Consider the following 57,671-nt stretch of genomic DNA (forward strand, 5'->3'; position numbering starts at 1 on the left):
AAGTCCAACTTTACGTTGAACTTTGCACTTACACTTCACTCCCTGGGGAAGAAAGTGCTGGTTTTTGATGCAGATATTGGTATGGCTAATATCGATGTTTTGATGGGAACGAGATCTTCCTATAATCTGTATCATCTTTTATACCGACATAAAACTATAAGGGAAATCATACAACTTGGTGCAGACGGGCTTCCTTACATTGCAGGGGGGTCGGGGATGAAAGAGCTGTTCTCTTTGTCTGATCGTGATTTGGAGTTTTTCGCCAGTCAAGTGGAGGACATCGCACAGGAGATGGATTATGTCATTTTCGACACTGGGGCGGGCCTGTCCAAGGAGAATATGAGATTCATCGGTGCTGCCGATGAATGCCTGATTGTAACTACACCTGAACCGACTTCAATAACTGATGCTTATGCCTTAGTCAAAGTAATGCACAGCCAGGAGCACTCAACTCCCTTTCGCATGATCGTAAATCGGGTCGAAGACGAAAGGGAGGCGGAGCGTGTTGCAGACAAAATAGCTGGAGTAGCAAGCAGGTTTTTGCAGACCGATATTCCACTCTTGGGATACATTTCGGAGGATGCACAGGTGGTTTCAGCGGTGAAGAAACAGATACCCTATCGCCTGGCATATCCAAACTGCAAAGCTTCCAAAGATATACAGAAGCTTGCCCTTCGTTATTTGGCTGTACCTGCGGCTCCCGAATCCGAAACCTTGTCAGGAATCAGGGGATTTATGAAAAAGTGGCTAAGACGAACAACATGATTTCTGAATAAAGGAAACAGAGGTGACACAATATGGCGGTCTATCAAGTATTGGTTGTCGATGATTCCGCTTTTATGCGCAAAATTGTGACGGATTTAATTGAAGCGGACTCAGAGTTCAAAGTTACGGCAACAGCGTCAAACGGGAAAGAGGCCATCCAAAAAACGTTAGAGCTTAAGCCTGATATTATTACGATGGATGTTGAAATGCCCGAGATGAACGGGCTGGATGCACTAAAAACCATTATGGACCATTCCTTCATTCCTGTAATAATGCTTTCCGGAATTAATGAACAAGGAATGAAAGAAACGATTATGGCTTTGGAAGCAGGTGCATTTGATTTTATTCGTAAACCATCTGTCGTGCATGATCAGGATATTGCTCAGGTTGGTAAAGCACTCGTTGAACGAATGCGAGCGGCCATGCAAGAAGTCAAGCGAAAAGCTGAACGTAAAGAAGCAATACAAAAGATGGATGCATCCCGCAATGCCGGTATGCCTCCAGCCCAGACGCTGAAGAAGGAGATAACGTCCAAAGACATCAGTGAACCGAGCAGTATAACGGCTTTGCCTCCTGTTCCGAAGGTTCAGCCTTCAATAGAGGGGCGGACAGGTGGGATTCAGGCCAAAAAGCTAACCAGCGCACCTTTGTCTCCTTCCAAGCCTGATCGTACGTTCAGTAAAAAAGAAAACTTGGTAAAGCCGGATCAACCTGTTCGCAAGCAGACAGCAGACCAGCCGCCTGTCAGTCCGCTGCAAGCTCGCAAGGAGGCGAAGACGGTTAACACGTCACGTCTTACGCCAGATCAGCCAGTAACTAGCAAGTCTTCCGTACCTGCGAAGGAGTTGACGAAACCAAACACGGTTTATAAAGCCCAGCCAGGCATGGAGGGATCATTCAACAAGCTTGTAGCCATCGGATCTTCAACTGGCGGTCCAAGAGCGCTCAAAACTTTGTTGGAACAATTGCCTGCAGACCTGCCAGCACCAGTAATTATTGTGCAGCATATGCCGCCTAACTTTACGCGTTCGCTGGCTCAACGGTTGAATTCATTCAGTCCGCTACATGTGGTGGAGGCTGAAGAGGGTATGCAGCTCAAAAGAGGAACAGCATACATTGCCCCAGGCGGCTTTCATATGAGAGTTCACAAGGCAGCGGACGGAAGATTCATTCTGAAATTGAGTGAAGATCAACAGGTAAATGGACACAGACCTTCAGTGGATACCATGTTTGAATCGCTTCTGCCGTTTACATCTTTACAGCGACATCTTGTTCTTCTGACAGGTATGGGAAGTGACGGAGCACGTATGATGAAAAAGTTATACGAAACGGGAGTAACTTCTACTTTTGCCGAAAATGAAGAAACTTGTGTTGTCTATGGTATGCCGCGTTCAGCAGTTGAGCTGCAATGCGTGCGTCATCTTCTGCCATTGCAGGAGATTGCGCCAAGACTTGTTCAAGCAGTGAAATAACGGAGTGTAACTTACGGAGGAGGTGCCTCACAATGGACATGAACCAATATTTATCCATGTTTATTGATGAGTCTAATGATCATCTGCAATCCCTTAACGAAAACATGCTACAACTTGAAGCGAATCCGGAGGATCTGGGCATCGTGCAGGTTATCTTCCGTTCTGCTCATACTCTGAAGGGTATGGCGGCAACTATGGGATTCGAAGACCTGGCTTCACTGACTCATAAAATGGAAAATGTGCTCGATATGGTACGTAACGAGAAGCTGAAAATGCAAGATTATATTTTTGATACCATGTTTAAAGGCCTTGATGCCTTGGAAACTATGGTCCAGGATATTACGAGTGGCGGGGAAGGTAAAGCGGATGTTTCCTCCATCGTGGCTTCGCTCCAAGCTATCGAAAGCGGTGAATGGAAAGGCGGAAGTGCTCCTGCGGCCAAAGCGGACACAAAAACGGATGCCTCGCTCTCCAATGCGGTTGAACTGGACGAATACCAATATTCAGTCCTTGATCAGTCTATCGCAGAAGGACATCGTGTGTTTTATGTTGACGTCCTTGTGAGTGAGCACAGCCAGTTAAAAGGTGTTCGGGCGTACATGGTGTTTGACATGCTTGAGCGTTCGGGTGAAGTGGTTAAGGCATATCCTTCTGTTCAGGATATCGAGCAAGAAAAGTTTGAGCGCAGTTTCTCGTTGTATTACATAACGACTAAAGAGGCGCAAGAACTGGAAAAGGGCATCATGAGCATCTCCGAGATTGAGAGCGCCAAATTGATTCAGCTGGATCAAGAAACGCTGCAGCAAATGGCAAATCAGGTAACGAAGCAGGTAGCCGCTACGGCTGAGGTAGAGGCTGCGCCAGTTTCTGTGGCTGCCTTGGAGGCCCCTGTTGCAAATTCTGCACCTCAAGAAGAAGTTAAAGCGGCTCCAGCTAAGGCAGCAGCGCCGAAACAGGCAGCCGCACCTTCACGTACCATTCGTGTTGATATTGAACGGCTGGATGTCTTGATGAACTTATTCAGCGAATTGCTGATTGACCGTTCCCGCCTTGAACAGCTGGCTAGCGAGACAGGGAACAATGATCTGTCTGACACTGTAGCACACTTGAGCCGAGTGAGCACAGACTTGCAAAATATCGTACTGAAGCTGCGGATGGTTCCAGTAGACACCGTATTCAACCGATTCCCGCGAATGATTCGCGACCTGGCCAAAACGCTGGATAAAAAGATCGATCTCGTTATAACTGGTGCTGAAACGGAGCTGGATCGAACCGTTATCGATGAAATTGGCGACCCGCTGGTGCACTTGCTGCGTAATGCGGTGGATCATGGTGTAGAATCCATTTCTGAGCGTGTGGCTGCTGGCAAGCCGGAGATGGGTACCGTTAATTTGCGTGCCTTCCACAGCGGCAATCATGTATTTATTGAGATTGAAGATGATGGTAAAGGGATTTATCGTGACAAGCTCCTGCAAACAGCGATCAAACGCGGCGTTGTAACAGAGGAGCAGGGGGCGAAAATGAGTGATGATGAAGTCAATCAATTGTTATTCGCTCCTGGCTTCAGTACGGCTGACAAAATCTCTGATATCTCTGGCCGGGGTGTAGGTTTAGACGTTGTAAAATCCAAAATCACTTCACTTGGCGGTAATGTAACGATTACGTCCACGCCGGGCAAAGGCACCAACTTCTCCGTACAGCTTCCACTGACGTTGTCCATTATTGCGGCAATGCTTGTGAGACTGGGTTCAGAGAAGTATGCAGTACCACTGTCCTCCATTGTAGAAACAGCGATTGTACAGCGTGAGCAAGTTCGCAACATTCATGGCAATAAAATGATTACGTTCCGTGATTCCCTGATCCCGTATTTGTCATTAAGCGAGGTATTTGGCGTGCCGGATTTCAACGATGCGGATGAGAAGGAAACCGAGATTGTTGTCATTCGAAAAGGAGATCGTCTGGCAGCTGTTGCTGTAGAAGAGTTCATCGGCCAAAGCGAGATCGTTCTCAAATCTATGGGAACCTATCTCCCAGCTATTGAAGGAATCTCCGGTGCAACGATACTTGGAGATGGACAAGTAGCTCTGATTCTTGATCCTAACGCATTTATTAAATAAACAAAGCGTTTGCGTCTTACATTTAATAGGGAGGTTTTTAACATGGAAGAAGAGTTGAAAGTCATCGTCTTTAGATTAGGTACCGAGGAATACGGTATTGAGGTAGACAAGGTTGAAACGATTGAGCGCATGATGCCGATTACCCGTGTTCCCAAAACCCTTTCTTTTGTAAAAGGAGTTATCAACCTGCGCGGAGTCGTGATTCCGGTCATTGATCTTCGCGGTCGTTTCGCCCTTCCTGAAACCGAGTATACGGATCAAACGCGGATTGTAATCGTAGGTGTAGATGATATGCAGGTTGGTTTTATTGTAGATTCCGCCAACGATGTTATCGATATCAAAAGCAGTTCTATCGACACTCCGCCAGAAGTGGTCGGGGGAGTTAAGGCCAGATATCTGCGCGGTGTTGCCAAACTCGAAGATGGCCGCTTGTTGATCATGCTTAACCTCAACGAAGTATTGAATAAAAGCGAGATTGTACAGCTGGAAAGTGTTGAGGGATAGCACCGTGGATATATTCAACCGATTTGAGGGTTTCCAGATGGATGTGCTCAAAGAGGTCGGTAATATTGGAGCAGGCAACGCCGCTACGGCGTTGTCTCAACTCCTTAACAGACCGATTGATATGGGTGTACCTACCGTTCAGATGCTCCCGTTTGAGGAGATTTCGGAAAAAGTGGGTGGCGACGAGCGCATTGTAGTTACCATATTTCTTCGCGTAGAGGGTGAAGCGCCTGGCAATCTTTTCTTTATGATGACGCCAGAGGCTGCCAAGATGCTGTTGAACCGTCTTGCGGGCTTTGAGTTAAAAGAAGGTTTGACTTTTACTGAGATGGAGCATTCAGCTCTGTCTGAGATCGGAAATATTCTGGCGGGATCATATTTGTCTTCCTTGGCTGATTTCACAAAGCTATCGATGTATCCAACGGTTCCCGGGCTGGCTATTGACATGGCTGGTGCAATTTTAAGTTATGGGCTGCTGCAATTTGGCGAGATGGGCGATGCTGCATTATTAATTGATACTTCTTTCTTTGAAGGTGAAGATCAGGTCGAAGGACAGTTCTTCTTGATTCCCGATCCGTCCTCATTTGCAAAGATTTTTGAATCGCTAGGGGTGCCACTGGATTATGATTGAGGACAAAAGCATCGTTAAAGTCGGTATGGCGGATTTGAATATCGCTCAGCTTCCTGGCGTAATCCGTACAACTGGCTTGGGGTCGTGCGTGGGACTGACGATGTATGACCCGCAATTAAAGCTGGCAGGCATGGCACATGTGATGTTGCCCAGCTCTGATATTGCCCGCGAAGGCAAACTGAATACCGCTAAATATGCAGATACAGCACTGCCTGAACTACTTGAGAAGATGTTGAAAATGGGCGCATCACAATCTCGGATTGTATCCAAGATGGCAGGGGGTTCACAGATGTTTGCATTTTCGGGTGCTGGCGATACGATGCGTATTGGACCACGCAATGCCGATTCATGCCGAGAAATGTTGGAACAACTCAAAATTCCTCTACTGGCGGAAGATACAGGAGGAAATTACGGTCGCACTATCGAAATGAATTGTGAGACGGGACTTTTAACTATTCGTAGCGTACAAATGGGTGTAAAGGAACTATAATAAATGATAGGAAACTACCGCATTAATCTTGGAGCAGGCATAGTCGGATTCGTTCTGACTTTTTTTGTAGCATTCAGCAGCAATGTGCTGACAACCAGTTTAATACGCGGATTGATTGGATTCGCAGCCTGGTATGTCCTTGCATATGGTCTGCGTTGGGGATTGGGATTACTGCTTAGCCCTCGTATAGAAAATGGATCAACCTACGATTCAGCGAGTGCTCAAGATCTAAGAGGTTCACAGGTGGACATCAAACTCGAAGACGATGGACAAGAGCTGAATGAATTGCTCAAGAATGGACAGAGCGACTCCACTGGAGAGGGTCTACCGCCATCTGAGACGAAAGCTCCAACGGGATTTGCCCCTTTGGATCCGCCTAAACTCGTCCGGACCAAAGACCCGGAGGAATTGGCGCAGGCCGTTCGTCACCTGACAGAAAAATAAGGAGGGTGAAAGCAGTTGAACGAGCGAAAAGCTTCACATTTGAACCATTCTGATCTGTGGGAAAAGTGGAAAGAACACGGAGATCTTGAAGCAAAAAAGATGTTGATCGAAAAATATCTTCATATTGTTAATTATGTATCAGGCCGCTTGGCCGTTGGTTTACCCAAAAATGTTCCGAAAGATGACCTTGAGAGCAATGGAGTAATGGGCCTTATTGATGCACTGGAGAAATTCGATTATGAACGAGGCCTGCAATTTGAGACTTATGCTTCATGGAGGGTGCGCGGAGCTATCCTTGATGGATTGCGTCAGGGAGATTGGGTTCCAAGATCGGTGCGAGAGAAAGCAAAACGGATTGAAGATGCTTATCAGCAACTGGAGCAGACCTATCTGCGTTCTGTCAGCGATGAAGAAATGAGTCAGTATCTGGACGTGTCAACCAAGGATTTCCAACATATGCTCCAGGAGGTGGCCGTGATGTCACTCTGCTCGTTGGAAGATCCAATTCGTGAAGAAGAGTCCGAAACCCGTCTGTCATTAATGATCGATGAAAAGGCTAAAAATCCGGATTATAAGGTGAATGAATTTTATCTGAAAGAAGCGCTGGTGCAGGGGCTAGAGAAATTGACAGTTAAAGAACGAACGGTAGTTTCACTTCTGTATTATGAAGATCTTTCTCTGAGTGAGATCGCAGAGGTCATGTCTCTTTCGCCGTCTCGTATCTCCCAATTACATTCCAAAGCCATTTTGCGTCTGCGCGGCACATTGGATAAACAAAAAGATTTGCTGATGCGTAAAGACTAGATAGCAGAAGTTAACCATATATAAACAGGGAGTGGACAGGCTAATAAGGAGGAAGATCTGCGTTGACTCAAATGACGGTTATGGAAAAATGTCTGAACGTCGTTTTATCAGATGATAAATGCACGGCTTACCTTGAATATTACAACGAAGAAGAGGGATTCTCCTGCACCCTAGAAGAGCTTGAGCAATTTGTCGAGAGCAAGGGCATTAAATATGGTCTGGCTCGGGAAGCCTTGTTGCTCTTTGTAAGTAATCCATCTGCCTACATCAAAGATAAATGCAAGATCGCTGAAGGCATTCCGCCCGTTCATGGAACGGATGGATACATACATGTTCTCATCGGTAAAGATGAGGATCAGGAGCAGCGTCCTCTGGAAGCGGAAGACGGAAGCGTTGATTACAAAGAGCTGATTCGATTAGACAATGTACGCACAGGCCAGATCATCGCAGAGCGGATTGCCCCTGTTGACGGTATGCCGGGGAAAGCAGTGACAGGTGAGGAAATCCCTTTTCGTCCCGGTAAGGAAGCGAGATTCAAAGTTGGTAAAAATGTCGTAGTCAATCCCGAAGGCTCTGCAATGTATGCCGCATTGGATGGACTTGTTAGCAGAACAGAAGGCAATAAACTCAATGTTTTTCCCGTATATGAAGTCAATGGCGATGTAGATTACAAGCATGGAAATATTGATTTTGTAGGTAATGTTGTCATCCGCGGGAATGTGCTTACCGGTTTTAAAGTTAAAGCGGCAGGTGATATTCGCGTTAACGGGGGTGTCGAAGGAGCGGAGCTGGAAGCAGGCGGCTCAATCGAAATTACCGGAGGAATCATCGGGTATAACAAAGGTCTGGTACATGCTGAACATCATGTCAAATGCTCTTTTATTCAAGAAGGCAACGTTGATGCAGGCGAAGATGTGCTTGTATCTCAGAGTATTATGCATTCCAATGTTCGTGCGGGTCGCGCTGTGATTTGTGCCGGAACGAAAGGTCTTATTGTTGGCGGTTCAACGCAGGCTGGAGAACAGGTCTCTGCCCGTGTCGTGGGCAATACGATGTCAACGTTAACCTCTATAGAAGTTGGCGTGTTGCCTAAACTACGAAACGAAATGAATGAATTGCGCAAGGGACTCCGGGAGCAGATGGATGCCTTGGACAAAACCAAAAAAGCGTTAACTTTGCTGGATCAACTGGCCGCAGCCGGACAATTGACTCCGAATAAAACGGCGATGAGAATCCAATTAATTGCAACCCAAAAATCAGCTCTCCGTCAGAGTGAAGAAATGAAAGCACGTATCCTGGAAATTGAAAAGATACTTGAAGATACAAGCCGAGCTCGCGTGGATGTCCTGAAGATGATCTACGGAGGCTCTAAAATAGTTATCGGCAGATATACGAAATTTATTAAAGATCCGGTCAGTCGAATGTCATTTTATTATCAGGACGGGGATATCACGATGGTACCGTACACATAAAATTGCAGCAGCAGGCTTGTGAGGAAATCCATTCGAAACCGTGAGGTGAGCGTATGAGTTTCAAAGCAGTAGAGCTTCAGATTGCTGTGCCACGTACAAGCGAGGCAGGACGTTATCAAAGTGAAGCCCAGCAGAGACCCGTGACCGATCAGAATCTGCTTGCGGAACAAATGAATAAAGAAGCGAATGAGGCTAGGCAGCGCAGTGAGGCCATGGCTGAGACGGCGCATACTTCGGTACGTGATGGTCATGCAGGCGGAGGGGACCACCATAGCGGATCAGGCAGGCATGATGGAACTGAAGATCAGGAAAATATCAAACCTGCGGAGCATCCTTACAAGGGCAAACATATTGACCTGTCGATGTAGCAGTATGTAAACAAGAATCAGCATGCTCTGCATCCTCGGTCGTCGCACTAAAAGGAGAGAAGCAATTTGGCACCATGGATCATTATTGTCATACTGGGAGCTTGCGCTATCGCTTACGCATTGATTATGCCACGCAAAGACAAGGCGCAGGAATCATCGCATCAACTGGTGCAGGAGATGGAGTCAACGCTTGAACATTATATGACGGAGATTGAGCAGGATAACGATGCTTTGATCCAGCGTGTAGCCGAACTTAAAGGCGAGGCGGCTGCAACCGACCAGCGTATGATGTCACAGCTTCAGGAATTGCAGCAGCGCCTGGATCAACTGGAACGGGAAAAAGCAAGAATGCCTGAGCCTGATCAAAGTCCTGCCATGATTGTTAATGCCAGACAGACTGCTGAAGGGCTTCAGGCGCAGGGACTTATGGACAGTGTGAAAGCTGAGGCGGATCAACAAGCAACAGCAACGTCAGACTTGCAGGTTGAGCAAGAGTCTCAAGAGCCACGGCGTGAATCTATTAAAGATCGTTACACAGAGCTATTCAGACTCCATGATGAAGGCAAGTCTATGGACGCTATCGCAAAACAAACAGGCATACAGCTGGGTGAGGTACAGTTAATACTTCAGCTGGCAGAGCGGGAGGAGAGCTAAGCCATGGACAAGCGATCTTTATGGATCGGGATAGGTAGTGGCATGATGATTGGCGCCATTTTGCTTCAGCTTGCAACAGTTGGGCAAAAGGCATTGTCGGACACAAACCTGGAACCGGCACAGTCTGCCAATTGGACGAAAGAACAAATCGAATCTGCAGCGAAGAGCATGGATATGAAGCTGGTCGGTGCTGAGGACGAGCTGTATACGGAAGCAGAATGGGTGCAGAAGAAAAAGCAGGAAAGCAGTCAAATGCAGGGTAAAACAGCTTCAACCCCTAATCAGGCAAGCTCTGCTGTACAACCCGCTCAGCCTGATCAGCCACAGGAACCAAAGTCAGACAATGTCAAGGGACAATCAGAGATCAAACAGCCGAGTACGACCGAGCCGAAGGAACCGTCACAGCCCAAAGGGGCAAGTGTAACATTCAAGGTGAGATCAGGGAACAGTCTGGCTATGGTTGCCGAGAATCTGAAGCAAGCCGGTATTGTGAACGATGCAGCAGCTTTTGTTAAGGCTGGCAGAGCAGAAGGCATTAATCGCAAGATTCAAGTCGGCACGTATTCTCTCGAAAAAGGCGAGAGCTTTAAGTCCATTATCGCCAAAATCACTAAAGAACCGTCAAACTGAGCATGCTCGGACCAGGCGGTTCTTTTTGATTCCTGTGTGCTTGAAAATTTAGTTTATATAATGTTGCAACAGGCTTTCACTTATGCTATATTAAATAACGGTGTTAAAACACACGCTGTGCTAATTTTGTTGAGGGTGCTTTCCTGATGGAGAGTCTTAGCGAAAAATGATGCTGGCGGAGGACACAATAAAAAACCATACTAGGAGGTGTGTGAAGATGGCAGTAATCTCCATGAAGCAGCTTCTTGAAGCTGGGGTACACTTCGGTCACCAGACTCGTCGTTGGAACCCAAAAATGGATCGTTATATCTTCACTGAAAGAAACGGAATTTACATCATCGATTTGCAAAAAACGGTGAAAAAAGTCGAAGAGGCTTACAACTTCGTTAAAGGAATCGCAGGCGAAAACGGTACTATTCTTTTTGTTGGTACTAAAAAGCAAGCACAGGATTCCGTTAAAGAAGAAGCTGAACGCGCTGGTCAATTCTACATTAACCAACGCTGGCTCGGCGGTACCCTGACTAACTTCTCTACTATTCAAAAACGTATTGATCGTTTGAAACAGTTGGAAGCTTGGGAAGAAGACGGTACTTTCGCAGTTCTGCCTAAAAAAGAAGTTATCTTGCTTCGCAAAGAAAAAGATCGTCTCGAGAAATTCTTGGGCGGTATTAAAAATATGAAAGGCCTGCCTAGCGCCCTGTTCATCATCGATCCACGCAAAGAGCGTATCGCTGTTGCGGAAGCTCGCAAATTGGGTATCCCAATTGTTGGTATCGTTGATACAAACTGCGATCCGGACGAGATCGATTATGTTATCCCAGGTAATGACGACGCGATCCGCGCTGTTAAATTGCTGACAGGTAAAATGGCTGACGCTGTTATCGAAGCTAACCAAGGCGAAGAAACTTCCGCTTAATAGTTTTCGAACATATCATTCATGAATTAAATGAAAAGGGTGGTTGGTAGGTGGATAACCTCTCACTGCCCTTTTTTTAGAGTGTACGTACAATACTTAATCTGGAGGGAATTTATAATGGCAGTTAATGCGAGTGCAGTAAAAGAACTTCGCGAAAAAACGGGCGCAGGTATGCTCGATTGCAAAAAAGCATTGGAAGAAGCAAACGGTGATATTACGAAAGCAGCTGAATTGTTGCGTGAGAAAGGTCTTTCCGCAGCAGCAAGCAAAGCAGGACGTGCAGCTACTGAGGGTGTTGTAGAATCCTATATCCACGCTGGCGGCCGTATCGGCGTTCTGGTTGAAGTTAACTGCGAGACAGACTTCGTTGGTAAAACAGACCAGTTCAAAGACTTTGTTAAAGATGTAGCAATGCAAATCGCAGCTGCTAACCCTAAATACGTTACACGCGAAGAAGTTCCTACAGATGAGCTTGAGAAAGAAAAAGAAATTTTGAAAGCTCAAGCGCTGAACGAAGGTAAACCGGAAAAAATCGTTGAGAAAATGGTTGAAGGCCGTATCGGTAAATACTACGAGGAATATTGCCTGATGGAGCAATCTTTCGTTAAAGATCCAGACAAAACAATCTCTCAATTGCTGAATGAAAAAATCAGCCAAATCGGTGAGAACATCTCGATCCGTCGCTTTGTTCGTTATGAACTGGGTGAAGGTCTGGAGAAAAAAGTGGATAACTTCGTAGAAGAAGTTATGTCCCAAGTGAACAAATAAGACGGTTATCAAACCGACAAGCAGGAATGATTTTCGAAGATATAAGAATGATAAAACTTCGAAGCGCAAACTCCCTTATATCTCAGGAAAACAGTGACTGATCGGTTGAACGTTTTTCCTAAAAAGAACGGAACACTGCTGTGTTCCTTTCTTTTTAAGCAGGAGTCCATGCGCGAGAAGTTTTGTTGGTTGAACACTGGGAGGTGTTCAATTCAAAGTGGAGGGTGAACAATTGGAACAGCCAGTATTTAAACGTGTTGTCTTAAAGGTGAGCGGAGAGTCTCTTTCCGGTCAAAACGGCTATGGCATTGATGCAGCAACGATCTCATCCATTGCTCAGCAGGTAAAGGATGTAGTTGCACTTGGAGTACAGGTTGCGATCGTATGTGGCGGCGGAAACATCTGGCGTGGTATTGCTGGTAGTGAAAACGGCATTGATCGTGCCACTGCTGACTATATGGGTATGCTCGCGACGGTAATGAACTCTCTGGCGCTGCAAGATGCACTAGAGCAGATTGAAGTGCCTACGCGTGTACAGACATCAATTGCTATGCAGCAAATTGCAGAGCCATACATTCGTCGTAAAGCCATTCGTCATCTGGAGAAAGGCCGTGTCGTTATTTTTGCAGCAGGTACAGGTAATCCGTTCTTCTCCACGGATACAACAGCAGCACTGCGCGCAGCGGAGATTGAAGCAGAAGTGATCTTGATGGCGAAAAATAAAGTGGATGGTGTCTATTCGGCAGATCCATTTAAAGACAGCACAGCTGAGAAATTCGAACAGTTGACTTACCTGGATGTACTTAACAAAAACCTTGGCGTAATGGATTCAACGGCGTCCTCACTTTGCATGGACAACAACATTCCGTTGATTGTATTCAACATTACAGAACAGGGCAACATCAAACGCGTTGTTCTCGGTGAGCGCATCGGGACAATCGTTAAAGGGAGTGTAGATTAATGCCACAAGCAGTGAAACAACATGCCGAAGAGCGTATGGAAAAAGCAATTCAAGCGCTGCGCCGTGACCTGGCCACTTTGCGTGCAGGCCGTGCAACACCTGCTCTTCTCGATCGTGTACAAGTTGAGTATTATGGCGCAATGACACCTTTGAACCAGTTGGCTAACATCAGTACACCGGATTCCCGTACACTGATGATTCAACCTTGGGACAAATCAGCGATGAACGATATTGAACGTGCAATCATGAAATCTGACCTGGGACTCACCCCGGCTAATGATGGCAGCATGATTCGTTTGTCAATTCCTCCGCTGACGGAAGAACGCAGAGCTGAGCTTGTCAAGCTGACTAAAAAGTTTGGCGAAGAAGGCAAAGTTGCTATCCGTAACATTCGTCGTGATGCGAATGATGATATTAAGAAAATGGAAAAGTCCGAGATCTCTGAGGATGAATCCCGCAGACATCAGGATGACATCCAGAAGTCGACCGATAAATATATCGCTGAAGTCGATAAGGTACTTGCTGCCAAAGAAAAAGAAATCATGGAAGTGTAAGACAAGCGCAGCCCCTCCATTACGGTGGGGTTTTGTCTCTTTTTCCAAGCTTCAGACAAAGAAACTTCAGGGATTTTGGAGGAACAGGAATGATCAAACGGGTTCGGTCGTGGTGGAATGGGGCTGACAAGCAGGAAACGCTGACTATATCCGAGGATAATATCCCGCAGCACGTCGCCATCATCATGGACGGCAATGGAAGATGGGCCAAACGTTTGGGGCTTCCGCGCATCGCAGGACACCAGAACGGCATGAAGGCAGTTAAACGTGCAACCATCGCGGCGGATGAACTGGGCATCAAATATCTGACGATGTACGCTTTTTCGACAGAAAACTGGACGCGTCCAAAAGAAGAAGTGGATTTTCTGATGAGACTTCCGCAAGAGTTTTTGGCTATTGAGCTGGATGAATTGATAGAAAAAAATGTGCGCATTCGCATGATGGGACATGAAGAGCATTTGCCTTCGCATACCGTAAATGCTTTGCGCGAAGCCATTCGTCTTACGGAACATAATACCGGTCTCGTGTTGAATTTTGCGATGAACTATGGAAGCCGCCGAGAGATGACGGAATGTGTTAAAGATATCGCTCTTCAAGTACAGTCAGGTGAACTGGCGGTTGAAGATATCACACCTGAACTCATTGATAAACATATGCTGACCGCAGATATGCCCGATCCGGATTTACTGATTCGAACGAGCGGCGAACTGCGCTTGAGCAATTTCATGTTATGGCAGCTTGCATATAGTGAATTATGGTTTACGGATATATACTGGCCCGAATTTGGCAAACAGCATCTGCTTGAAGCAGTAGCCGAATATCAGCGCAGATCAAGGCGTTACGGCGGTTTGAAATAGATGGAGGATGAAGCCGTTGAAACAGCGAATAACGACAGGAATTATAGCAGGTGTGTTGTTTTTGGGGTTTTGCATGTTAGGGGGACCTTGGTATCACGGGTTGGTTCTGCTTATGGCTCTCATCGGTTATTACGAGTTTGTTAAAATGACCGGGGTGAAGCCTTTTTCAGGTGTAGCCCTGATCGGATATGCGGGAATCATCTCCATCGTATTTCCTTGGGAAATGGTGTGGGAGGTAAGGCCGTTATCCTTGTTTCAAGTGACATGGATTGTCATGTTGCTTCTTATGACAGTGTCCGTTGTCACCAAGAACAGACTTCCGATCCATACGATTGCGATGCTCTTTATAGGCGTGTTTTATATTGGAACCGGATTTTATTACATTGCAGAATCCAGACATTTACAGCATGGCTTGTTCTGGACATTTCTGCTGCTCGGCTCGATCTGGGCGAGTGACGCGGGAGCTTATTTTGTAGGAAAGTGGATTGGAAAGAACAAGCTCTGGCCTTCCATCAGTCCAAATAAAACCGTAGAAGGGGCTCTGGGTGGAATTGCTATCGCTGTGGTTACATCGGTGGTGTTTGCGCTCGTATCTGACGGGCTGATCTCCTGGCCTAGAGCTATTGTGATCGGGATTGCCTGTGCAGTGGTAGGTCAGATGGGGGATTTGATCCAGTCAGCCTACAAACGTGTATACAACATCAAGGATTCAGGCAATCTTCTTCCTGGGCATGGCGGTATTTTGGATCGGTGCGACAGCTGGATTGTGGTGTTTCCGTTTGTACATATACTGATGCTATTGCCTTATTAAGAGGAGATGGATTGGAAAGCAGCGGTCTGAGCAGACAGGAATGACTGCCGGCAGGCGTTGGATTCATTAGAGGTGAGGTGCAGCAATGAAAAAAATAGCGATACTCGGTTCGACAGGTTCAATTGGAACGCAGACACTAGATGTTGTCGATATGCATCCAGAGCATTTTCAAGTGGAAGCCCTGGCTGCCGGAGGCAATGCGGATTTGCTGATTGAACAGGCGAAACGTTACCAGCCGAAGAAAATCTCGGTAGGTTCTAAGGAATTAGCTGAAAAGGTAATGCCTTATATGCCAGCGGGCACCAAAGTGTATTATGGTGCAGAGGGTCTCATTGAGATTGCGGCAGGAACAGACGCAGACACTGTAGTTACGGCTGTTGTCGGAAGTGTTGGTCTTGAGTCTACGCTTGCCGCCATAGATGCAGGTAAACAGATTGGACTAGCAAACAAAGAAACACTGGTTACAGCAGGGCATATCGTTACAGCACGAGCTGCGGCGAAGGGTGTTTCCATCCTGCCCGTGGACAGTGAGCATTCAGCTATCTTTCAGTGTATGAACGGTGAGAATCGCTCCGCTGTGGCGGGGATCACATTGACTGCGTCCGGGGGCTCATTCCGGGATCTGACACGTGAACAGCTGCAGCAGGTGACCGTAGAGGATGCACTCAAACATCCAAACTGGTCCATGGGCTCCAAAATCACGATCGACTCCGCTACAATGGTTAACAAAGGTCTTGAGGTTATCGAAGCACATTGGTTGTTTGGACTGGCTTATGACCAGATTGATGTGCTTCTCCATCCTGAGAGCATTATTCATTCTTATGTTGAATTCGAAGACACAAGCATCATTGCACAACTCGGCACTCCGGATATGCGGGTTCCGATTCAGTACGCACTGACCTACCCTAACCGTATGTCTTCTCCTGCGAAGCGACTGTCTCTTGCGCAGATTGGAAAGCTTCATTTCAAAGAGATGGACATGGGGCGTTACCCGTGTTTAAGAATGGCATATGAGTGTGGTAAAATGGGGGGGACGGCAACAACGGCATATAACGCAGCCAATGAGGTTGCTGTAGCCCGTTTCTTGCGGAAGGAGATTTCATTCCTTAAAATAGAAGATATCATTGCTTCGGTGCTGGAGGCACACCGCAATGTGGAACAGCCTGAACTGGAGCAGATTGCTGCTTGTGATCAGGACAGCAGAAAGCTGGCGTCCATGTTGTAATCTCTTTTTTCCATATGAAGTAGGAAGAAGTGATTCTCTTGTGCGGCATTAGAGAATAATGATAATCTAGAGGGACAGACTGCGGTACGTGCCGTGAAGGAGGATGGATAGGGATTGGAAACCATACAAGTGGTATTTCTAACGGTGCTCATGTTCTTTGTCATCGTGACGGTGCACGAATGGGGGCATTATTATTTTGCCAAACGCGCCGGCATTCTTGTACGGGAATTTGCGATCGGTTTTGGTCCCAAATTATTCTCATATAAAAGAAATGAGACGCAGTTTACACTGCGCTTGTTGCCCTTTGGCGGATATGCTCGGATGGCGGGAGAAGACCCGGAACTGATTGAAATTCAGGAAGGACAGACAATTGCGGTTCGAGCCGTGGAAGATGAGGTCAAATGGATCTATCTGGATCAGCTGGACAATCGCAAAAATGTTATTCGCGGAGAAGTGATCTCCATTGACATGGAGAATGCGCTGAAGCTTCAGCTGGATGTAGACGGTGAAATGCAGCACTATCGCATTCATCCGCAAGCGATGCTGGTGAGCCGTGGGAAACAGACGCAGATTGCTCCGAAGGATCGGCAGTTTGGCAGCAAAACGGTAGCTCAACGCGCGATGGCTATTTTTGCAGGGCCTTTGATGAATTTCATTCTCGCTTTTGTATTGTTTGCTGTCTATGCCCAAATGGCAGGAGTTCCGGTGGAAAATCCGAAAAATTTGCAAATTGCTGAAGTATTGAAGGGCGGAGCTGCAGAGCAGGCAAATTTGCAAAAGGGCGATATCATTGAAACGATTAACGGTACAGTGATCGGTACAGATTCAAAAAAAATGGTGGAGATGATTACCGAATCGAAAGACAAGCCTATGGAGTGGACGCTGCGTCGAGGTAATGAGACGTTTAATATTACGATCACACCTCGAGCGGTGGAAGGACAGGAAGGCGGCAAGGTTGGTATTGTGCCTACACTGCCTACACGCTCTGTGGGATTCGTCGAAACCTTCAAAGTTTCAGGAGTGGCTATGGTGGATACAACCAAAGTCATTTTCGAGGGATTCAGACATCTTATCAATCAATTCAGCATGGATGACATCGGTGGTCCTGTGCGTACGTTTGAAGTTACAGGACAGATTGCCAAGCAGGGAATTGAGCAATTAACAAGATGGGCAGCTATTCTCAGCCTCTATCTCGGTATCTTTAATTTGCTTCCGATTCCTGCACTTGACGGCAGTCGTCTCGTTTTCTTGGGTATTGAAGCGCTTCGCGGCCGTCCGGTTGATCCAAACCGGGAGGGCATGGTGCATTTTGTTGGATTTGCAATGCTCTTTGTGCTGATGCTGGCGGTAACTTATAATGATATACTACGTTTAATTAACGGATAATTACGGTTTGACTACGCTCTGAATATTCAGTGCTGGTCTTTATGGGAGGACGCTGGAGTCTTATGTCAAAGGAAAACGATAAACAATTCGTGACTGAAATTACACCTCAGGGTGAGGATTTCTCACGCTGGTATATTGATGTGATCAAAAAGGCAGACCTCATGGACTATTCACCGGTTCGTGGCTGTATCGTGTTTAAACCGGACGGTTTTGAAATCTGGGAACATATCAAAGATGAGATGGATCGCCGCTTCCGTGAAACGGGCCATCGCAATGCGTATTTCCCGATGTTCATTCCCGAGAGCTTTTTCCAGAAGGAAAAGGAACATGTGGAAGGTTTTAATCCGGAGCTGCCTTGGGTCACTGAAGCTGGGGGAGAAAAGCTGGAGGAGCGTTTGGCGATTCGCCCGACATCCGAAACGATTATTGGACACATGTATTCCAAGTGGATTCAGTCCTATCGCGATTTGCCAGTATTGATTAACCAATGGGCTAACGTGGTTCGTTGGGAGAAGAGAACACTGCCGTTTCTGCGTACAAGCGAATTCCTGTGGCAAGAGGGACACACGGCCCATGAGACTGAAGAGGAAGCGCGCGAAGAAACGATGAAAATGCTTGAGATTTATCGTGAGGTTGTAGAAGAGTATCTTGCGATTCCGGTTATTACTGGTCAGAAAACCAAATCAGAGAAGTTTGCCGGAGCGGTGGACACGTTCTCGATTGAAGCGATGATGAAGGATGGACGCGCCGTACAAGCGGGTACTTCTCACTACATGGGCACAAACTTTGCCAAAGCTTTTGAAATCCAATATTTGAGCCGGGAAAATGTATTGGAGCTTGCTCATACAACTTCCTGGGGAACAAGCACACGTTTGATCGGCGCATTGATTATGGTTCACGGGGATGACCGTGGCCTGGTATTGCCGCCAAAAGTGGCACCAACTCAAGTGGTCATGATCCCAATTGGACCACCTAAAACACGTGAAGCGGTTGTGGGACGTGCCGATGAGCTGTTCGCAGAGCTGAAAAAAGCTGGTATTCGTGTGAAGATGGATGATCGAAGCGACGTTCGTCCAGGCTGGAAGTTTAATGAATACGAGATGCGCGGTGTACCGATTCGCCTGGAGATTGGCCCACGTGATATGGAAAACGGCGTATGTGTGCTTGTATCCCGGATCACGGGGGAGAAAAAGGTTGTGGAGCAGGCCAATCTGGTGGAAGAAATTCAAGCGATGTTAACGCAAGTACAGTCGGATATGCTTGACCGTGCCCGTCAGTTTATGTCAGATAATTTCTATTCCGTAGATACACTGGATGAAATGAAAGAGCTGATGGAGAATAAACGTGGATTCACACTTGCCGGCTGGTGCGCTTCGGAAGCTTGTGAGGATAAAGTAAGAGAAGTTACCGGGGCGACAAGTCGGAACATTCCATTCCAGCCTGCGGAACATAAACATACATGTCTCGTTTGTGGTGAAAAGGCGCAGCATACCGTTGTGTTTGCAAGAGCTTACTAATCAGAACAGTTTGACCAAGAGAGCTTATTCACCGGTTTAGTCATGAATGAAGAGCTTCTGTCGGATAAAATGGATCGGTGCGGGTTCGGATCGGGAACATTTTTGAATACAGGGGCTCTTCATGTTTTAAGGGGGTACAGGAGGAACACGATGAGTGGATTTGAGGAGAAGAGAAAACGGTTTGAATTGTTGATGAAACAGGCAGAGCTTCCGGCAGGTTTAACTGATCCTTATTTCCTGGATGGATGGATTGAACAGGTTGAGACCAATCGTACCAATCGCGAATGGCACATTCAGATCGGGAAGGACACATTGGTGCCTGCGCCGATCTATCGAACGTTCAGTCTGCATATTCAGGAGAAAATGAATCATATCGCAAAGATTACGTTTGGCTTTAAATATACGGATAAAGTGCTGTCCGGTGATATTGTGAATGAATACTGGAATTTGTTTCTCGAGTGGGTCACCCGCGAGATTCCATCAGTTAATGGCTGGATGAATCGTGCAATCGTGGAATGTGAAGCTGATTTGCTACAGCTGACTATGAGCGACTCTACGTCAATGGAACTTGCACGAAAGAAACAGATTGATCAAGCCATCACTACTTTCTATGAAAAGTATTTTCACCTGCCGCTGCGCATCAAGATACAGGTTGGTGAAGCGGGAAGCAACAAGGAAGCGATGGAGCAGTTCCAGGCGCAGAAGAAGGTAGAAGAGCGGCAGGTAATTGAGAAGATGATGAGCGAGGTCGTGGAGACTGAATTGCCAGAGGAAGAAGAGCAGGGCGACGTTCGTCTGCAAATGGGATATGAAATCAAAGAGCCGGCAGTGCCTATGCAGGAGGTTCAGGATGAGGAGAAAAAAATTACTCTTCAAGGAACAATCTTTGGTCTGGACCGTAAAGAGCTGCGCAATGGCAATACGCTGTTTACGTTCTATCTGACGGATTTTACGGACTCCATGCAGATGAAGATGTTTGCCAAAACGAAAGAGGATGTCAAGATTCTCAGCCTGCTGGCCAATGGGAAATGGGTAAAAGTGCGCGGGCGCGTAGAATACGACCGGTTTATGCAAATTCCTGAGCTGGCGATGATTCCATCCGATCTGACCGAAATTAAAGCACCGCCATCACGCAAGGATACAGCCGAGGAGAAGCGGGTAGAATTCCATCTGCACACTACGATGAGCACAATGGATGCCGTTACATCCATTGATAAATATGTGAAGACAGCTGCTGACTGGGGGCATAAAGCCATCGCTGTTACGGATCATGGCGGCGTACAGGTCTACCCGGAGGCAGCCAAGGCAGCGAAGAAAAATGGAATTAAAATGATCTACGGCCTGGAAGCCAATGTGGTGAATGACTCTGTAGCTGTTGTCCTGAATCCACAACCGATGGATCTGAAAACGGCCACGTATATCGTCTTTGATATCGAGACCACGGGACTGTCGGTAACGCAGAACAAAATCATTGAGATTGCCGCGGTCAAAGTGCAAGAGGGGAAAGAGATCGATCGATTCGCAACGTTTGTGAATCCGCATGAACGAATTCCATATAACATTCAGCAGCTGACCAATATTACGGATGAAATGGTTAAAGACGCTCCTGAACTGGAGCCTGTCATTCGTGACTTTGTTGCTTTTGCAGGTGACGGTGTGCTGGTGGCGCACAACGCGCGGTTTGATATGGGCTTTATTCAGGCGTCACTCAAAAACCTCGGTATGCCCGAGATGCCAAACCCGGTGCTTGACACATTGGAGCTGGCTCGGCTTTTATATCCAAAAATGAAAAATCACCGGCTGAATACGCTGGCGGACAAGTACAAAGTTGCGCTGGAAAGCCATCACCGGGCGATTGATGATACGATTGCCCTCGCGGGTATTCTGAATGGACTTATCAATGATGCAGCCCAATTAAAAGGTTTGACGATGCTGGATCGCTTGAACGATTTTGTTGGGGTAGATTTGTCAAACACACGTCCTTTCCACTGTGGAATCTATGCTCTGAATGATGTGGGCAAAAAGAACCTGTACAAGCTGGTTTCCCTGTCTCATACAGAATATTTCAAACGTGTTGCATGTATACCGAAGTCCAAGCTGGTAAGCTTGCGGGAAGGCTTGGTCGTTATATCCGGCTGTGAGAAGGGAGAGTTTTTTGAGGCGGTCCTTAACAAATCCGTGGAAGAAGCCGAGGAAATCGCGGAGTTCTACGACATTCTGGAGATTCAGCCGCTTACGATGTATATGCATTTGGTTGACAAGGGGCTTGTGGCGACGCCAGAGGAGCTTAAACTTGCGGTTCGCAAAGTGGTGGACATCGGAGCCAAACTAAACAAACCTGTCATTGCGACAGGGAACGTGCACTATCTGGAGCCAAGGGACAAGATTTACCGCGATATTACGATTCATGGCATTACCGGCTTCAGCCCGCTTAAAGATCAGCGTAAGCCGGATGCTCACTTCAGAACCACGGCCGAGATGCTGGAGGAGTTCCAATTCCTTGGGCAGGACAAGGCGTATGAGGTGGTTGTGACCAACACCATAGAGCTTGCTGACCGTTTTGAAGAGATCAAGCTGTTCCCGGATAAACTGTTCACGCCGATTTTGGAAGGTGCGGATGAAGAGATTCGGAATACCTGCTATAACACTGCAAAATCCATTTACGGAGAAGATTTGCCGGAGGTCATCGTGGCACGGCTCGAGAAGGAGCTTCAGCCGATTATCAAATACGGTTTCTCAGCCAACTATCTGATCTCGGAGCGTCTGGTGAAAAAGTCAAATCAGGACGGGTATCTGGTAGGCTCACGGGGATCGGTTGGGTCATCCGTTGTGGCAACGTTCCTTGGGATTTCCGAGGTTAATCCGCTTCCCGCTCACTACATCTGTGTGAATCCTGAATGTAAACATAGTGAGTGGTTCCTGGACGGAAGTGTACCAAGTGGATTCGACCTTCCAGAGAAACCTTGTCCGAATTGCGGAGGTAATCTGAAAGGGGAAGGGCAGGATATTCCGTTTGAAACCTTCCTTGGATTCAAAGGGGATAAGGTTCCCGATATCGACTTGAACTTTTCAGGTGATTATCAGCCGCATGCCCACAACTATACAAAAGTGCTGTTTAGTGAGAAGAGTGTATTCCGTGCAGGTACCATTGGTACAGTTGCCGAGAAGACAGCATTTGGTTTTGCCAAGAAATATGAAGAAGAACATCACAAAAAATGGCGCGGGGCAGAGCTTAATCGGCTGGCATCCGGCTGTACCGGTGTGAAACGAAGCACGGGACAGCACCCCGGCGGTATTGTCGTTGTTCCTGATTATATTGAAGTGGAAGATGTCACTCCGGTGCAGTACCCGGCAGATGATGTTACAGCCGAGTGGAAAACAACCCACTTTGACTATCACGCTTTTGAAGAAAATCTGCTGAAGCTTGATATTCTGGGGCACGATGATCCAACCATGATGCGTATGCTGCAGGATCTGACAGGCGTGGACCCAACGACCATTCCAATGAATGATCCCAAGGTTATGAGCATGTTCAACTCTACGGATGCGCTTGGTGTAACGCCGGAGCAGATTCGCTCTCCTGTTGCAACCTTCGGCGTACCGGAGATGGGAACCAAATTCGTGCGTCAGATGCTTGTCGAATCCCAGCCGTCGTCTTTTGCCGACTTGCTGCAGATTTCGGGGTTATCTCACGGTACGGGAGTATGGCTCGGCAATGCTCAGGATCTGATCAAAAATGGCACATGTAACATCAAGACGGTAATTGGCTGCCGGGATGACATCATGCTGTTCCTGATCTATAAGGCGGGAATGGATGCGAGCCTGGCATTTAAGATTACTGAAAGTGTGCGTAAAGGACGTGGATTGCCGCAGGAATGGATTGATGAGATGAAAAATTGCAAGGTACCGCAGTGGTACATTGACTCCTGTCTCAAAATCCAGTACATGTTTCCGAAGGCCCACGCGGCCGCTTACGTTATTTCAGCGGTACGGACAGCCTTCTTCAAGCTGTATCATCCGATCGAATATTATGCGACATATTTTACCGTTCGTGCAGACGAGCTGGATATCGAGCTGGTGTGTCAGGGCTATGATGCCATCTATCGCAAAATAGTAGAGATTGAACAGCTCGGCTTCCAGGCTCCGCCAAAAGAAAAGAACATGCTGCCTGTTCTCGAAATGGCGCTGGAAATGACGGCTCGCGGCTTCTCGCTTAAACCGATTGATCTGTATCGTTCCGAAGCGACAAAGTTCATTGTGGACGGAAAATCCTTGATTCCTCCGTTCTCTGCACTGGCAGGTATCGGGGATAACGCGGCTCGTAACATTGCGGCGGCCCGCGAACACGGTGAGTTCCTGTCGATCGAGGATTTCCAGCAGAAGTCAAAAGCGACCAAAACGATCGTGGAGCTGCTGACCAACATGGGATGTTTCCGCGGGCTGCCTGAGAGCAACCAACTTTCGTTGTTCTAAGCCAGGCCTGATCAGCTTGTTTTCCAATGGAAGAAACAGAAGGATCTGATTTTTTCTTCATTAGTGCGGCTGGCTCGCAAAGGATGGCTTACTTGTCACTATTACCAGACTATGTTATAATTTTTGAAGTGAACGAGATAGTACGAATTTCTGAAGAGTGGGGAAACCCACTCTTTAGTCTTTGGTATACAAGAATCTTGGGTATTTAATCATTTGCCAGCGATACTGCTGGTGTAACCTAAGCTGGAGGTTATAGGTTTTGAGCACAACGAATATTAAATCTACCGTGGAAGAAATGATCCAACCCTACTTGAACGAACAAGGCTTCGAGCTGGTTGACATCGAATACGTCAAAGAAGGCAGCAACTGGTTTTTACGGGTGTATGTCGACAAAGAAGGTGGAATTGACATCGACGATTGTGTCTTGATCAGCGAAAAGCTGAGCGCCAAGCTGGATGAGAACGATCCGATTCCATCTGTCTATTTCCTTGAAGTGTCTTCTCCCGGTGCGGAACGTCCACTGAAGAAAGCGGAGGATGTTGCCAAAGCTGTAGGTAAAAATGTGTTTGTCACAACCTACGAGCCGGTGAATGGAATGAAGGAGTTCGAAGGCAAGCTGATTTCCTTTGATAACGGGGAGCTTGTCATTGAATCAGGCAAGAAGCAGCATACCGTTTCTTATGAAAAGGTTGCCAGTGCGCGCCTGGCTATTTTGTTTTAAGTGCCTTGTTCACTTGATTAATGAAAAAGACACATCTCACGATAACGGCAAGGTGCTCACAAGTTTCGAGCCTTTCGCCGTTTTACGTATGAGATGCCATGTTTGAAAGGGGGATCAACATTCATGAGTATGGATTTTATTGAAGCAATGAATGAATTGGAACGGGAAAAAGGGATTAGCAAGGATGTGCTGTTTGAAGCAATCGAAGCTGCACTTATCTCCAGCTACAAGCGTAATTTTAACACGGCCCAGAACGTACGTGTTGACATGAACCGCAATACGGGGGTAATTCGGGTGTATGCCCGCAAGCTGATCGTAGAAGAAGTTCTGGATTCGCGCACGGAAATTTCGTTGCCTGCTGCACGGGAAATCAACCCACACTTCCAGCTGGAAGATATTGCGGAGATTGAAGTTACGCCGCGCGACTTTGGACGTATCGCCGCACAGACGGCCAAACAGGTTGTTACCCAGCGAATTCGTGAAGCCGAACGCGGCCTGATCTACAATGCTTTCGTAGATAAGGAAGAAGATATCGTTACGGGAGTAGTGCAGCGTCAGGATTTGCGCAATATCTACATCGATCTGGGCAAAATCGAAGCGGCACTGCCTCTTACCGAGCTCATGCCGAACGAAAAGTTTGTTCATGGTGATCGCATCAAGGCATACATCACCAAGGTAGAAAATACGACCAAAGGGCCGCAAATCATCTTGTCACGTACTCACCCGGGACTGCTGAAACGTCTCTTTGAACTGGAAGTGCCTGAAATTTTTGACGGCGTAGTGGAGATTCGCTCCGTTGCTCGCGAAGCTGGATTCCGTTCCAAGATTGCAGTTCACTCCCGCAACGAGGAAGTTGATCCGGTGGGCTCCTGCGTAGGTCCAAAAGGAATGCGCGTGCAGACCATTGTGGGTGAGCTGCGCGGTGAGAAAATCGACATCGTTCGTTATTCCGAACAAGTGGACGAATATGTGGCTAATGCCCTGAGTCCTTCCAAGGTGTTGGAGGTTCACGTGTTCGAGGAGGAAAAGATGGCTCGAGTGATCGTTCCTGACTATCAACTGTCCCTTGCCATTGGCATCAAAGGCCAAAATGCCAGATTGGCAGCCAAACTGACAGGCTGGAAGATCGACATTAAGAGTGAGAGCCAGGCGGAGCAGGAATTCGGTAGAGAAAAAGATTCTTCTTCAGAAATGCACCAGGATTCCGTCTCCGTCGACTAAAGGAAAGCACGGGGGGCGCTGACGTATGAAACCAAAAAAAGTGCCGATGCGCAAATGTGTCGCTTGTCAGGAAATGATGCCTAAAAAGCAGCTGATTCGCATCGTTAAAACGCCTGAGGATGAAGTGTTGATTGATTTGACGGGCAAAAAGTCTGGACGCGGCGCATATTTGTGTGGCAAAGAGTCCTGTTTCAAGCTTGCACTTAAAAATCGGGCGCTGGACCGGGCGCTGAAAAGCAAAGTTTCACCCGAGATATATGAACAGCTTGCTGCTGACTTCATTGCAGTAGAGGATGAATTTATTGCTGCACAGGGGCGTGAAGAGGATGAGTGATGCAAAAGTATTATCTTACCTCGGGCTTTCTATGCGTGCTGGCAAGCTTGTTACAGGTGAAGAAATTGTACTGAAAGCGATCCGTTCAGGTGACGCCAAGATGGTTATTGTTGCAGGCGACGCTTCGGCGAATACACAGAAGAAATTTCGCGACAAATGTGGTACTTACAAGGTTCCGCTTCTTATCGGTTGGGATCGCGACCGTATTGGGTCAAGCATCGGTAAAGATACGCGGGTGGTTCTTGCAGTAACAGACCTTGGGTTTGCAAAAATGATCTCCAAGCAAGTCGGTATAATGTCGGAGGTGGAGTATATTGAGTAAACAGGAAAACAAGGAAAAATTGCGAGTTTATGAATATGCGAAGTCCCTTAACATGAGCAGCAAGGAAATTATAACCATTCTTAAAAAGCTGGATATTCCCGTTAACAATCATATGAGCGTTATGGAGAATGGTTCAGTCAGCAAGGTGGAACAATTTTTTAAAGATATCAAATCCACTGCCGCATCCAAACAGGGTGGCGAAGCCAAATCGGTAGCCACTTCGTCCGTGCGCAGTGACAAACCAGTGGACAGCAACAAGCCGGGCGGCGGAGTGAACACGCCGAAGAGCGGCAGTACAACCGGTAGTCCCGTACAAACAAAAATACAACAGGAAAAGCAGGTAGGTATGAACAATAGACCAAATTCCAACAATAACAATGGCGCTCAAAGATCAAGCGGCCAAGACAGCCGTAACAGAACAACAACTTCCCAAGGCTCAAACCAGGGAGGACAATCAGGAAATCGTCCAAGACCGGCTTCGAGTGGTCAAGGAAACACGGGGTCCCGTCCGCAAGGCACGGGTCAACGTCCGAACAATAGCGGCGGTCCTGGCAGAACTTCAGGACCTAACAGCGGCAACCGTAGCGGTGGCCAAGGACAAGGGCAGGGACAAGGGCAGGGACAAGGTGGCCAACGCAGAGGCGGTCAAGGTAACTCAGGCAGCAACAATGGAAATCGCTCCAACAATAGTGGCGGTGGACGTCGCTTTGACGACAATCGCGGTGGCGGAGGCAATTTCCGCAATAACCGTGGCGGCAAGAACAACCGCAACCGAAATCAGCAACAGTATGTACAGCGTGAAAAAATTGATAACACACCGAAGAAAATCATCGTACGTGGTGATATGACGGTTGGTGAAACAGCGAAGCTGCTTCATAAAGATGCTTCCGAAGTTATCAAAAAGCTGATTGGTATGGGGGTTATGGCAACCATTAACCAGGAGCTTGATATTGATACGATTCTTCTGCTTGCAGGTGAATTCGGTGTTGAAGTTGAAGTGAAAATTGTGCTTGAAGATGACCGTTTCGAAAATGTCGAGGAGAATGATGATCCTGCAGATCTGCAGTCCCGTCCTCCGGTTGTAACGATCATGGGTCACGTTGACCATGGTAAAACAACATTGCTCGATGCGATTCGCTCCACGAATGTAACGGGCGGCGAAGCTGGCGGTATCACACAGCACATTGGTGCATATCAAGTTGAGATTAACCATAAGAAAATTACGTTCCTGGATACACCGGGTCACGAAGCGTTTACAGCGATGCGTGCGCGTGGTGCACAGGTTACGGATATGACAATTATTGTTGTAGCTGCAGATGATGGTGTTATGCCACAGACGGTTGAGGCGATTAACCATGCCAAAGCTGCTGGTCTGCCGATTATCGTTGCAGTCAACAAAATTGACAAACCGGGTGCTGATCCTGATAAAGTGAAGCAGGAACTGACCAACTATGAACTCGTTCCGGAAGAGTGGGGCGGAGATACGATCTTTGTAAACGTATCTGCGAAACAAAGAATGGGTCTGGAAGGTTTGCTTGAAATGATTCTTCTCGTTGCAGAAGTAAATGAATACAAAGCAAATCCAGATAAACGTGCTCGGGGTACGGTGATTGAAGCCGAACTCGATAAAGGACGTGGGCCAGTTGCACGTATCCTTGTACAGCATGGTACATTGAAAGTCGGAGATGCGTTCGTAGCGGGTAACTGTTTTGGCCGTGTACGTGCAATGGTCAATGATAAAGGCCGTCGTTTGAAAGAAGCTGGACCGTCTACTCCAGTAGAAATTACAGGTCTGACGGAAGTGCCAGGTGCGGGAGATCCATTCATGGTGTTTGAAGATGAGCGTAAAGCTCGTTCTATTGCTGAAAAGCGTGCCATCACGCAACGTGAATCAGATCTGGGCACGAACACTCGTGTAACTCTGGATGATTTGTTCCAACACATTAAAGATGGCGAGATTAAAGATTTGAATGTGATCATCAAAGGTGACGTGCAAGGTTCGGTTGAAGCGTTGAAAGGTTCCCTGGCGAAGATCGAAGTTGAAGGCGTACGCGTGAAGATCATTCATAGCGGTGCTGGCGCGATCACGGAATCCGACATCATCTTGGCCGCAGCTTCTAATGCCATCGTGATCGGTTTCAACGTTCGTCCTGAAAATCAGGCAAAAATTACTGCGGATCAAGAACAAGTAGACATTCGTCTGCACCGCGTTATCTACAGCGTGATTGAAGAGATTGAACAAGCGATGAAAGGTATGCTCGATCCGATCTACAAAGAAAAAGTTATCGGTCATGCTGAAGTTCGGAATACCTTCTCCATCAGTAAAGTGGGTACCATTGCAGGTTGTATGGTTACCTCGGGCAAAATCACTCGTTCTGCGGAAGCACGCCTGATTCGTGATGGCATCGTCCTTTACGAAGGCAAGCTGGATTCCCTGAAACGGTTTAAAGATGATGCCAAAGAAGTAGCTCAAGGTTACGAGTGTGGTATCACATTGGACAAATACAACGATCTCAAAGAAGGCGACGTTATCGAAGCCTTTATTATGGAGACCGTACAACGATAAGCAAGGAAGCATGAGGTGAACAACAATGGCTAAGATTCGTACAGGTAGAGTGGGCGAGCAAATCAAGAAAGAATTGAGTTTGCTTATCCAGTCAGAACTGAAAGATCCACGTATCGGTTTTATTACCGTTACGGGTGTTGAAGTGACTGGCGACTTGTCGCAAGCCAAAGTTTATCTGAGTGTCTTCGGTGAACAGGAGCAGAAGGATAATTCGCTTAAAGCACTTGCGAAAGCAAACGGCTTCCTGCGCACGGAGCTGGGCAAACGCATCCGGTTCCGTCATGTTCCCGAATTGATATTCAAGATCGACGAATCGATTGCATACGGCAGCCGGATTGAAAAGCTGCTGGGCGATATTGGTTCCGACAAAAACGAATCCCAGTAACAGAATAGAGGAGACGGCAATGCACACTTATGAACAGGCGCTCCAGGCAGGCAAACAATTCCTGCTGGAGCATGACGATTACCTGGTCGTGTCGCATGTACAGCCGGACGGTGACGCAGTCAGCTCGACGGTAACGGTGGGCTGGCTGCTGTCATGTCTGGGGAAGACATTCACCATGATTAATGAAGGTGAAATTCCACAGCGCATGCGTTTTTTATGGCAGGCCGATGCCATTGTGAACATGACCGAACAACCCCCGGAGCGTAAGTATAAAGCGATCATCTGTGTTGATTGTGCTGATTTTGCCAGAGTGGGTCTTTCCCGTCAATATTTTGAAGAAGACGCCATAATTTTGAATATTGATCATCACCCAACGAACAACGGTTATGGTGCAGTAAATATAATCAAATCAGATGCAGCGGCAACAGCCGAAATTTTGTTTGATTTTCTGCAGCTTTTCAATATTACGTGGAACAAGGACATTGCAACGGCAGTATACACAGGTCTGTTGACAGATACGGGCGGGTTCCGTTATGCCAATACAAGTCCGAATGTAATGGCCGTGGCTTCGCGTTTGCTGGAACATGGTGTGGATGGTCCTCATCTTGCGCAAATGCTGCTGGAGGAAGTTACGCTTCCTCAGGTTCGCATTCTGAACAAGGCGCTCTCTTCATTGCAGATGACAGAAGATGGCAGAGTGGCCTGGGTTGTTATTACACCAGATGACATGCAGGCATGCGGAGCAGTTAATGAAGATTTGGAAGGAATTGTGAACTTCGCTCGAAACATTCGTGGTGTGGAAGTAGGTATCTTTTTCAAAGTCATCAATGACAATGCAGTGAAGGCATCCATGCGCTCAGCTGGTAAAGTAGATGTTGCAGCGTTAGCACAGACCTTTGGCGGCGGCGGACATGTGCTCGCAGCAGGCTGCCGGTTGGAAGGCAAGCTGGAGGAAGTCGTGGAAAAAGTGCTGAAGCAGGTGAACTTACAATGGTAAAGCCGTTTGAAGGTGTGTTGCCAGTGTATAAGCCAGCTGGTTTTACTTCTCATGATGTCGTAGCCAAAATGCGTCGGATCCTAAAGATGAAACGTATTGGTCATACGGGTACGCTTGATCCTCAGGTGACCGGGGTTCTCCCGCTCTGCCTGGGGCGGGCTACACGAGTGGTCGAGTATATGCAGGAGCTTCCCAAGGAATATCTGGCAACGCTCAGGCTGGGACTTGCCACAGACACAGAAGATCTGACCGGTGAAGTCATTGAACGTTCAACGTCGGCTGTAGAAGTAACACAGGCTCAGGTACAGCAGGTGCTGGAGCAGTTTCTTGGTAACATATCACAGGTTCCACCCATGTATTCTGCCGTAAAGGTTGATGGGAAACGATTATATGAACTTGCACGTGAAGGCAAAACGGTAGAACGCAAGAGTCGTGAAGTTACCATCTACGAGCTGGAGCTGACCGGAATAGAGAGTAATGATGGCACAACCGACATATCTTTTCGTGCCTTATGCTCGAAAGGAACGTATATCCGTACATTATGTGTAGATATCGGCCGCAAGCTTGGGTTCCCGTCTACAATGGTGAAGCTGGAACGTACCATATCTGCAGGAATATCTGCAGAGCATTGTCTCCATATAGAAGAAGTTGAAAAGCGCATGGCTGAAGGCACGCTGGCTGAGGCGCTGATCCCGGTAGATGAAGCGATTCCTTCTATTCCGGCCCACAAGGTCGGAGAAGAGCAGATGAAAGGAGCGCTTCAGGGGCAAAAGCTGTCCGCTCGTCTGCTGGAGCCGCCAGTGGAGCAGCCTGGCCTGCTTCGTCTCTATGCTCAGGATGGCACGTTTCTGGGGATATTTGAGCGGGATGAATTGAAACCAACCGTGAGGGCTGTTAAAGTTTTCTTACCGGAATAAAAAGGAACCAGGCTTGGAGTGATGACGAGGTTCAAGCTTGGCCCATCAAGTGAAATGCAGGTGAATGATTGTGAAAACCGTAATGTTAACCTATCCGCAGACATTACAATCCGCGGAACTGAGTACACATCCCCAAGTGCTGGCAATTGGTCAATTCGACGGGCTGCATCTCGGTCATGCAAGCGTCATTCTATCCGCTGTTCGCATCGCGCGGGAATCGGGTAAGAAGGCAGCTGTCATGACCTTTCATCCACACCCGAAGGAAGTTATGCGCAAAGGGGATTACGAGGGATACCTTACCCCGCTGAGAGACAAAGAAGAGATTTTGGCCGGTATGGGAGTGGATATTCTCTACGTGGTTGAATTTAATGAATCTTTTTCAAAGTTATCTCCAGAGCAATTTGTGCATGAATTGTTACTTCCTCTTCAGACACAAACTGCCGTTGTCGGATTTGATTTTCGTTTTGGTCATAAAGGAGCGGGCGATGAACAGTTGCTGCGTACCTTGGGTGGAAGCGAGATGACGGTAGAGACAGTTCCTCCGTTTCTGCTTGGCGGGGAGAAGGTGAGCAGTTCACTCATCCGTGCGCTGCTGAAACGTGGCGAAATGGATGAGGCCAGTCAGTGGCTTGGCCGTCCATACAGCGTTAGAGGTACCGTTATTCATGGAGAAAAACGCGGGCGTACCATTGGTTTTCCCACCGCTAACCTTGAGCTTGTCGATCATTATGTTACGCCAGCCAAAGGGGTTTATGCTGTGCGGGTGAAGGTCGGCACTCAAGAGCTCGCGGGTGTAATGAACCTGGGTGTCAAACCGACTTTTCACGAGAATGGCATGAAACCGACCTATGAAGTGCATCTGCTTGATTTTGATGGTCAAATCTATGATCAGGAACTGAAAGTGGAACTGGTGCATTACATTCGAAATGAGCAAAAGTTTGGCTCGATTGATGCCTTGATTGCTCAGATTCGCCAAGATGCATTGACTGCTGCTCGTCTGTTATCCTGAAAATGGAATAAAACAAGGGATGTTTACATTTTTCATTTAAATTGATGTTTACATTTACTTTGTCCGGGCAACTATGATATAATGTACTACGTTGTCGATTGAGACGACATTAACCTTAGCTTGGTTGCAGGCTCTCACCGGCGGTGACGAGGCTAACGGCGATTATAATGAAGGAGGTGAATAGGATGGCATTGACTCAAGAACGCAAACAACAACTGATCGACGAGCACAAAACTCATGAGTCCGATACTGGATCACCTGAGGTGCAAGTTGCTATCCTTACGGAAAACATCAGAAGTTTGACAGACCACTTGCGCACGCATAAGAAAGACCACCACTCCCGTCGTGGACTTTTGAAAATGGTAGGTCAACGTCGTAAGCTTTTGGCTTACGTGAAAAACAAAGATGTTAAACGTTACAGCGCACTGATCGAAAAACTCGGATTGCGTCGTTAATTATCGTACATGTTTTCAAACTCAACCTGGCTGTTATCCGCCTTTTCTTTTGTCTAAAAGGACAAGCGGACCTCACAGCCGGGTTGTTTTGTAGATGAACATGTTGCCATATATTTGTAGCTGAGGGCTCCGCAAGGAGCTTTTGTTTTGCAGGTATGCCTTTGTTCAGCATAACCATTGCTAATGAATGCCGGACAAGCAGGAAATACTGTGAATATGCAGAATCCATTGTGATAGGAACGAATTAAAGGAGGGATTTCATGGAACAGCGTGTTGAAATGCAGCTTGGTGGAAGAAAGCTTACGCTTGAGACCGGGCGTTTGGCCAAGCAGGCGAATGCTGCCGTTAAGGTGACATACGGAGATACCGTCGTATTGTGTACCGTGACAGCATCAAGTGAGCCGAAAGATCTGGACTTTTTCCCACTGACGGTGAACTATGAAGAAAGATTGTACGCTGTAGGTAAAATCCCGGGTGGATTTATCAAGCGTGAGGGAAGACCATCCGAGAAAGCGATTCTGGCAAGTCGTCTGACAGACCGGCCGATTCGTCCATTGTTCCCGGAAGGTTTCCGTAACGATGTACAGGTTCTGAATATTGTAATGAGTGTGGATCAGGACTGCGAGCCACAAATCGCTGCGATGATCGGTACTTCGGCAGCACTGAGCATTTCCGATGTTCCGTTCAGCGGGCCGATTGGCGGTGTGAAGGTTGGTCGTATTGATGGTGAGTTTATCATTAATCCTACCATTGCTCAGCTGGAAGTGAGCGATATTGAACTGGTTGTAGCCGGAACAAGAGACGCAATTATGATGGTTGAGGCCGAAGCAAACGAAGTACCTGAAGAAGTGATGCTTGAGGCAATCATGTTCGGGCATGACGAGATCAAAAACATTGTAACGGTGATTGAACAGCTGGTACAGGTTGCAGGTAAAGAAAAAATGGAAGTGAAGCTCCATGCTGTAAACGCAGAAGTGAACAGCAGTGTGCGTGAGTTTGCAAGCGCACGTCTGGTGGAAGCTGTTAAAATTGCGGAGAAACACGCTCGTCAGGATGCGATTGACGCTGTGAATGACGAAACGGTTGCTCATTTTGAGGAGAAATACCTTGAAACACCGGAATTGCTGAAAGATGTGAAAGAAGTGCTGCACGATATCGTCAAAGAAGAAGTGCGCCGTCTGATCACACATGATAAAGTACGTCCGGATGGACGCGGCCTTGCCGAGATTCGTCCAATCGAATGTGACACTTCCCTGTTGCCGCGTACACACGGTTCAGGTCTGTTCACACGTGGACAAACACAAGCACTGAGCGTTTGTACTCTGGGTGCGCTGGGTGACGTTCAAATTCTGGACGGCATCAGTCTGGAAGAAACCAAACGTTTCATGCATCATTACAACTTCCCGCCGTTTAGCGTAGGTGAAGCTCGTCCGCTTCGTGCGCCAGGACGTCGTGAAATCGGACATGGTGCGCTGGGTGAGCGTGCGTTGTCCAAGGTCATTCCTTCGGAAACGGACTTCCCGTACACGATCCGTCTGGTGTCTGAGGTATTGGAATCGAACGGTTCTACGTCCCAGGCAAGTATTTGCGCAAGCACACTTGCGATGATGGATGCAGGCGTACCGATTAAAGCTCCGGTAGCTGGTGTAGCGATGGGTCTGATCAAAGATGGAGAGCATGTATCCATTCTGAGTGATATTCAAGGTATGGAAGATCACCTGGGTGACATGGACTTCAAAGTAGCGGGAACACCTGATGGAGTAACGGCTATTCAAATGGATATCAAAATCGATGGTATTGACCGTCAAATTTTGTCCGAAGCGCTGGCACAGGCAAAAGAAGGACGTATGCACATTTTGGGCAAAATGACCGAAGTGATGAAAACGCCGCGTGAGCAGCTGTCTCAGTATGCGCCTAAAATTACAACGATGCACATCAATCCGGATAAAATCCGTGATGTTATCGGTGCTGGTGGTAAAATTATCAATAAAATCATCGAGGAAACCGGTGTTAAAATTGATATTGAGCAGGATGGCCGTGTCTTTATCGCTTCTTCCAATCAGGAGATGAATGATAAAGCCAAAGCAATTATCGAAGGCATTGTACGCGAAGTGCTGGTTGGCGAAATCTATGTCGGCAAAGTAAAACGCGTTGAAAAATTCGGTGCATTCGTTGAAGTGCTTCCTAACAAAGAAGGTCTGGTACACATTTCACAGCTTTCTACAGAGCGTGTGGCTAAAGTGGAAGATGTGGTGGCAATCGGTGATTCGATTACAGTAAAAGTAACCGAAATCGACCCGCAGGGCCGAATTAACCTGTCCCGCAAGGCTGTATTAACAGCGGAAGCTCCTGCGCAATCCTAGGCTGCTGACGTTTGAATAACCATTGAACGATTGAATGAAGAGACAGAATGCGAATTTCTGGCTCTTTTTTTAACGTTTAAATTGCAGCGTATGCAGCAGGCGCAGACGGATTGCGGGATTTAATCATAATCCTGCCCTTGTCCTCATATGATGGGGACAAAGACGGCGGGAGGATGGAGCTGTGAGAAACCAATCCAAAAAACTGGCGGTTGTTCTCGCGGGTGTGGCAGCGGTCATGCTAATCGGACAAGTCGGCAGTGTACGTACATACATTACGGAAATCCGCGACGGACCAGGGACACAGAATGCGTTTGATATGTTTAAGGAAGCGACCGGGGAAGAATCACTATTATCTGCGATCAAGGATAAGGCAGCTGAAACCCGGATTGCTCCGGTGAATGCCAGGGTTGATCGTGTGTGGAAAGCGATTCCCGGTTACAACGGTCTGGAGATTGATGTGGAGGCGACCTATCGCAAGGCGCTGAGCGGCACGTGGAACACCAAAATTCCATATGTGTATCGTCAGATTGAGCCGGATATCCAGCTGAAAGACCTGGGTGCACATCCGGTCTATCGAGGCAATGCCAATAAACCGATGGTTTCTTTTATGATCAATGTAGCCTGGGGCAATGAATTTCTCGTCCCGATGCTGGACACGCTGGATGCCGAAAAGGTGAAGGCTACTTTTTTCCTGGATGGCAGCTGGCTGAGTAAAAATGCGGAACTGGCCAAGGAAATTCAAAAGCGTGGGCATGAAATATCCAACCACGCTTATTCACATCCGAATATGAGCCGATTGAGTGCGGAGCGGGCAAAACTGGAGATTAGTAAAACGCAGGACCTGCTGCATCAAACGCTTGGTGTGGAGAATCGCTGGTTCGCACCGCCTTCGGGTGATTTTAATCAAAAGACGGTAGATATCGCAGCTTCAATGGGCTTGCAAACGGTACTGTGGACGGTAGATACCGTGGATTGGCGGAAACCAAGTCCGGATTCCATCATTGCTAAAATAGCAAAGAAAACCGAAGCTGGTTCATTAATCCTTATGCATCCTACTGCTTCCTCGGCAGGAGCAATGAAAGGCATGATTGATTCGATTCGGGCCAAGGGACTGGTGCTTGGAACAGTCAGTGAAACGTTGTCTTCGGAACGGGTGAAAGGCAACGCGGTTGAGTGAATACTGTTTTTTTGTTAATATCAAAAAGTTGGAACCAAATGTCGATTGCAATCTGCAAGGATTGAGATCACGGCAATTATAGAGATGTAGGAGGGCCAACCGTGAAAAAAATTCAGCTGGGCAATGGCCTCAGAGTTGTAATGGAGCAAATCCCGACCTGTCGTTCCGTGTCTTTCGGAATATGGGTCAAAACAGGTTCGCGGAATGAGCGTACCGAAAATAACGGGGTATCCCATTTTATTGAACATATGCTGTTTAAGGGAACAGAGCGTTTCGATGCCAAAGCGATTGCGGAGCAGTTTGACGCCATTGGCGGTAATGTGAATGCATTTACGTCCAAGGAGTATACCTGCTATTATGCGAAGGTGCTCGATGAACATCTGCCAATTGCAGTTGATGTATTATCTGATATGTTCTTCCGTTCCAAGATGGACGAGGGTGAATTGGCCAAAGAGAAAAATGTCATTCTGGAAGAAATCTCAATGTACGAGGATACGCCTGATGACATGGTTCATGATCTGATGGCTCTAGCCGCATATGGAGAGCACCCGCTCGCATATCCGATTCTGGGTACAGAAGAACGCCTCAAGGCGATGGATTCCAGTCATTTGCGTGCTTATATGAAGGAACATTATACGATCGAAAACACCGTTATCAGCATTGCGGGCAACATTGATGACCGTGTGATTGATCTGATGGAGAAGCATTTTGGCGCATTTGACGTCCAAGGGGTATCCGAGGAAGTGAAAGTTCCAGCTTTCCAAAGCGGACAGCTTTTTCACAAAAAGAAAACGGAGCAGAACCACATTTGTATCTCGTTCCCTGGGTGCAAAATTGGTGATCCGCTGCAGTACGCCATGGTAGTATTGAATAACGCCATTGGCGGAGGCATGAGCTCCAGACTGTTTCAGGAGATTCGTGAGAAGCGCGGACTCGCTTATTCCGTATATTCGTATCACAGCTCTCATGCGGACAGTGGACTGTTCACGATCTATGCGGGTACAGCTCCGAAGCAGACGAAGGAAGTGCTGGACTTGACCAAAGAGGTGCTGAGTGACCTGGCTGTTAATGGTTTATCTGAGGATGAACTGCGCAAGGGCAAGGAGCAGCTGAAAGGCAGTCTGATTTTGAGTCTGGAGAGCACAGGCAGCCGTATGAACCGACTGGGGAAAAACGAATTGATGCTTGGCAGACATCTTACGCTGGATGAGATGATTGCCAAAATTGAGCAAGTTACGATGAAGGATATCGATGCTGTACTTGATCTGATGTTCGCAGAGCCGTTTGCACTTGCGATGGTAGGCGCTTCAGACAAGACGATTGCTGGACTGAGAAGGGATGATTTGGTTGCATTACGTTCAAATAAAGAAGTTACCGGGTAACGAGGATATCAGGCTGCCGCAAAAAATGTCTGAGCTGGCTGCCGGCTTTGATGTTGTGGCTGCCTTGGAAGAAGAGGTTGTTCTGCAGCCGGGACAGCGTACGCTGATCCCGACAGGGCTTGCGATGGCGATGCCAGCTGGACTGGAAGCTCAGATTCGTCCGCGCAGCGGCCTGGCCTTCAAACACGGTATTACTTGTCTGAATACACCGGGAACAATTGACGCGGATTATCGTGGCGAGGTGAAGGTGCTGCTTATTAATCTGGGGCAGGATCCGTTTACGATTGTACGCGGGGAGCGGATCGCCCAGATTGTGTTCCAGACAGTGCCTGCGATTGAACTGACGGAGGTTGCTGAACTTTCGGAGACGGTGCGAGGAGAAGGCGGCTTCGGTCATACAGGCAAGTAATATACTAGAAATGAAATGTCGTCCCTTTGGGACGACTTTTTTTATGTTCCGGCATTCTTGAATTCAATTCGGATTCATTTATTGTTTCACCCACCTGTGGGCCGCTGCATACGATAAGGCATACATGTGGTGAAAGGAGTGACGTCCCGATGCTGACCGGAGTCCGGATTGTCGTTCTGGGCGGAGATGCAAGGCAGCTTGAAGTCATTCGAAAGTGCGCCGAACTGGATGCAACGGTAAGTGTGGTAGGCTTCGACCAACTGGAACAGGTTATTCCGGGCATTGAGCACCGCGAACTGGAGGATGATGTGTTTGCTTCCGCAGATGTGCTGGTACTGCCTGTGGTGAGCTGTGATGATCAAGGGAAAGTAAGTTCTTCGTTTAGTGATACTGCAATTGTTTTGAAAAAAGAACATATGGCTGCTTTGCCGGAGCACTGCACCGTGTTTACAGGGATGGCAAAGCCGTTTTTGCGTGAGCTTTGCCAGGAGAACGGTCTTCGGCTGATCGAGGTGCTGGATCGTGATGATATCGCACTTTGCAACTCTATTCCGACAGCGGAGGGAGCCATCGCCATTGCAATCAAGGAAACCGACATTACAATTCACGGCTCTGAATGTATTGTGCTGGGCATCGGTAGAACAGGCTTCACGCTGGCCAAAACACTGCAGGGGCTTGGAGCCAATGTACGGGTGGGAATCAGGCGAAATGAAGACGCAGTCCGGGCAGCGATCATGGGCTGGAAGCCTTTCATGACAACGGATTTGGCCGCTCAAACCGGGGAAGTTGACTTGCTTTTTAATACGATACCGACTATGATAATCACAGCACAAATCCTGTCCAGAATGCCTCAAAAAGCAGTCATTATTGACCTTGCATCCGCTCCCGGCGGTTGTGATTTCAGGTATGCCGACAAGCGCGGCATCAAGGCACTGCTCGCACCAGGCCTCCCCGGTATTGTTGCTCCCAAAACGGCTGGCGGCATTATTGCCGACGCGTTAATCCGTTTGCTTTTGGAAGAACAGAACGCACGGGAGGTTAAATCATGAACTGGCAGGGTAAAACGGTTGGTTACGCAATTACGGGGTCTCATTGTACGTTTGAAGAGGTTATGCCGGTCATTAGCCGCTTTGTTGCTGAGGGAGCCAACGTCATTCCAATTATTTCGAACTCGGTACTGACGACGGATACACGCTTCGGCACAGCGCAGAATTGGCAAAAACAATTGAAAGATATAACGGGTAATGATATCATTTCTACAATTGTTGAGGCGGAGCCTTTAGGGCCCTCTAAGCTGCTAGATGTGCTGGTCATTGCGCCATGCACGGGCAATACAACGAGCAAATTGGCTAATGCAATGACCGATAGCCCGGTGCTTATGGCTGCCAAAGCGCAGATGCGTAATCAGCGTCCGCTTGTGCTGGCTATATCGACGAATGACGGGCTTGGATTGAATGCAGCGAATATTGCAAAACTATTAGTGGCCAAATATTTGTATTTTGTGCCGTTTGGCCAGGATGATCCAGTGAAAAAACCGAATTCGTTAGTTGCCAAAATGGAGCTGATCCCCGAAGCTTGCTGGAGTGCACTGGAGGGCAAGCAGCTGCAGCCTATGATTGTGGAGCGTGCTTCACAGGCATAGAAGAGAGCTGTAGTCAGGGCAATAACGGTTATGCGCTCGAAGAATTGAAGAAGGGTTCGAGAGACAAAGAAAATCATGGTGCACGATAGCTGGCGTGAACAGCTACCTCTAACCACGTTCCTGTTTGTTAGGGCATTCCTGCATTATCGCATCGGAACGCTCCTTAGGGTGATCCATTTGTTGATCTGACTCGTGTCCAGTCTTCTTGCGTACACAAATGGAGGAATAAAGATGCGCATTATGGTACAAAAATTCGGAGGCACGTCTCTCTCTACCGTTCAGGCGAGAGAGCATGTGCTCCGGCATGTTAAACGTGAGCTTGAGGCCGGATTCAACCTGGTTATTGTAGTTTCAGCTATGGGACGCCGCGGTGAGCCGTATGCGACAGATACACTTCTGGACTGGGCAGCGCAGAATGGGAACGCACTATCCGCGCGGGAGAAGGATTTATTGCTGTGCTGCGGTGAAATTATCTCTGCAACAACGCTTAGCAGCCTGCTCGAACATGAAGGCATTCCAACATCAGTGCTCACTGGTGCACAAGCAGGGTTTGTGACGGACGACAATTTCGGGAACGCCCGGATATTGGATGTCCGTCCTGTTCGTGTGCTGGAACAGTTGCAGGAGGGTCGTGTTGTTATTGTAACAGGATTCCAGGGACAGACAGAGAAAGGTGACTTCACCACGCTGGGCCGTGGAGGCAGTGATACATCCGCAACAGCTTTGGGTGCTGCACTGCGTGCCGAAATGGTGGATATCTATACCGATGTAAATGGTATTTTGACGGCTGATCCCCGGATTGTTGAGGATGCACGTCCATTAACCGTAGTCAGCTATGCAGAGATATGCAACATGGCTCACCATGGAGCCAAAGTTATTCACCCACGGGCGGTTGAGATTGCCATGCAGTCTCAAATTCCGGTACGGGTAAGATCAACCTTTGCAGATACAGAGGGAACACTTGTAACGCATCCGGAAGGATTCAAGGACGTACAGACAGGGATTATAGATCGTTATGTGACAGGTATTGCTTATGTCAGTAATGTCACTCAAATCACGGTGGACGTTCCTGGCGGGGCGGATCGCTTGCAATTAAAAGTGTTCAAAACGATGGCCGAGAACTCAATCAGTGTCGATTTTATTAATGTTACCCCTTCGGGAGTTGTCTATACCGTGTTTGATAGTGATTCCGAGAAGGCGATACGTGTCCTGCAGGAGATTGGCCTCAAGCCACAGAGCTTGTCTGGCTGTGCCAAGGTCTCTGTCATTGGCGGGGGAATCAATGGTGTACCCGGCATTATGGCGCGCATCGTAGAGTCCTTGACCCTGGCAGATATTCAGATTCTGCAATCGGCCGATTCCAATACAACGATCTGGGTGCTTGTCAAAAAAGAAGATATGGTTCAGGCCCTGAGGGCTCTTCATGCCTCATTTGAACTTCACTTATAAATCACCGGAGTTAGCGGAGCCAGACCTGTTTTAAGGGAGGAAATCGAATTGGACTTTGGAAGATTGATTACAGCAATGGTTACCCCGTTTAATGCAGCAGGCGAGATTCATTGGGAGGAAACGGCACGTCTTATTGATTATCTGATCGAAGATCAGAAGTCGGAGACTCTCGTGGTTTCGGGTACGACTGGGGAGTCGCCAACACTTAGTGATACAGAGAAAGTTCAATTATTCGAGTTTGCCGTGAAACATGCGGCTGGACGATGCAAAATTATTGCGGGAACAGGAAGCAACAATACAGCTCATTCTATCCATCTCACAAAGGAAGCTGAGAGAGTAGGAGCAGACGGTGTTTTGTTAGTTGTCCCATACTACAATAAACCAAGCCAGGAAGGCATGTACAGACATTTTGAAGCCATTGCTGCGGCAACATCACTTCCGGTAATGCTTTACAATGTGCCAGGGCGTACAGTAGCTAATTTGTCTGCAGCAACAACGTTACGACTGGCACAAATTCCGAATATCGTGGCAACAAAGGAATGTGCTTCTATGGAGCAGGTGACATTGATTGCTGCTGGTGCGCCTGACCATTTCAGAGTATATTCGGGAGATGATGCTGCGGGACTGCCAGCTATTGCTGTGGGAGCTTACGGGATCGTTAGTGTGGCGAGTCATGTTGTAGGCGCAGAGATGAAACAAATGATAGAAGCCTTCTATGGCGGAGACCCTCTGCGGGCTACGCAGATCCACCAGAAGCTTTTTCCGCTGTTCAAGGGACTCTTTGAGTGTCCTCAGCCGCTGCCAAATCCGGTGGCCGTAAAATATGCACTAACTTTACGTGGTCTGAATGTTGGGTCGGTTCGTCTGCCACTTATTCCGCCAACAGAAGAAGAGCAGGACTACATTAAAAATCTGCTTGATATGTAAATAAAAGTTGGGATTCTGTCATCATTTATTAATTATTGGCATGAAAGCTTTGTTTAGCGAAGAGCCGCACCTCTTAACCAGAGGCAGCGGTTCTTTTTTTTACGACTGCTGTAAGGTTTCTTTTCTTACGTGAGGGGGAAACCTACAGGTTAACGAGAGAGTGACTTGTTTTTTCTGTTTTTAATCATGTATAATGATGTCAAGTGACTGGGTGCGGTATTTTTTTGAAATTGAAAGCGACATCGTTTCAGTGGTGTGGCTTTGCGGTGAAAAGGGAAGGAACGGCTAAGAGGGGCAATTCAGATCCAACGTGTTGGTGATGGGGAATAACTTCGAAGAACTTCTTCCAAATATCGTGAATAAAGGTGTTCTTTTGCATTCATCCCTATATACGGGGATGTATGTTTGAACTACTTTTCTTAACTTACAATAAATAATAAGGTACGACGTCCAACTACCATAGGAGGTTCAGATTCATTTGTCTAAGAAAAATAATAATAACGAAAAGCTGATGATTTTTGCATTGGGCGGCGTAGGCGAGATTGGTAAAAATATGTATGTAATCCAATACGCTAACGACATTGTTGTCGTAGATGCCGGTCTCAAATTCCCGGAAGAAGACATGCTTGGTATTGATATTGTCATTCCTGACATTTCGTACTTGACGGAGAACCGTGACAAAGTAAGAGGTATCATTTTGACTCACGGTCACGAGGATCATATCGGCGGTTTGCCATATGTTCTCAAACACCTGAATGTTCCAGTATATGGAACAAGGCTTACACTGGGTCTTGTAGAGAACAAATTAAAAGAAGCGAATTTGCTGGGTGAGACGAAACGCATTCTCATTAATGCAGATTCTGAAATTGAACTGGGTTCGACGCTGAAAGCATCCTTCTTTGCTACTAACCATAGTATTCCGGATTCCGTCGGGGTATGTGTAGAAACGCCGGAAGGTGCAGTTGTTCACACAGGTGACTTCAAGTTCGATCATACACCAGTTAACGGTCAGTACGCGGATCTTCAACGTATGGCACAGATCGGAACAAACGGCGTACTTGCGTTGCTGTCTGACAGTACGAATGCAGAGAAGCCTGGCTTTACGCCATCCGAGAAAAACGTAGGCATCGTGCTGGAAGATATCTTCCGCAAAGCAAGCCAGCGTGTCGTTGTAGCAACCTTTGCCTCCAACGTACACCGGATTCAGCAAGTCATTAACGCAGCAGAGGTTACTGGACGTAAAGTTGCTGTCATCGGACGCAGCATGGTCAACGTGGTTGGCATTGCTTCCGACCTGGGATATCTGGATATTCCGGACGGCATGATCATTGAACCGGAAGAAGTAGGCAAGATGGCAGCGGATCGTGTTGTCATTCTGTGCACAGGAAGCCAGGGCGAGCCGATGTCCGCATTGACACGCATGGCACGCTCCACACATCGCAAAGTGGATATCCTGCCTGGTGATACGGTAATCATTGCAGCAACTCCGGTTCCTGGTAACGAGAAGTATGTCGGCCGTACCATTGATGAACTGTTCCGCCTCGGAGCACATGTGCATTACAGCGGTGCCAACAGTGGCGTTCACGTATCTGGTCACGGTAGCCAGGAAGAGCTGAAGCTCATGCTTAACCTGATGAAACCGAAATATTTCCTGCCAATTCACGGTGAATTCCGTATGCAGCGTCGTCACGCTGTTCTTGCTGAATCTGTGGGCATTGATCCAGACAACATCTTCATTACAGACATCGGTGAAGTTGTAGAGATTCAAGGCGGAGCAGCACGCAAAGCTGGGAAAGTGACTGCAGGTAACGTATTAATTGATGGTTTGGGTGTAGGTGACGTAGGCAACATCGTACTGCGTGACCGCAAACTGTTATCGCAGGATGGTATCCTTGTAGTCGTGGTGACACTCAGCAAACAGGATGGCAAAATTGTCTCCGGGCCTGATATCATTTCTCGCGGATTCGTTTACGTACGTGAATCAGAAGGACTGCTGGATGAAGCTAACCGAATCGTTAGCAGCACGCTGCAGAAGCTGATGAGCGAGAATGTCAACGAGTGGGCTTCACTCAAAACGAACGTTAAAGATGCATTGGGACGCTTCCTGTATGAGCAAACTCGTCGTAGACCGATGATTTTGCCAATCATTATGGAAGTTTAACATAAGGGTACACAAACATATATTCTGGCACACAGTCGCCCCTTCTCTACAAGTAATATTGGACGGTTCCTTGTAGAGAAGGGGCTTTTTTGTGTTTGTCCAGATGGGTAATGTTTCGGTGGTGATTTAAGAATTGATTAGCAATGAAAGTATAAGCTTGTTGGTAAATTCCCCATACTAAGGAAAAGGAAAGCATCACATTTTTCAGGAGAAGGGGATTACATTTCATGAATGAGCAGATGAATGACAAGCAAATACCACGTTCGAATCAGCCGGAGACAGAAGCTCCAGAGATGCCGGCACAGGAGGAGAAGCAGGTTTCTCCAGTGACAGAGTCCATTCAGCAGTTTGGGCAGACACAGTCACCGGCTGCGGAATCCAACATTTTCTGTATGACCATTATCGGTCAAGTCGAGGGACATTTGATTTTACCTCCGCAAAATAAAACGACAAAGTATGAGCATATCATCCCGCAGCTCGTTGCAGCAGAACAAAATCCGAAGATTGAAGGCATCCTTATTATTCTCAACACGGTAGGTGGCGATGTAGAGGCTGGACTTGCGATTGCAGAGATGATTGCTTCCCTCAGCAAACCAACGGTAACGGTTGTTATTGGAGGAGGGCATAGTATAGGTGTACCGATTGCGGTAGCTTCGACGTATTCGCTGATTGCTGGAAGTGCAACGATGACCATTCACCCGATTCGTATGAACGGACTTGTTATCGGTGTTCCGCAGACCTTTGAATATATGGAGAAGATGCAGGAGCGAGTTGTTCGATTTGTCACGTCACACTCCAACATCTCCGAAGAAATGTTCAAGGAACTGATGTTCAAGACAGGAGAGCTGAATCGGGATATCGGTACAGCGGTAGGGAGTGCCGATGCGGTGAAATATGGACTTATGGATGCGGTAGGCGGTATCGGACAAGCGATTGCACAATTGAATCAGCTTATGGGCGACAGGAAACAGACACTTCAGGCAGGAGGGTACACACAATGACAACGATGTATACAGTCATGCCCCCGGAGCAGCTTTGGTCGGGAATGTGGACAGAGGCCGGTGATACGAAAGAGATTCGCATGAATGGTTTGTTAATGCAGGTCAGGCCTGTAAATGACACTGAAGCGGTGATTGTGCGTCTTCTGGACTGTCCGCTCGAAGCGTATCTGGACCCGGCTAATCAGCCGGGTTCCACGGTTCCTCTTTCCGGTAACGCCGGCCTGGCATAACGCGACGAAATCAGACAAATGGTGCAGAAAAAGAACATATGTACGGAATATATTTGTATGGTATAATATTCTTCTGGGGGTGACCTGATCTTGGCCAGAAGAAAAAAGAGGAAAAAAAAGGGCGCCGGATTTAGCGGTGTCTTAAAATATGAAATTTACGGTATTGTGCTGATTACACTGGCAGTTATAGCACTATCGGGTGAAGCCACCGTCGGACGCTCGTTATCCAAAATGTTTGGACTGCTGCTCGGCAAGTTCTATTTTGCAATCCCGCTGGTGGGTATTTATTATGGTCTGATGGTGATGATTCATCGCAAATGGCCGAGCGGCTGGACCACTCGCAAGACTGGCCTGGTGCTGCTGGTCTTCGCTTTAACGCTGATGAGTACAATCTCGGCGATGCACCAGAAGCTGATTCCGGTCGGTGCGCTTGAACCGGGTGCTGTGCTGACCCAGGTACATAATGATATGCAAACGGAGCTGCTAACACCTGTCACGCCGGGGGAACGTGACTCCATGCTGAATAAGGATATTAGCGGCGGGTATATTGGTGCCGGGCAGTTTGCCTTATTTTTGTGGCTGTTCGGAAGTCTTGGAGCAAGATTGATTATGATTGTGATGTTTGTGATCAGCTTTATGCTGGTGACCAATCTGTCTTATGTTGATCTGATTCGTATATTCAGGACGAAGATATGGGATGCCGGAACTTCCATGTACAAAAAGCTGGAGTCCCGACCAGCCAGAGGCTCCGCTTCCAGTGCTGCAGGGGTCAAGAAAGGAAATACACGCAAATTAACCCCTGTACCCGTGCAGGAAGACGACTACGATGATGATGAGGAGTTACAGGATGCTCATGAAGGGCAGCTGCCGAGACGCAAGGCTCCGATATTTTTTCAATTGTTCGGAAAATGGGGCGCAGACCGGCAGGCTGCCAAGCAGGATAACAGCCTGCAAGAGGGGGATGCACTGGAATCCGAACAGGTGGTGTACCGGGCCGGGCAGGATATGGCAGCCGAAGCATGGTATGGTGAATCTGAGCCAGCAGAGCATGGAACAGGAGCTGCCGCTGTTGGTGCTGCTCAGGTTGTATCGTCCAAGGTGGACTCTGCGCCAATCATTCGTGACTTTTTTGAGCATGTCAGAACGGAAGGCTCCGATAAGGATGATGATCTCGATGATGCTTATCCGTTTCCAGATGATCTCGGCAGTAACGATGACGGCGCTGATCGGGTCGACAGACCCGATATCAAATTTACAGATGAGCTAGTCGAAGCCGAGTGGTCTGATGCAAATGGTAAAGAAGCACTGCTTCAAGGTGATCTTGATCATGAGCTAACGAATACAGAAGCGAGCTCAGACGAATCGGTGGACTCTGCAACGGGACAGCCCGCTGCAGAAGGGGAACATACGCCGCCAGCTGCGCCACCCCCTCCACCTCCAAAGCCATACAAACTGCCGTCATTCCGTCTTCTGGCGAAGCCTAACAATGGCGGCAAAGGTGGCGACCAGAAGGATTATATGCAGACTGCACGCAAGCTGGAGGCAACACTTGAAAGTTTCGGTGTGCGTGCAAAGGTACTTGAAGTGGTTCGCGGGCCAGCAGTGACGAGGTATGAGATTCAGCCTGATATCGGGGTTAAGGTCAGCCGCATTGTCAGTCTTACCGATGATATTGCACTGGCCCTGGCTGCCAAGGATATTCGAATGGAGGCTCCAATCCCTGGGAAATCCGCAATAGGCATCGAGGTTCCTAATGGTGAGGTCTCGGTAGTAACGATGCGGGAAGTAATGGAGACGGCTACGTTCCAGGAGGCAGAGTCCAAGGTAACAATTGCGTTTGGTCGAGACATATCGGGTCAGACAATTATCGGCAACCTGGCGCGAATGCCCCATTTGCTTGTAGCTGGTGCAACCGGATCAGGAAAGTCGGTATGTATCAACGGCATTATCACCAGCATATTGTACAAAGCGAAGCCGGATGAGGTTAAATTTTTGATGGTAGACCCCAAGATGGTTGAATTGAATGTATACAATGGTATCCCGCATCTGATGGCTCCGGTTGTAACCGATCCGAAAAGGGCATCGCTTGCACTCAAAAAAATCGTGGTTGAGATGGAGAAGCGATATGAATTGTTCTCCAAATCCGGCACACGTAACGTTGAGGGTTACAATAATCTGATGAAGGATAATCCGGCAGCGGTACTGCCTTATATCGTGGTCATCGTGGACGAGCTGGCCGATTTGATGATGGTAGCGGCCGGAGATGTAGAGGATGCCATTGCTCGTCTGGCGCAGATGGCCCGCGCAGCGGGTATCCATCTGATTATTGCTACACAGCGTCCTTCTGTCGATGTCATTACGGGGGTAATCAAAGCGAACATTCCTTCGCGGATTGCTTTCGGGGTGTCCTCACAGGTGGATTCCCGTACGATTCTGGATATGGGTGGAGCAGAGAAGCTTTTGGGCCGCGGAGATATGCTGTTCATGCCGATGGGCGCTTCCAAGCCGATTCGTGTTCAGGGTGCGTTTATGAGTGATGAAGAGGTTGAAAATATCGTGAATTACGTTCGGGGGCAGGGTGAAGCGCAGTATGATGAAACCCTCGTTCCCGAAGTGGACGATTCCAGTCAGGCAGCAGAAGAAGTGCAGGACGAGCTGTACGAGCAGGCTGTGCAGATTATTCTGGAGGCGAAGCAGGCTTCGGTATCCCTTTTGCAACGGCGAATGCGGGTAGGTTATACGCGTGCAGCGCGTTTAATTGATTCGATGGAAGCTCGAGGTGTCATTGGACCGTATGAGGGCAGTAAGCCGCGTGAAGTTCTGGTTTCGCTGGAACAATACCAACAGAGCAAAATAAGCTCGTAAGGATGTGACCAAGAAGCCTTCGACCCCTAGGGTTGGAGGTTTTTTGCTATGTGCGGAGAACGGGGGCTGCCATTTGCTCCAGAGATCGGATGATTTGGTGCATAGGAAACAGGCAGGCTTGTCATAATAACGGTAGCGATTCTGTTAAATCCCACAAGAGAAAGGTAGAGCGTAGTCGATGCGAAAAATGAACCTATGGCTTTTCACTGCTATTTTGCTGATATCCGCGCTGGGAATCCGTTATTTGCTTCCTGAGCATACTGCCACTCCAAGCACTGCTGAGAATAATGTACAAGCAGAGGAACAAGCACTGCCTACATTCAGCAGCAATACCGTGAAATACGGCAGTTACGGTCAAGATGTATATGAGCTTCAGGGACGTTTGAAATACCTTGGATTCTACAACGGTAAAATCGACAGTAATTTTGGCAGCAGCACACTGAAATCGGTTAAGTGGTTTCAATCCGAGTTTGGCATGAAGGCTGACGGAGTGGTTGGTGCGAAAACAAAGCTGAAGCTTTACAATGCAACTGCCCAATGGTCACCTACCGAACCTCCTTTGCATAAAGGAGGCACTGGCGGGGAGGCGGGTGGAACTTCAAATGCTGGCAACAATGAGCAGGACAATATGGGCTCCGCCAACGCGATGGGGCTCTCCGAGAATGAGCTGAAAATTATGGCGAATGCCGTATACGGTGAAGCCCGCGGAGAACCATTTGAAGGTCAGGTAGCCGTAGCTGCTGTTATTTTGAATCGGGTCAAATCACCGAGTTTCCCTTCTACGCCTTCCGGTGTGATTTTTCAGCCAGGGGCATTTACAGCCGTGGCAGACGGACAGATCTATCTGGAACCCAATGCTCAGGCCAAAAAAGCTGTAGAGCAGGCATTAAACGGCTGGGATCCTTCGGGCGGCTGCCTGTATTATTTTAACCCCAAGACGGCTACATCCAAATGGATCTGGACACGTCCTCAGGTGAAAACGATCGGGCAACATATATTCTGTATGTAATCGGGCAGGGGAGCAACCAGAAGGCATGACTTCGGTTGCTTCTTGGCTTTTGGATCGTATAGTATAAAATGATGGTGTTACGTTTAAGCTCGACAAAGGCCAGTTATCTAAATGACGCCGTAAAGGAGTTTTGACATTTGAATACCGCAGAATTTGAACGGGGCAGCCGGAAACAGCTTCGCATTCACGTGCTTCCCACGACTCGCTTCAAAACGTTCGCGATTTCCCTGTACGCCGGGGTTCCTTTACGTGAGGACACGGTGACTCAGACCGCGCTGATTCCGTTTGTGTTAAGACGAGGGACTGAATCGTATCCGGAAACAACGCAGTTTCGCGAGCAGCTGGAGCATTTGTACGGAGCCGGTTTTGGTTTTGACGTCTACAAACGGGGCGATTATCAGATTGTGCAGTTCCGAATGGATACGATTAACGACTCTTTTGTCGGAGGGGAAGAGCAGCTGCTGGATCGCTCGTTTGCTTTTCTTGGCGAGGTGCTGACCAAGCCCGCGCAGGAAAATGGACATTTCAAGGCAGCGTATGTTCACGCCGAGCGCGAGACAGTCCGCAAAAAGCTGGAATCCATCGTAAACGACAAAATGCGTTATGCCGCTGAGCGCTGCATTGAAGAAATGTGCAAAAATGAGCCTTACAGACTGCATCCGCTTGGTGAACGAAAGGTGCTGCCAGCCATAGAGCCTGCGGAGCTAACTACGGCTTATCGGAACTGGCTGGGTACAGCAAGCATGGATCTGTATGTGGTGGGTGATACGACACTTGAAGAAGTTGAAGAACTGGTAGAGCGACATTTTAGTCTGGAGCGTACAGTTTCCTCGGATTATCAGGCTCAGAAGGCGGTGCGCGGGAATCAGGATGTGAACACGGTTATTGAAAAGTTAAATATCGGCCAAGGCAAACTGAATATGGGTCTTCGTACTTCGATTACGTATGGAGATGACAACTATGCAGCAGCATTGCTGTACAACGGCATCCTTGGCGGGTATCCGCATTCAAAGCTGTTTGTAAATGTTCGTGAAAAAGAAAGCCTCGCCTACTATGCGTCTTCCAGATATGACGGGCACAAAGGCATTGCTACGATACAATCCGGCATTGAAATTCCTCATTATGAGAAAGCAGTCGCTATTATCAAGCAGCAGCTTGAAGAAATGCGCAGTGGCAATATTACCGATCTGGAGATGTCCCAGACCAAGGCGATGATTCGTAATTTGCTGAAAGAGATGCAGGATGCTGCGTTTGAGATCATTGCCTATGATTTTAACCGCCAGTTATCGGGCAAGGAGAGAACACCAGAAGAATTGCTCGCACAAATCGAGCAGGTCACCAAGCAGGATGTTCGTGAAGCCGCAGAGCAGTTCCGTCTGGATACGATTTATTTCTTGCGGGACGAGAAGGAGGAATAGTCGTGGAGAGCATTCGTTATGAACAGCTGCAGGAGACGTTATATTACGAAGTGATGGACAACGGACTGCACGTCTATGTGCTGCCCAAACCGGGTTTTCAGAAAACGTATGCTACATTTGCAACCAAATACGGTTCTGTAGATAATCATTTTCAGGTGCAAGGACAGGCTGAAGTGAAGGTGCCGGACGGGATTGCTCATTTTCTGGAGCACAAAATGTTTGAGGAGCCTACGGGGGATATTTTTGCCACATTTGCCTCTCAGGGTGCCTCTGCAAACGCTTTTACAAGCTTTGATCAGACGGTTTATTTGTTCTCTGCCACAGAGCATATAAACGAAAATATACAAACATTAGTTGATTTTGTGCAAAATCCGTACTTCACTGATCAAAATGTGAACAAGGAAAAGGGCATCATTGAACAGGAGATCAACATGTATGCCGATAGTCCGGATTGGCGGGTTTATTTTGGCTTGATTGAAGCGATGTATCAAAAACATCCGGTGCATATTGATATTGCCGGAACCGTTCAATCCATTCACACCATTACCAAGGAAATGCTGTACACTTGTTACAATGCCTTTTACCATCCGAGCAACATGCTACTGTTTGTTGTGGGCGGTGTGGACCCTGAGCAGGTGATCAGCATGGTTCGAGAGAATCAGGCGCAGAAAAAGTACGAGCCGCAAGGACAGATTCAGCGTTTTTTTGAGCCTGAGCCCGCACAGGTAGGAGAGTCGAGACGTGAAGTGCAGTTGTCTGTTTCCCTTCCAAAGTGTCTGTTTGGCTTCAAAGAAACGGATGTTGGATTAACGGGGAAAGAACTTTTGCACAGGGACACCACGACACAGCTAATGATGGACCTTTTGTTTGGCTCCAGCACACGTCTGTTTCAGAAGCTGTATGATGAGAACCTGATCTCGGACAGCTTCGGTCATGAGTACATCAGTTCACCTCAATATGCATTTTCGGCTGTGGGCGGGGATACTCCAGATCCGGATCAGCTGTTGAAACGGATACGTGAAGAGGTAGATGTCATTGTGCAAAAAGGATTCGAGTCTTCCGATTTTGAGCGTGCACGCAAAAAGAAAATGGGTGGATATTTACGTATGCTGAATTCACCGGAGAACATTGCGAGTGAATTCACACGTCAGCAGTTCCGCGGTGTTGACTTTTTCAGTATGCTCTCCTTGTACGAGACGATAACGCTGGAGGATGTGAATCAGAGATTGAAGCAGCATATTCGCTGGGATCAAATGGCTGTGTCACTTGTTGTGAGTCCTTGATGTGGAGAGGGATTTGGGATACTTTTAAGATGATGAAAGAAATAAGAGGAAAAGATGATAGAGAAGTAAGAGGGAAAGTTGATGAATGAAGTAAGAGAAAAGCTTAATGAATGAAAAGTAAAGCGTTATCAAGAAAGTGAGAGGAATGTGTAATGGGGGAAACGACAGTGAAGGCGATCGGGGAAATGACGGTACTTGTTACCGGGGCAAGCGGCGGCATTGGAGCAGCCATTGCAGAGCGGTTTGCCAGTGTGGGCATGAATGTAGTGCTGCACTATATGAAATCGCATGAGGCGGCCAATGAAGCCGCAAGACGTTGTATGGAAAAGGGCAGCGGGCGCATTATGACCGTGTCAGCCGATCTGCGCAGCCGAGAGCAGATTCAGCGCATGCGGGACAAGCTGGCTTCTCATGAGCTGCTGCCGGATATTCTGGTTAATAACGCAGGTATATCTCACTATGGTCTGCTGTCTGACGTAACAGAGGACATCTGGGATGAAGTGATGGCGATTAATCTGAAAGGCACTTTTCTGTGTACTCAAGAAATGATGCCGCATATGATCTCCCAGCGATATGGACGCATCATTAACGTATCGTCAATCTGGGGGTTATCCGGTGCATCCTGTGAGGTGCTTTATTCCACTACCAAGGGTGGCGTGAATGCCTTTACCAAGGCGCTTGCGAAAGAACTGGCTCCATCAGGCGTTACTGTTAACGCTGTTGCTCCGGGTGCAGTTCAGACCACGATGTTAGAACATCTGGACCAAAGTGAACTGCAGATGCTGGAGGACGAAATCCCGGCAGGGCGGCTTGCGCAGCCGGATGAGATTTCGTCACTTGTATATTTTCTCGCGCTGCCCGAGTCAGGGTATATTAATGGTCAGATCATCAGTCCTAATGGGGGCTGGCTGACTTAGCTGGAGTCATTACTGGCTGAGCTGGTTGAATTCGCCCAGCTGGATTCGCTGGCTGGATTGAACCCCATGATGCGCGGGCGCTCGTGCAAGGAAGATGCATTGGAGTTTTATTTCAAAAGCTCGTATATAAAATGTTCAGGAAGCACATATTACAACTGTTGATTTTAAATCTCATGCGTCAGCTAAGGAGGATTTATCATGTCAACAGACAATACAGTAGTTTCCAACTTTGACACGTGGAAGAAGTTTCTGGGTGATCGCGTGCGGCAAGCCGAGAAGATGGGCATGAGTGAAGAGACCATCAACAAACTTGCTTACGAGATCGGTGACTTTCTGGATGAGAAGGTTGATCCGGCGAACCATTCCAACCGGGCATTGAAGGAACTATGGGATGTCGGCGATGCAGATGAGCGTCGTACGATTGCGTGCCTGATGGTCAAATTGGCCAAACAAAACGCATAAGCAAAAAGATGGAGAGCTCCCGCAAGGGGGCTTTTCTCTAATGATTACAAACGGATTACAGAGCTGTTCTTGTAATTCATTTTCATTTTATATATCATTAACGTGACCCATTTTTAGAAGATGACTCCGAATTTCGTTCAGTGGACGCGTTCAGATGTTGTCGAATAATGTGGAATAATGCATTACGGGGTGTATAAATGGAAACTAAACAATGGTATATGGAATATAAAATACATAAGAACAGACCTGGTCTTCTAGGGGATATTGCCTCTATGCTGGGTATGCTGGAAGTCAATATATTGACCATCAACGGTGTGGAAGGCAAAACAAGGGGCATGCTGCTTGAATCTGATGATGATGAGAAAATTCGTCTGCTTGGAGAGATGCTCAGCAAAGTCAACAGTATTACGGTATCGGCCTTGCGTCAGCCCAAGCTGGTGGATATTCTTGCTGTTCGTCATGGCCGGTATATTGACCGTGATTCGGATGACCGCAAAACATTTCGTTTCACTCGTGACGAACTTGGGTTACTTGTGGATTTTTTGGGTGAAGTATTTAAAAGAGAAGGCAATCAGGTCATTGGCTTGCGCGGAATGCCGCGTGTGGGCAAAACAGAGTCCATTATTGCAGGCAGTGTATGCGCCATGAAACGGTGGACCTTTGTTTCCTCCACCCTTCTTCGTCAAACGATTCGGAGTCAGATGTCCGAGGATGAGCTGAATCCGAACAACGTGTTTATTATTGACGGCATTGTGAGTACAATTCGATCGAGCGAAAGACATTATAATCTGCTTCAGGATATTATGACGATGCCAAGCACGAAAGTGATTGAGCATCCGGATATTTTTGTGCAGGAATCCGAATATGACTATAATGATTTTGATATTATTATTGAGCTGCGTAACAACCCTAACGAAGAAATTATTTATGATACCTTTACGGCAAGCTACACCGACGAACTGTAAAGCTCCGTACGGAATCATGGAATAGATAAGCAACTACTGAAGAGATAAACATAAGGAGGAGATGGCATGTCTGAACTGGGTCAGCAGTTAAGAGAGGCCCGGCTGCAAAAAGGGATGAGTCTCGACGATGTACAGGAAATGACTAAAATTCGCAAGAGGTACCTGGAGGCGATAGAGGCAGGGGACTATAAAGTATTGCCTGGCAGCTTCTATGTGCGTGCATTTATTAAAACCTATGCGGAAACCGTGGGACTGAATCCGGATGAGCTGCTGGAAGGACATAAAAAGGACGTGCCTGCAGAGGCAGCAGAAGCAACGATGGAGCCCGTAATCCAGAAGCGGGCGAACAGACCGGTGGAGCGGAGCAATCGATGGATGTCTGTTGCGCTGATGTGGACGTTCCCTATTCTGATTATCGTTCTTTTGTATGTTTACATGGCTAACAACAAAGCAGACGATACCAATCCCCAAGGACTGGATGATACGAAAATTACAGACAGCCAGAAGCCGGCTAACGACAAGCCTGATCCATCAACGGACAACGGTCAAGCAGCGAATCCGCCTGCAACGGACTCGGGTTCGGAAGATACGGGTAAAGGCGAAGCAGGTGGCAACGGTGGCGGTACGGAAAGTAACGGTCAGACCGATGAACAAGGCAGCGGGCAGACTGAAGGGCAAACGGATGGACAGACAGGTGATAACCAAGGCGAACAGAATCCTCCAAATACACCTGGCTCAGTCACCGTTTCGGAAGATGGCAAGTCAGGTAACATTACAAACTTCAAGGTTGCTGGAAGTGCGGGTCAGCCTGTAACGGTGACGATCAAAGCGACGGGAAACAGCTGGCTGGAAGTGTATAAAGGAGAGAATTCGAGCGGGGAAAAGCTGCAGTATGGCAACACTGCAGACGGGGATTCATTTACTTTTACACTGGATAGCGCAGGTATGTACATTAAGTCTGGTTATGCGGCAGCAACCACCATTGATGTTGGCGGTCAAGTGGTAACGGACGGCAAAGCGACAAACCGTATTCGTCTCAAACTTGATACGGATAGTACCGCTTCATCTGCGGGAACTGAGGGCACAGATGCAAACAGTTCCGGAGATTCTACAGAGGGCGGAAGTTCAAGTTCAAGTGGCGAATAACCAGGTGAACTGCAGGGGACAATAACGTTGTCTCAAATTGCAGTTAACTTATGGTGAAGTGAGGTGGACGGCCATGACAGTCAGCTGGATCGTAACGGGTTTAGGCATTATTGTCAGCCTCCTGGGTTATTACCTGACTCCAAATGCCTGGGGCTACGGAATATTGGGCTTTGGTCTTGCACATATCCTTCTTGGTGTGCTTGATATGTTCAGACAGCCTGACCGCAGCCGATATTAGAGGGCAGCTTAACCAGCAAGCATTTTTGGTGACCGAGAGGTGTGCCAAAAATGCTTTTTTCTATGGTTTCACCCTGCTCAACATTAGACTTTTGTGTGAAGTTTACTCTATAATGTTACAGAACATATGATTAACTGAAAGGGTGACTCGATTTGAGTTCAGAAAATTCATTTGATATCGTGTCCAAAATGGACTTGCAGGAACTGACAAACGCCGTTACACAAACGGAAAAGGAAATTGGCACTCGTTATGATTTCAAGGGCAGCAAGAGCAGTCTGAAGCTTGACAAGGATGCTCTGACAATTGTGTCAGATGATGAGACAAAATTGAAGGCTGTTATTGATGTACTGCAATCCAAAATGGCAAAGCGCGGTCTTCCGCTGAAAAATATTGATTACGCCAAGGTAGAGCCTGCTTCCTCAGGAACGGTTCGTCAGCGTTTGAATTTCAAACAAGGCATTGATCAGGATGTTGCCAAAAAAATCAATATTCTGATTCGTGACTCCAAGCTGAAGGTTAAAAGTCAGATTCAAGGCGATCAGCTTCGGGTCACAGGCAAAAGTAAAAATGATCTGCAAGCCGTGATGCAGATGCTTAACGGGGCTAACCTGCCGCTGGATCTGCAGTACACCAACTTCAAATAAAAGCTGAGGTGTCAGTGCTTTTTTGACACTATATTGATACGTATATTATACTGAATGTGCATTGCTGGCAGTCATGCATCAAGTCCAGTCCTCATCGTTTGCTGACTTTGTGAAAAGCAGTATACTTCTGGAAGTCACCGAAGCGTTTCAAAGCGGTTTTGCGTTTGAGCGGTAGACTTTATTTTTTGCGTTTCTACATAGGGTTTCATGTGAATACAAGTCGAACGCTTGAAACGTTTATTCCTTGCTTCAGATGATGAATACGGGATTAAGATGAATGTTTGAAGTAATGGAGGATACAAAGGGAGGGCGTCTTGTGAATTTACCCAACCGGATTACGCTTGCACGAATTTGCTTAATCCCTTTTTTAATGGTGTTTTTGCTTGTGGATTTTCCGTTTTATCCCGAGCCGTTACAACTTGGAAGTCTTGCGCTTCCGTATAATCAATTAATTGCTGCTTTCATTTTTATCGTAGCTGCAAGCACGGATGGAATAGACGGCTATCTTGCAAGGAAAAACAATATGGTCACCAATCTGGGCAAACTGCTTGACCCTCTTGCAGATAAACTGCTGGTTACCGCTGTTTTGATCTCGCTGGTGCAGATGGGCAAGCTGGATTCCTGGATTGCTGTTGTCATTATCAGCCGTGAATTTGCTGTAACCGGGTTGCGTCAGATTGCTTTGCTTGACGGTTCGGTTGTCGCTGCGAGTGCTTGGGGCAAACTGAAGACGGTGGTGCAGATTGTAGCGATTGTTTTGCTGCTGCTGAACAATTTCCCGTTTTCGTACACAGGCATCCATGTGGATGTTATTGCAGTGTGGGCGGCAGCGCTGATCACGATCTGGTCTGGGGTCGACTACTTTATCAAAAACAAAAATCTGCTTCATCTATCCAAGGTGTAATATTTTACTTTATCCCAAGCGTAATGTTTTGCGCTGAAACGGGTAATGATGAAAGACTCATCGGGTCAAAGGGCAATAGGAGCTTATCCTATTGCCCTTTGATTACGCTCAACATGTGTACAGGAGGATACTGAAATGAAGGCAGAGATTATTGCAGTCGGAACCGAACTGCTGCTAGGACAAATCGTTAATACGAATGCCAGATATCTTTCCCGGGAACTTGCAGCCATGGGAATTGACGTATACTTTCAGACCGTGGTTGGTGATAATCTGAATCGGCTTAGTGAAGCGATCCGTATTGCGCAGGGACGCGCTGATGTTATTTTATTTTCA

The 57,671-nt window shown here is 47.6% G+C and carries 55 protein-coding genes (2 of these 55 only partly in view); all 55 read left to right on the forward strand.

The window, feature by feature from the left end:
* A protein-coding gene (locus tag IEW26_RS16420; RefSeq protein WP_145402776.1) for a MinD/ParA family protein crosses the window boundary here: on the forward strand, positions 1 to 765 show its 3' portion. It extends 123 nt beyond the left edge of the window; 765 of the gene's 888 nt are visible here — the last part of the coding sequence; its start codon lies off the left edge, out of view; the stop codon is at positions 763 to 765.
* A gap of 32 nt (positions 766 to 797) precedes the next feature.
* Complete coding sequence (locus IEW26_RS16425) at positions 798 to 2,237, forward strand: chemotaxis protein CheB (protein ID WP_188593129.1); 1,440 nt, start codon at positions 798 to 800, stop codon at positions 2,235 to 2,237.
* Positions 2,238 to 2,269: 32 nt separating this feature from the next.
* Positions 2,270 to 4,354 carry a chemotaxis protein CheA gene (locus tag IEW26_RS16430; RefSeq protein ID WP_188593130.1) on the forward strand — a complete coding sequence of 695 codons (2,085 nt, stop codon included), beginning with the start codon at positions 2,270 to 2,272 and terminating at the stop codon, positions 4,352 to 4,354.
* Between the two features lie 42 nt (positions 4,355 to 4,396).
* On the forward strand, positions 4,397 to 4,858 hold the full coding sequence (locus IEW26_RS16435) for a chemotaxis protein CheW (protein ID WP_111270024.1): 462 nt from the start codon (positions 4,397 to 4,399) through the stop codon (positions 4,856 to 4,858).
* A gap of 37 nt (positions 4,859 to 4,895) precedes the next feature.
* Positions 4,896 to 5,489 (forward strand): chemotaxis protein CheC, encoded by a 594-nt coding sequence (locus tag IEW26_RS16440; protein WP_111270074.1) that lies wholly within the window; start codon positions 4,896 to 4,898, stop codon positions 5,487 to 5,489.
* Positions 5,482 to 5,979, forward strand: a complete 498-nt coding sequence (locus tag IEW26_RS16445) for a chemotaxis protein CheD (RefSeq protein WP_145402773.1) — start codon at positions 5,482 to 5,484, stop codon at positions 5,977 to 5,979. Before IEW26_RS16440 ends, IEW26_RS16445 begins: the two co-directional genes overlap by 8 nt.
* Before the next feature lie 3 nt (positions 5,980 to 5,982).
* Positions 5,983 to 6,423: a hypothetical protein gene (locus IEW26_RS16450; RefSeq protein WP_111270026.1), complete on the forward strand. Its 441-nt coding sequence runs from the start codon at positions 5,983 to 5,985 to the stop codon at positions 6,421 to 6,423.
* Positions 6,424 to 6,438: 15 nt separating this feature from the next.
* Positions 6,439 to 7,227 (forward strand): FliA/WhiG family RNA polymerase sigma factor, encoded by a 789-nt coding sequence (locus tag IEW26_RS16455; RefSeq protein ID WP_111270027.1) that lies wholly within the window; start codon positions 6,439 to 6,441, stop codon positions 7,225 to 7,227.
* A 62-nt stretch (positions 7,228 to 7,289) separates the two neighbouring features.
* A complete protein-coding gene (locus IEW26_RS16460) occupies positions 7,290 to 8,699 on the forward strand; it encodes a flagellar assembly protein A (RefSeq protein ID WP_373288489.1) in 1,410 nt (469 codons plus the stop codon).
* Positions 8,700 to 8,752: 53 nt separating this feature from the next.
* A complete protein-coding gene (locus IEW26_RS16465; protein WP_111270028.1) occupies positions 8,753 to 9,067 on the forward strand; it encodes a hypothetical protein in 315 nt (104 codons plus the stop codon).
* A gap of 66 nt (positions 9,068 to 9,133) precedes the next feature.
* On the forward strand, positions 9,134 to 9,721 hold the full coding sequence (locus IEW26_RS16470) for a DUF6115 domain-containing protein (protein ID WP_188593131.1): 588 nt from the start codon (positions 9,134 to 9,136) through the stop codon (positions 9,719 to 9,721).
* Positions 9,722 to 9,724: 3 nt separating this feature from the next.
* Positions 9,725 to 10,351 carry an endolytic transglycosylase MltG gene (locus IEW26_RS16475; RefSeq protein ID WP_188593132.1) on the forward strand — a complete coding sequence of 209 codons (627 nt, stop codon included), beginning with the start codon at positions 9,725 to 9,727 and terminating at the stop codon, positions 10,349 to 10,351.
* 217 nt (positions 10,352 to 10,568) lie between these two features.
* Complete coding sequence (rpsB, locus tag IEW26_RS16480; protein WP_024630243.1) at positions 10,569 to 11,267, forward strand: 30S ribosomal protein S2; 699 nt, start codon at positions 10,569 to 10,571, stop codon at positions 11,265 to 11,267.
* Between the two features lie 117 nt (positions 11,268 to 11,384).
* Positions 11,385 to 12,035 carry a translation elongation factor Ts gene (gene tsf, locus IEW26_RS16485; protein ID WP_111270031.1) on the forward strand — a complete coding sequence of 217 codons (651 nt, stop codon included), beginning with the start codon at positions 11,385 to 11,387 and terminating at the stop codon, positions 12,033 to 12,035.
* Between the two features lie 232 nt (positions 12,036 to 12,267).
* Positions 12,268 to 12,996, forward strand: coding sequence for a UMP kinase (gene pyrH, locus IEW26_RS16490; RefSeq protein WP_111270032.1), 729 nt, complete (start codon positions 12,268 to 12,270; stop codon positions 12,994 to 12,996).
* Positions 12,996 to 13,550: a ribosome recycling factor gene (frr, locus tag IEW26_RS16495; RefSeq protein ID WP_111270033.1), complete on the forward strand. Its 555-nt coding sequence runs from the start codon at positions 12,996 to 12,998 to the stop codon at positions 13,548 to 13,550. The genes pyrH and frr overlap by 1 nt, the downstream gene beginning before the upstream one ends.
* Before the next feature lie 89 nt (positions 13,551 to 13,639).
* Positions 13,640 to 14,407, forward strand: a complete 768-nt coding sequence (uppS, locus tag IEW26_RS16500; RefSeq protein ID WP_145402770.1) for an undecaprenyl pyrophosphate synthase — start codon at positions 13,640 to 13,642, stop codon at positions 14,405 to 14,407.
* 16 nt (positions 14,408 to 14,423) lie between these two features.
* Positions 14,424 to 15,218 (forward strand): phosphatidate cytidylyltransferase, encoded by a 795-nt coding sequence (locus IEW26_RS16505; protein ID WP_145402769.1) that lies wholly within the window; start codon positions 14,424 to 14,426, stop codon positions 15,216 to 15,218.
* Positions 15,219 to 15,303: 85 nt separating this feature from the next.
* Complete coding sequence (locus IEW26_RS16510; protein ID WP_145402768.1) at positions 15,304 to 16,443, forward strand: 1-deoxy-D-xylulose-5-phosphate reductoisomerase; 1,140 nt, start codon at positions 15,304 to 15,306, stop codon at positions 16,441 to 16,443.
* A gap of 114 nt (positions 16,444 to 16,557) precedes the next feature.
* Complete coding sequence (rseP, locus tag IEW26_RS16515) at positions 16,558 to 17,829, forward strand: RIP metalloprotease RseP (protein ID WP_188593133.1); 1,272 nt, start codon at positions 16,558 to 16,560, stop codon at positions 17,827 to 17,829.
* 62 nt (positions 17,830 to 17,891) lie between these two features.
* Positions 17,892 to 19,346 (forward strand): proline--tRNA ligase, encoded by a 1,455-nt coding sequence (gene proS, locus IEW26_RS16520; RefSeq protein ID WP_111270038.1) that lies wholly within the window; start codon positions 17,892 to 17,894, stop codon positions 19,344 to 19,346.
* A 150-nt stretch (positions 19,347 to 19,496) separates the two neighbouring features.
* Positions 19,497 to 23,819, forward strand: a complete 4,323-nt coding sequence (locus tag IEW26_RS16525; RefSeq protein ID WP_188593134.1) for a PolC-type DNA polymerase III — start codon at positions 19,497 to 19,499, stop codon at positions 23,817 to 23,819.
* Between the two features lie 259 nt (positions 23,820 to 24,078).
* Entirely contained in the window at positions 24,079 to 24,540 is a 462-nt protein-coding gene (rimP, locus tag IEW26_RS16530) for a ribosome maturation factor RimP (protein WP_111270040.1), read from the forward strand.
* 123 nt (positions 24,541 to 24,663) lie between these two features.
* Complete coding sequence (nusA, locus tag IEW26_RS16535; RefSeq protein ID WP_090923835.1) at positions 24,664 to 25,761, forward strand: transcription termination factor NusA; 1,098 nt, start codon at positions 24,664 to 24,666, stop codon at positions 25,759 to 25,761.
* Between the two features lie 25 nt (positions 25,762 to 25,786).
* Positions 25,787 to 26,095, forward strand: a complete 309-nt coding sequence (gene rnpM / locus IEW26_RS16540) for an RNase P modulator RnpM (RefSeq protein WP_110893089.1) — start codon at positions 25,787 to 25,789, stop codon at positions 26,093 to 26,095.
* Positions 26,088 to 26,417 carry a L7Ae/L30e/S12e/Gadd45 family ribosomal protein gene (locus IEW26_RS16545; protein WP_111270041.1) on the forward strand — a complete coding sequence of 110 codons (330 nt, stop codon included), beginning with the start codon at positions 26,088 to 26,090 and terminating at the stop codon, positions 26,415 to 26,417. The genes rnpM and IEW26_RS16545 overlap by 8 nt, the downstream gene beginning before the upstream one ends.
* Positions 26,410 to 28,983 carry a translation initiation factor IF-2 gene (infB, locus tag IEW26_RS16550; protein ID WP_188593135.1) on the forward strand — a complete coding sequence of 858 codons (2,574 nt, stop codon included), beginning with the start codon at positions 26,410 to 26,412 and terminating at the stop codon, positions 28,981 to 28,983. Before IEW26_RS16545 ends, infB begins: the two co-directional genes overlap by 8 nt.
* A 25-nt stretch (positions 28,984 to 29,008) precedes the next feature.
* Positions 29,009 to 29,368 carry a 30S ribosome-binding factor RbfA gene (gene rbfA, locus IEW26_RS16555; RefSeq protein WP_110893083.1) on the forward strand — a complete coding sequence of 120 codons (360 nt, stop codon included), beginning with the start codon at positions 29,009 to 29,011 and terminating at the stop codon, positions 29,366 to 29,368.
* A 19-nt stretch (positions 29,369 to 29,387) separates the two neighbouring features.
* Positions 29,388 to 30,365, forward strand: coding sequence for a DHH family phosphoesterase (locus IEW26_RS16560; RefSeq protein WP_188593136.1), 978 nt, complete (start codon positions 29,388 to 29,390; stop codon positions 30,363 to 30,365).
* Entirely contained in the window at positions 30,359 to 31,282 is a 924-nt protein-coding gene (truB, locus tag IEW26_RS16565; RefSeq protein ID WP_188593137.1) for a tRNA pseudouridine(55) synthase TruB, read from the forward strand. Before IEW26_RS16560 ends, truB begins: the two co-directional genes overlap by 7 nt.
* A 70-nt stretch (positions 31,283 to 31,352) precedes the next feature.
* Positions 31,353 to 32,291 carry a bifunctional riboflavin kinase/FAD synthetase gene (locus IEW26_RS16570; RefSeq protein WP_373288490.1) on the forward strand — a complete coding sequence of 313 codons (939 nt, stop codon included), beginning with the start codon at positions 31,353 to 31,355 and terminating at the stop codon, positions 32,289 to 32,291.
* A 185-nt stretch (positions 32,292 to 32,476) separates the two neighbouring features.
* Complete coding sequence (rpsO, locus tag IEW26_RS16575) at positions 32,477 to 32,746, forward strand: 30S ribosomal protein S15 (RefSeq protein ID WP_056700672.1); 270 nt, start codon at positions 32,477 to 32,479, stop codon at positions 32,744 to 32,746.
* Positions 32,747 to 33,006: 260 nt separating this feature from the next.
* Complete coding sequence (gene pnp / locus IEW26_RS16580; RefSeq protein WP_111270046.1) at positions 33,007 to 35,109, forward strand: polyribonucleotide nucleotidyltransferase; 2,103 nt, start codon at positions 33,007 to 33,009, stop codon at positions 35,107 to 35,109.
* 181 nt (positions 35,110 to 35,290) lie between these two features.
* Positions 35,291 to 36,286: a polysaccharide deacetylase family protein gene (locus tag IEW26_RS16585; protein ID WP_229729889.1), complete on the forward strand. Its 996-nt coding sequence runs from the start codon at positions 35,291 to 35,293 to the stop codon at positions 36,284 to 36,286.
* Positions 36,287 to 36,387: 101 nt separating this feature from the next.
* On the forward strand, positions 36,388 to 37,668 hold the full coding sequence (locus IEW26_RS16590) for a M16 family metallopeptidase (protein WP_145402761.1): 1,281 nt from the start codon (positions 36,388 to 36,390) through the stop codon (positions 37,666 to 37,668).
* The gene (gene dut, locus IEW26_RS16595) at positions 37,625 to 38,077 is read left to right on the forward strand and encodes a dUTP diphosphatase (RefSeq protein WP_188593139.1); all 453 of its coding nucleotides are present in this window, start codon (positions 37,625 to 37,627) and stop codon (positions 38,075 to 38,077) included. The genes IEW26_RS16590 and dut overlap by 44 nt, the downstream gene beginning before the upstream one ends.
* A gap of 149 nt (positions 38,078 to 38,226) precedes the next feature.
* Complete coding sequence (gene dpsA, locus IEW26_RS16600) at positions 38,227 to 39,126, forward strand: dipicolinate synthase subunit DpsA (RefSeq protein ID WP_188593140.1); 900 nt, start codon at positions 38,227 to 38,229, stop codon at positions 39,124 to 39,126.
* On the forward strand, positions 39,123 to 39,719 hold the full coding sequence (locus IEW26_RS16605; RefSeq protein ID WP_110893066.1) for a dipicolinate synthase subunit B: 597 nt from the start codon (positions 39,123 to 39,125) through the stop codon (positions 39,717 to 39,719). The genes dpsA and IEW26_RS16605 overlap by 4 nt, the downstream gene beginning before the upstream one ends.
* Before the next feature lie 231 nt (positions 39,720 to 39,950).
* The gene (gene dapG / locus IEW26_RS16610; protein ID WP_111270050.1) at positions 39,951 to 41,168 is read left to right on the forward strand and encodes an aspartate kinase; all 1,218 of its coding nucleotides are present in this window, start codon (positions 39,951 to 39,953) and stop codon (positions 41,166 to 41,168) included.
* 48 nt (positions 41,169 to 41,216) lie between these two features.
* Positions 41,217 to 42,095, forward strand: coding sequence for a 4-hydroxy-tetrahydrodipicolinate synthase (gene dapA / locus IEW26_RS16615; protein WP_188593141.1), 879 nt, complete (start codon positions 41,217 to 41,219; stop codon positions 42,093 to 42,095).
* 511 nt (positions 42,096 to 42,606) lie between these two features.
* The gene (locus tag IEW26_RS16620; protein ID WP_373288498.1) at positions 42,607 to 44,256 is read left to right on the forward strand and encodes a ribonuclease J; all 1,650 of its coding nucleotides are present in this window, start codon (positions 42,607 to 42,609) and stop codon (positions 44,254 to 44,256) included.
* A 227-nt stretch (positions 44,257 to 44,483) separates the two neighbouring features.
* On the forward strand, positions 44,484 to 45,257 hold the full coding sequence (locus tag IEW26_RS16625) for a ClpP family protease (RefSeq protein ID WP_276311044.1): 774 nt from the start codon (positions 44,484 to 44,486) through the stop codon (positions 45,255 to 45,257).
* Positions 45,254 to 45,487, forward strand: coding sequence for a YlzJ-like family protein (locus IEW26_RS16630; RefSeq protein ID WP_111270053.1), 234 nt, complete (start codon positions 45,254 to 45,256; stop codon positions 45,485 to 45,487). The genes IEW26_RS16625 and IEW26_RS16630 overlap by 4 nt, the downstream gene beginning before the upstream one ends.
* 90 nt (positions 45,488 to 45,577) lie before the next feature.
* Positions 45,578 to 48,352 carry an FtsK/SpoIIIE family DNA translocase gene (locus tag IEW26_RS16635; RefSeq protein WP_188593142.1) on the forward strand — a complete coding sequence of 925 codons (2,775 nt, stop codon included), beginning with the start codon at positions 45,578 to 45,580 and terminating at the stop codon, positions 48,350 to 48,352.
* A gap of 178 nt (positions 48,353 to 48,530) precedes the next feature.
* Entirely contained in the window at positions 48,531 to 49,361 is an 831-nt protein-coding gene (gene sleB, locus IEW26_RS16640) for a spore cortex-lytic enzyme (protein ID WP_145402755.1), read from the forward strand.
* Between the two features lie 137 nt (positions 49,362 to 49,498).
* Positions 49,499 to 50,779: an EF-P 5-aminopentanol modification-associated protein YfmF gene (gene yfmF / locus IEW26_RS16645; protein WP_188593143.1), complete on the forward strand. Its 1,281-nt coding sequence runs from the start codon at positions 49,499 to 49,501 to the stop codon at positions 50,777 to 50,779.
* Positions 50,780 to 50,781: 2 nt separating this feature from the next.
* Positions 50,782 to 52,062, forward strand: a complete 1,281-nt coding sequence (gene yfmH, locus IEW26_RS16650; RefSeq protein ID WP_188593144.1) for an EF-P 5-aminopentanol modification-associated protein YfmH — start codon at positions 50,782 to 50,784, stop codon at positions 52,060 to 52,062.
* A 152-nt stretch (positions 52,063 to 52,214) separates the two neighbouring features.
* The gene (ymfI, locus tag IEW26_RS16655; protein ID WP_188593145.1) at positions 52,215 to 52,979 is read left to right on the forward strand and encodes an elongation factor P 5-aminopentanone reductase; all 765 of its coding nucleotides are present in this window, start codon (positions 52,215 to 52,217) and stop codon (positions 52,977 to 52,979) included.
* Positions 52,980 to 53,177: 198 nt separating this feature from the next.
* On the forward strand, positions 53,178 to 53,441 hold the full coding sequence (locus IEW26_RS16660) for a DUF3243 domain-containing protein (protein ID WP_145402751.1): 264 nt from the start codon (positions 53,178 to 53,180) through the stop codon (positions 53,439 to 53,441).
* A gap of 197 nt (positions 53,442 to 53,638) precedes the next feature.
* A complete protein-coding gene (locus IEW26_RS16665; RefSeq protein WP_145402750.1) occupies positions 53,639 to 54,406 on the forward strand; it encodes a DUF3388 domain-containing protein in 768 nt (255 codons plus the stop codon).
* A 66-nt stretch (positions 54,407 to 54,472) separates the two neighbouring features.
* Positions 54,473 to 55,552, forward strand: a complete 1,080-nt coding sequence (locus tag IEW26_RS16670) for a helix-turn-helix domain-containing protein (RefSeq protein WP_188593146.1) — start codon at positions 54,473 to 54,475, stop codon at positions 55,550 to 55,552.
* 73 nt (positions 55,553 to 55,625) lie between these two features.
* The gene (locus IEW26_RS16675) at positions 55,626 to 55,790 is read left to right on the forward strand and encodes a hypothetical protein (RefSeq protein WP_184180342.1); all 165 of its coding nucleotides are present in this window, start codon (positions 55,626 to 55,628) and stop codon (positions 55,788 to 55,790) included.
* Between the two features lie 152 nt (positions 55,791 to 55,942).
* Positions 55,943 to 56,434: a YajQ family cyclic di-GMP-binding protein gene (locus IEW26_RS16680; RefSeq protein WP_110893041.1), complete on the forward strand. Its 492-nt coding sequence runs from the start codon at positions 55,943 to 55,945 to the stop codon at positions 56,432 to 56,434.
* A gap of 316 nt (positions 56,435 to 56,750) precedes the next feature.
* A complete protein-coding gene (pgsA, locus tag IEW26_RS16685) occupies positions 56,751 to 57,338 on the forward strand; it encodes a CDP-diacylglycerol--glycerol-3-phosphate 3-phosphatidyltransferase (RefSeq protein WP_145402748.1) in 588 nt (195 codons plus the stop codon).
* A 135-nt stretch (positions 57,339 to 57,473) separates the two neighbouring features.
* Positions 57,474 to 57,671, forward strand: the beginning of a protein-coding gene (locus tag IEW26_RS16690; RefSeq protein ID WP_145402747.1) for a competence/damage-inducible protein A. The gene runs 1,059 nt beyond the window's last position; the window shows 198 of its 1,257 coding nt (coding positions 1-198); it begins with the start codon at positions 57,474 to 57,476; its stop codon lies off the right edge, out of view.

This window comes from Paenibacillus silvae (assembly GCF_014639235.1).
Taxonomy (GTDB): domain Bacteria; phylum Bacillota; class Bacilli; order Paenibacillales; family Paenibacillaceae; genus Paenibacillus; species Paenibacillus silvae.

What these genes read in the sequence shown, in the direction of transcription:
- IEW26_RS16670 (WP_188593146.1), top strand. Translation starts at nt 54,473, where the DNA reads ATGTCTGAACTGGGTCAGCAGTTAAGAGAGGCCCGGCTGCAAAAAGGG.
- dapG (WP_111270050.1), top strand. Translation starts at nt 39,951, where the DNA reads ATGCGCATTATGGTACAAAAATTCGGAGGCACGTCTCTCTCTACCGTT.
- rpsO (WP_056700672.1), top strand. Translation starts at nt 32,477, where the DNA reads ATGGCATTGACTCAAGAACGCAAACAACAACTGATCGACGAGCACAAA.
- rpsB (WP_024630243.1), top strand. Translation starts at nt 10,569, where the DNA reads ATGGCAGTAATCTCCATGAAGCAGCTTCTTGAAGCTGGGGTACACTTC.
- IEW26_RS16440 (WP_111270074.1), top strand. Translation starts at nt 4,896, where the DNA reads ATGGATGTGCTCAAAGAGGTCGGTAATATTGGAGCAGGCAACGCCGCT.
- sleB (WP_145402755.1), top strand. Translation starts at nt 48,531, where the DNA reads ATGCGAAAAATGAACCTATGGCTTTTCACTGCTATTTTGCTGATATCC.
- IEW26_RS16545 (WP_111270041.1), top strand. Translation starts at nt 26,088, where the DNA reads ATGAGTGATGCAAAAGTATTATCTTACCTCGGGCTTTCTATGCGTGCT.
- pnp (WP_111270046.1), top strand. Translation starts at nt 33,007, where the DNA reads ATGGAACAGCGTGTTGAAATGCAGCTTGGTGGAAGAAAGCTTACGCTT.
- IEW26_RS16445 (WP_145402773.1), top strand. Translation starts at nt 5,482, where the DNA reads ATGATTGAGGACAAAAGCATCGTTAAAGTCGGTATGGCGGATTTGAAT.
- IEW26_RS16620 (WP_373288498.1), top strand. Translation starts at nt 42,607, where the DNA reads ATGATTTTTGCATTGGGCGGCGTAGGCGAGATTGGTAAAAATATGTAT.
- IEW26_RS16665 (WP_145402750.1), top strand. Translation starts at nt 53,639, where the DNA reads ATGGAAACTAAACAATGGTATATGGAATATAAAATACATAAGAACAGA.
- IEW26_RS16525 (WP_188593134.1), top strand. Translation starts at nt 19,497, where the DNA reads ATGAGTGGATTTGAGGAGAAGAGAAAACGGTTTGAATTGTTGATGAAA.
- dpsA (WP_188593140.1), top strand. Translation starts at nt 38,227, where the DNA reads ATGCTGACCGGAGTCCGGATTGTCGTTCTGGGCGGAGATGCAAGGCAG.
- rnpM (WP_110893089.1), top strand. Translation starts at nt 25,787, where the DNA reads ATGAAACCAAAAAAAGTGCCGATGCGCAAATGTGTCGCTTGTCAGGAA.
- IEW26_RS16560 (WP_188593136.1), top strand. Translation starts at nt 29,388, where the DNA reads ATGCACACTTATGAACAGGCGCTCCAGGCAGGCAAACAATTCCTGCTG.
- IEW26_RS16465 (WP_111270028.1), top strand. Translation starts at nt 8,753, where the DNA reads ATGAGTTTCAAAGCAGTAGAGCTTCAGATTGCTGTGCCACGTACAAGC.
- IEW26_RS16625 (WP_276311044.1), top strand. Translation starts at nt 44,484, where the DNA reads ATGAATGAGCAGATGAATGACAAGCAAATACCACGTTCGAATCAGCCG.
- frr (WP_111270033.1), top strand. Translation starts at nt 12,996, where the DNA reads ATGCCACAAGCAGTGAAACAACATGCCGAAGAGCGTATGGAAAAAGCA.
- IEW26_RS16430 (WP_188593130.1), top strand. Translation starts at nt 2,270, where the DNA reads ATGGACATGAACCAATATTTATCCATGTTTATTGATGAGTCTAATGAT.
- IEW26_RS16435 (WP_111270024.1), top strand. Translation starts at nt 4,397, where the DNA reads ATGGAAGAAGAGTTGAAAGTCATCGTCTTTAGATTAGGTACCGAGGAA.
- IEW26_RS16475 (WP_188593132.1), top strand. Translation starts at nt 9,725, where the DNA reads ATGGACAAGCGATCTTTATGGATCGGGATAGGTAGTGGCATGATGATT.
- IEW26_RS16630 (WP_111270053.1), top strand. Translation starts at nt 45,254, where the DNA reads ATGACAACGATGTATACAGTCATGCCCCCGGAGCAGCTTTGGTCGGGA.
- uppS (WP_145402770.1), top strand. Translation starts at nt 13,640, where the DNA reads ATGATCAAACGGGTTCGGTCGTGGTGGAATGGGGCTGACAAGCAGGAA.
- IEW26_RS16605 (WP_110893066.1), top strand. Translation starts at nt 39,123, where the DNA reads ATGAACTGGCAGGGTAAAACGGTTGGTTACGCAATTACGGGGTCTCAT.
- proS (WP_111270038.1), top strand. Translation starts at nt 17,892, where the DNA reads ATGTCAAAGGAAAACGATAAACAATTCGTGACTGAAATTACACCTCAG.
- IEW26_RS16425 (WP_188593129.1), top strand. Translation starts at nt 798, where the DNA reads ATGGCGGTCTATCAAGTATTGGTTGTCGATGATTCCGCTTTTATGCGC.
- dut (WP_188593139.1), top strand. Translation starts at nt 37,625, where the DNA reads ATGATTTGGTTGCATTACGTTCAAATAAAGAAGTTACCGGGTAACGAG.
- IEW26_RS16660 (WP_145402751.1), top strand. Translation starts at nt 53,178, where the DNA reads ATGTCAACAGACAATACAGTAGTTTCCAACTTTGACACGTGGAAGAAG.
- nusA (WP_090923835.1), top strand. Translation starts at nt 24,664, where the DNA reads ATGAGTATGGATTTTATTGAAGCAATGAATGAATTGGAACGGGAAAAA.
- IEW26_RS16675 (WP_184180342.1), top strand. Translation starts at nt 55,626, where the DNA reads ATGACAGTCAGCTGGATCGTAACGGGTTTAGGCATTATTGTCAGCCTC.
- IEW26_RS16510 (WP_145402768.1), top strand. Translation starts at nt 15,304, where the DNA reads ATGAAAAAAATAGCGATACTCGGTTCGACAGGTTCAATTGGAACGCAG.
- IEW26_RS16450 (WP_111270026.1), top strand. Translation starts at nt 5,983, where the DNA reads ATGATAGGAAACTACCGCATTAATCTTGGAGCAGGCATAGTCGGATTC.
- ymfI (WP_188593145.1), top strand. Translation starts at nt 52,215, where the DNA reads ATGGGGGAAACGACAGTGAAGGCGATCGGGGAAATGACGGTACTTGTT.
- truB (WP_188593137.1), top strand. Translation starts at nt 30,359, where the DNA reads ATGGTAAAGCCGTTTGAAGGTGTGTTGCCAGTGTATAAGCCAGCTGGT.
- tsf (WP_111270031.1), top strand. Translation starts at nt 11,385, where the DNA reads ATGGCAGTTAATGCGAGTGCAGTAAAAGAACTTCGCGAAAAAACGGGC.
- rbfA (WP_110893083.1), top strand. Translation starts at nt 29,009, where the DNA reads ATGGCTAAGATTCGTACAGGTAGAGTGGGCGAGCAAATCAAGAAAGAA.